At 58.5% G+C, this 54903-nt stretch carries 56 protein-coding genes and 2 pseudogenes (1 of these 58 only partly in view); 18 read left to right on the plus strand and 40 right to left on the minus strand.

Annotation, left to right across the window (positions count from 1 at the left end; genetic code table 11):
* Nucleotides 1-728: 728 nt before the first annotated feature.
* The 13 genes from IEQ42_RS25705 to IEQ42_RS25765 all read right to left on the minus strand — a co-directional run bounded on the left by IEQ42_RS25705 (nt 729) and on the right by IEQ42_RS25765 (nt 11259).
* Nucleotides 729-1034, minus strand: coding sequence for a DUF6482 family protein (locus tag IEQ42_RS25705; RefSeq protein WP_042559369.1), 306 nt, complete (start codon nt 1032-1034; stop codon nt 729-731).
* A 14-nt stretch (nt 1035-1048) separates the two neighbouring features.
* The gene (locus tag IEQ42_RS25710; protein WP_210705974.1) at nt 1049-1759 is read right to left on the minus strand and encodes an SDR family oxidoreductase; all 711 of its coding nucleotides are present in this window, start codon (nt 1757-1759) and stop codon (nt 1049-1051) included.
* Nucleotides 1756-2298, minus strand: a complete 543-nt coding sequence (locus IEQ42_RS25715) for a DUF3833 domain-containing protein (RefSeq protein ID WP_210705975.1) — start codon at nt 2296-2298, stop codon at nt 1756-1758. The genes IEQ42_RS25710 and IEQ42_RS25715 overlap by 4 nt, the downstream gene beginning before the upstream one ends.
* 82 nt (nt 2299-2380) lie before the next feature.
* Entirely contained in the window at nt 2381-2938 is a 558-nt protein-coding gene (folE, locus tag IEQ42_RS25720) for a GTP cyclohydrolase I FolE (protein ID WP_047301436.1), read from the minus strand.
* Nucleotides 2939-3390: 452 nt separating this feature from the next.
* Nucleotides 3391-3675, minus strand: a complete 285-nt coding sequence (locus IEQ42_RS25725; protein WP_210705976.1) for a hypothetical protein — start codon at nt 3673-3675, stop codon at nt 3391-3393.
* A gap of 272 nt (nt 3676-3947) precedes the next feature.
* Nucleotides 3948-4178 carry a hypothetical protein gene (locus IEQ42_RS25730; protein WP_150615477.1) on the minus strand — a complete coding sequence of 77 codons (231 nt, stop codon included), beginning with the start codon at nt 4176-4178 and terminating at the stop codon, nt 3948-3950.
* A gap of 121 nt (nt 4179-4299) precedes the next feature.
* Nucleotides 4300-4530 carry a hypothetical protein gene (locus IEQ42_RS25735; RefSeq protein WP_210705977.1) on the minus strand — a complete coding sequence of 77 codons (231 nt, stop codon included), beginning with the start codon at nt 4528-4530 and terminating at the stop codon, nt 4300-4302.
* A 71-nt stretch (nt 4531-4601) separates the two neighbouring features.
* The gene (locus tag IEQ42_RS25740; RefSeq protein WP_210705978.1) at nt 4602-6239 is read right to left on the minus strand and encodes an ATP-binding cassette domain-containing protein; all 1638 of its coding nucleotides are present in this window, start codon (nt 6237-6239) and stop codon (nt 4602-4604) included.
* Nucleotides 6240-6384: 145 nt separating this feature from the next.
* Entirely contained in the window at nt 6385-7422 is a 1038-nt protein-coding gene (locus IEQ42_RS25745; RefSeq protein WP_210705979.1) for a DNA topoisomerase IB, read from the minus strand.
* A 72-nt stretch (nt 7423-7494) separates the two neighbouring features.
* Entirely contained in the window at nt 7495-8574 is a 1080-nt protein-coding gene (gene modC / locus IEQ42_RS25750) for a molybdenum ABC transporter ATP-binding protein (protein ID WP_210705980.1), read from the minus strand.
* 3 nt (nt 8575-8577) lie between these two features.
* Nucleotides 8578-9258: a molybdate ABC transporter permease subunit gene (modB, locus tag IEQ42_RS25755; protein ID WP_210705981.1), complete on the minus strand. Its 681-nt coding sequence runs from the start codon at nt 9256-9258 to the stop codon at nt 8578-8580.
* The gene (modA, locus tag IEQ42_RS25760) at nt 9259-10026 is read right to left on the minus strand and encodes a molybdate ABC transporter substrate-binding protein (RefSeq protein WP_228732043.1); all 768 of its coding nucleotides are present in this window, start codon (nt 10024-10026) and stop codon (nt 9259-9261) included.
* 168 nt (nt 10027-10194) lie between these two features.
* The gene (locus IEQ42_RS25765; RefSeq protein WP_210705982.1) at nt 10195-11259 is read right to left on the minus strand and encodes an NAD(P)H-dependent flavin oxidoreductase; all 1065 of its coding nucleotides are present in this window, start codon (nt 11257-11259) and stop codon (nt 10195-10197) included.
* A gap of 260 nt (nt 11260-11519) precedes the next feature.
* On the opposite strand from IEQ42_RS25765, the gene acuI reads away from it, so the two are divergent.
* Nucleotides 11520-12503 carry an acrylyl-CoA reductase (NADPH) gene (gene acuI / locus IEQ42_RS25770; protein ID WP_210705983.1) on the plus strand — a complete coding sequence of 328 codons (984 nt, stop codon included), beginning with the start codon at nt 11520-11522 and terminating at the stop codon, nt 12501-12503.
* Nucleotides 12504-12517: 14 nt separating this feature from the next.
* Here acuI and ada read toward each other — a convergent pair whose 3' ends face one another.
* From ada to IEQ42_RS25790, 4 genes are all read right to left on the minus strand, one after another.
* Nucleotides 12518-13585, minus strand: a complete 1068-nt coding sequence (ada, locus tag IEQ42_RS25775) for a bifunctional DNA-binding transcriptional regulator/O6-methylguanine-DNA methyltransferase Ada (protein ID WP_210705984.1) — start codon at nt 13583-13585, stop codon at nt 12518-12520.
* A gap of 87 nt (nt 13586-13672) precedes the next feature.
* Nucleotides 13673-14338, minus strand: a complete 666-nt coding sequence (gene alkB, locus IEQ42_RS25780; RefSeq protein ID WP_210705985.1) for a DNA oxidative demethylase AlkB — start codon at nt 14336-14338, stop codon at nt 13673-13675.
* 41 nt (nt 14339-14379) lie between these two features.
* A complete protein-coding gene (locus IEQ42_RS25785; RefSeq protein WP_210705986.1) occupies nt 14380-14556 on the minus strand; it encodes a hypothetical protein in 177 nt (58 codons plus the stop codon).
* Nucleotides 14557-14584: 28 nt separating this feature from the next.
* A complete protein-coding gene (locus tag IEQ42_RS25790; protein ID WP_042559354.1) occupies nt 14585-14887 on the minus strand; it encodes a DUF1883 domain-containing protein in 303 nt (100 codons plus the stop codon).
* 210 nt (nt 14888-15097) lie between these two features.
* Between IEQ42_RS25790 and IEQ42_RS25795 the strand changes: the two genes are divergently transcribed.
* Together IEQ42_RS25795 and IEQ42_RS25800 are read left to right on the plus strand one after the other, a co-directional pair.
* Nucleotides 15098-15454 (plus strand): hypothetical protein, encoded by a 357-nt coding sequence (locus IEQ42_RS25795; protein ID WP_210705987.1) that lies wholly within the window; start codon nt 15098-15100, stop codon nt 15452-15454.
* 71 nt (nt 15455-15525) lie between these two features.
* A complete protein-coding gene (locus IEQ42_RS25800) occupies nt 15526-15756 on the plus strand; it encodes a hypothetical protein (RefSeq protein ID WP_042559352.1) in 231 nt (76 codons plus the stop codon).
* A 3-nt stretch (nt 15757-15759) separates the two neighbouring features.
* On the opposite strand, the gene IEQ42_RS25805 is transcribed toward IEQ42_RS25800, so the two are convergent.
* The gene (locus IEQ42_RS25805) at nt 15760-16047 is read right to left on the minus strand and encodes a hypothetical protein (protein WP_210705988.1); all 288 of its coding nucleotides are present in this window, start codon (nt 16045-16047) and stop codon (nt 15760-15762) included.
* 148 nt (nt 16048-16195) lie between these two features.
* Nucleotides 16196-16381 carry a hypothetical protein gene (locus tag IEQ42_RS25810; protein ID WP_042559351.1) on the minus strand — a complete coding sequence of 62 codons (186 nt, stop codon included), beginning with the start codon at nt 16379-16381 and terminating at the stop codon, nt 16196-16198.
* Nucleotides 16382-16639: 258 nt separating this feature from the next.
* On the opposite strand from IEQ42_RS25810, the gene galU reads away from it, so the two are divergent.
* From galU to gorA, 3 genes are all read left to right on the plus strand, one after another.
* Entirely contained in the window at nt 16640-17479 is an 840-nt protein-coding gene (gene galU / locus IEQ42_RS25815; RefSeq protein WP_042559350.1) for a UTP--glucose-1-phosphate uridylyltransferase GalU, read from the plus strand.
* A gap of 472 nt (nt 17480-17951) precedes the next feature.
* On the plus strand, nt 17952-19481 hold the full coding sequence (locus tag IEQ42_RS25820) for an MFS transporter (RefSeq protein ID WP_228732044.1): 1530 nt from the start codon (nt 17952-17954) through the stop codon (nt 19479-19481).
* Between the two features lie 105 nt (nt 19482-19586).
* A complete protein-coding gene (gorA, locus tag IEQ42_RS25825; protein WP_150602360.1) occupies nt 19587-20945 on the plus strand; it encodes a glutathione-disulfide reductase in 1359 nt (452 codons plus the stop codon).
* Here the strand turns inward: gorA and IEQ42_RS25830 are convergent.
* The gene (locus IEQ42_RS25830; RefSeq protein WP_210705989.1) at nt 20942-21958 is read right to left on the minus strand and encodes a DNA-binding protein; all 1017 of its coding nucleotides are present in this window, start codon (nt 21956-21958) and stop codon (nt 20942-20944) included. The genes gorA and IEQ42_RS25830 overlap by 4 nt on opposite strands.
* Nucleotides 21959-22136: 178 nt before the next feature.
* Between IEQ42_RS25830 and IEQ42_RS25835 the strand changes: the two genes are divergently transcribed.
* The 3 genes from IEQ42_RS25835 to ahpF all read left to right on the plus strand — a co-directional run bounded on the left by IEQ42_RS25835 (nt 22137) and on the right by ahpF (nt 25470).
* Complete coding sequence (locus tag IEQ42_RS25835; RefSeq protein ID WP_210705990.1) at nt 22137-23075, plus strand: site-specific integrase; 939 nt, start codon at nt 22137-22139, stop codon at nt 23073-23075.
* A 138-nt stretch (nt 23076-23213) separates the two neighbouring features.
* Nucleotides 23214-23777: an alkyl hydroperoxide reductase subunit C gene (ahpC, locus tag IEQ42_RS25840; protein ID WP_007958941.1), complete on the plus strand. Its 564-nt coding sequence runs from the start codon at nt 23214-23216 to the stop codon at nt 23775-23777.
* A 130-nt stretch (nt 23778-23907) separates the two neighbouring features.
* A complete protein-coding gene (ahpF, locus tag IEQ42_RS25845) occupies nt 23908-25470 on the plus strand; it encodes an alkyl hydroperoxide reductase subunit F (protein WP_210705991.1) in 1563 nt (520 codons plus the stop codon).
* Between the two features lie 226 nt (nt 25471-25696).
* Here ahpF and gloA read toward each other — a convergent pair whose 3' ends face one another.
* Entirely contained in the window at nt 25697-26218 is a 522-nt protein-coding gene (gloA, locus tag IEQ42_RS25850) for a lactoylglutathione lyase (protein ID WP_150603794.1), read from the minus strand.
* Between the two features lie 138 nt (nt 26219-26356).
* On the opposite strand from gloA, the gene IEQ42_RS25855 reads away from it, so the two are divergent.
* A complete protein-coding gene (locus IEQ42_RS25855) occupies nt 26357-26875 on the plus strand; it encodes a DUF4946 domain-containing protein (RefSeq protein ID WP_210706017.1) in 519 nt (172 codons plus the stop codon).
* A 216-nt stretch (nt 26876-27091) separates the two neighbouring features.
* On the opposite strand, the gene IEQ42_RS25860 is transcribed toward IEQ42_RS25855, so the two are convergent.
* Nucleotides 27092-27457 carry a histone-like nucleoid-structuring protein, MvaT/MvaU family gene (locus IEQ42_RS25860; protein WP_042559342.1) on the minus strand — a complete coding sequence of 122 codons (366 nt, stop codon included), beginning with the start codon at nt 27455-27457 and terminating at the stop codon, nt 27092-27094.
* Between the two features lie 234 nt (nt 27458-27691).
* Nucleotides 27692-29227, minus strand: coding sequence for an EAL domain-containing protein (locus IEQ42_RS25865; protein WP_210705992.1), 1536 nt, complete (start codon nt 29225-29227; stop codon nt 27692-27694).
* Between the two features lie 424 nt (nt 29228-29651).
* On the opposite strand from IEQ42_RS25865, the gene hppD reads away from it, so the two are divergent.
* Complete coding sequence (gene hppD / locus IEQ42_RS25870) at nt 29652-30728, plus strand: 4-hydroxyphenylpyruvate dioxygenase (protein ID WP_042559338.1); 1077 nt, start codon at nt 29652-29654, stop codon at nt 30726-30728.
* Nucleotides 30729-30850: 122 nt separating this feature from the next.
* Here hppD and rarD read toward each other — a convergent pair whose 3' ends face one another.
* Complete coding sequence (rarD, locus tag IEQ42_RS25875; protein WP_210705993.1) at nt 30851-31732, minus strand: EamA family transporter RarD; 882 nt, start codon at nt 31730-31732, stop codon at nt 30851-30853.
* A 235-nt stretch (nt 31733-31967) separates the two neighbouring features.
* On the minus strand, nt 31968-33278 hold the full coding sequence (locus IEQ42_RS25880) for an MFS transporter (protein WP_210705994.1): 1311 nt from the start codon (nt 33276-33278) through the stop codon (nt 31968-31970).
* 171 nt (nt 33279-33449) lie between these two features.
* Here IEQ42_RS25880 and IEQ42_RS25885 point away from each other — a divergent pair, with 171 nt between their 5' ends.
* From IEQ42_RS25885 to IEQ42_RS25900, 4 genes and pseudogenes are all read left to right on the plus strand, one after another.
* Nucleotides 33450-34568, plus strand: coding sequence for a sugar diacid recognition domain-containing protein (locus tag IEQ42_RS25885; RefSeq protein WP_042559334.1), 1119 nt, complete (start codon nt 33450-33452; stop codon nt 34566-34568).
* Between the two features lie 247 nt (nt 34569-34815).
* The gene (locus IEQ42_RS25890; RefSeq protein ID WP_210705995.1) at nt 34816-35955 is read left to right on the plus strand and encodes a glycerate kinase; all 1140 of its coding nucleotides are present in this window, start codon (nt 34816-34818) and stop codon (nt 35953-35955) included.
* 51 nt (nt 35956-36006) lie between these two features.
* Nucleotides 36007-36168: pseudogene (locus IEQ42_RS25895) on the plus strand (methyl-accepting chemotaxis protein); the annotation flags it as partial.
* Nucleotides 36169-36209: 41 nt separating this feature from the next.
* Nucleotides 36210-37397, plus strand: a complete 1188-nt coding sequence (locus IEQ42_RS25900) for a pyridoxal phosphate-dependent aminotransferase (protein WP_210705996.1) — start codon at nt 36210-36212, stop codon at nt 37395-37397.
* A 142-nt stretch (nt 37398-37539) separates the two neighbouring features.
* On the opposite strand, the gene IEQ42_RS25905 is transcribed toward IEQ42_RS25900, so the two are convergent.
* The 8 genes from IEQ42_RS25905 to IEQ42_RS25940 all read right to left on the minus strand — a co-directional run bounded on the left by IEQ42_RS25905 (nt 37540) and on the right by IEQ42_RS25940 (nt 48115).
* Nucleotides 37540-38517, minus strand: a complete 978-nt coding sequence (locus tag IEQ42_RS25905; protein ID WP_210624586.1) for a 2-hydroxyacid dehydrogenase — start codon at nt 38515-38517, stop codon at nt 37540-37542.
* Between the two features lie 13 nt (nt 38518-38530).
* Entirely contained in the window at nt 38531-39829 is a 1299-nt protein-coding gene (locus tag IEQ42_RS25910) for an MFS transporter (RefSeq protein WP_210705997.1), read from the minus strand.
* A gap of 59 nt (nt 39830-39888) precedes the next feature.
* Nucleotides 39889-40932, minus strand: a complete 1044-nt coding sequence (locus tag IEQ42_RS25915; RefSeq protein ID WP_210705998.1) for a sugar kinase — start codon at nt 40930-40932, stop codon at nt 39889-39891.
* Nucleotides 40925-41707 (minus strand): apurinic/apyrimidinic endonuclease family protein, encoded by a 783-nt coding sequence (locus IEQ42_RS25920; protein ID WP_210705999.1) that lies wholly within the window; start codon nt 41705-41707, stop codon nt 40925-40927. Before IEQ42_RS25920 ends, IEQ42_RS25915 begins: the two co-directional genes overlap by 8 nt.
* 161 nt (nt 41708-41868) lie before the next feature.
* Nucleotides 41869-42894 (minus strand): LacI family DNA-binding transcriptional regulator, encoded by a 1026-nt coding sequence (locus IEQ42_RS25925; RefSeq protein WP_269756011.1) that lies wholly within the window; start codon nt 42892-42894, stop codon nt 41869-41871.
* A gap of 163 nt (nt 42895-43057) precedes the next feature.
* A complete protein-coding gene (locus tag IEQ42_RS25930; RefSeq protein WP_210706000.1) occupies nt 43058-43699 on the minus strand; it encodes a DUF1345 domain-containing protein in 642 nt (213 codons plus the stop codon).
* 141 nt (nt 43700-43840) lie between these two features.
* Complete coding sequence (locus IEQ42_RS25935; RefSeq protein ID WP_210706001.1) at nt 43841-46942, minus strand: efflux RND transporter permease subunit; 3102 nt, start codon at nt 46940-46942, stop codon at nt 43841-43843.
* A 15-nt stretch (nt 46943-46957) separates the two neighbouring features.
* On the minus strand, nt 46958-48115 hold the full coding sequence (locus IEQ42_RS25940) for an efflux RND transporter periplasmic adaptor subunit (protein WP_210706002.1): 1158 nt from the start codon (nt 48113-48115) through the stop codon (nt 46958-46960).
* Nucleotides 48116-48378: 263 nt separating this feature from the next.
* Between IEQ42_RS25940 and IEQ42_RS25945 the strand changes: the two genes are divergently transcribed.
* Both IEQ42_RS25945 and IEQ42_RS25950 read left to right on the plus strand, forming a co-directional pair.
* A complete protein-coding gene (locus IEQ42_RS25945; RefSeq protein WP_042559319.1) occupies nt 48379-49080 on the plus strand; it encodes a response regulator in 702 nt (233 codons plus the stop codon).
* Between the two features lie 4 nt (nt 49081-49084).
* Nucleotides 49085-50386 (plus strand): ATP-binding protein, encoded by a 1302-nt coding sequence (locus tag IEQ42_RS25950; RefSeq protein ID WP_210706003.1) that lies wholly within the window; start codon nt 49085-49087, stop codon nt 50384-50386.
* A 127-nt stretch (nt 50387-50513) separates the two neighbouring features.
* On the opposite strand, the gene pncA is transcribed toward IEQ42_RS25950, so the two are convergent.
* The 5 genes from pncA to IEQ42_RS25975 form a co-directional block, all read right to left on the minus strand.
* The gene (gene pncA / locus IEQ42_RS25955) at nt 50514-51140 is read right to left on the minus strand and encodes a bifunctional nicotinamidase/pyrazinamidase (RefSeq protein WP_210706004.1); all 627 of its coding nucleotides are present in this window, start codon (nt 51138-51140) and stop codon (nt 50514-50516) included.
* A gap of 49 nt (nt 51141-51189) precedes the next feature.
* Nucleotides 51190-51948 (minus strand): anti-sigma factor family protein, encoded by a 759-nt coding sequence (locus IEQ42_RS25960; protein WP_210706005.1) that lies wholly within the window; start codon nt 51946-51948, stop codon nt 51190-51192.
* Nucleotides 51948-52466: an RNA polymerase sigma factor gene (locus tag IEQ42_RS25965; RefSeq protein ID WP_397463360.1), complete on the minus strand. Its 519-nt coding sequence runs from the start codon at nt 52464-52466 to the stop codon at nt 51948-51950. Before IEQ42_RS25965 ends, IEQ42_RS25960 begins: the two co-directional genes overlap by 1 nt.
* Nucleotides 52467-52475: 9 nt before the next feature.
* A complete protein-coding gene (locus tag IEQ42_RS25970) occupies nt 52476-52691 on the minus strand; it encodes a hypothetical protein (RefSeq protein WP_228732045.1) in 216 nt (71 codons plus the stop codon).
* A gap of 181 nt (nt 52692-52872) precedes the next feature.
* Nucleotides 52873-53208, minus strand: coding sequence for a DUF2834 domain-containing protein (locus IEQ42_RS25975; RefSeq protein ID WP_210706006.1), 336 nt, complete (start codon nt 53206-53208; stop codon nt 52873-52875).
* Nucleotides 53209-53507: 299 nt separating this feature from the next.
* Between IEQ42_RS25975 and ilvA the strand changes: the two are divergent.
* Nucleotides 53508-54491: pseudogene (ilvA, locus tag IEQ42_RS25980) on the plus strand (threonine ammonia-lyase, biosynthetic); the annotation flags it as partial.
* Between the two features lie 30 nt (nt 54492-54521).
* Here the strand turns inward: ilvA and IEQ42_RS25985 are convergent.
* Nucleotides 54522-54827, minus strand: a complete 306-nt coding sequence (locus IEQ42_RS25985; RefSeq protein ID WP_210706008.1) for an NIPSNAP family protein — start codon at nt 54825-54827, stop codon at nt 54522-54524.
* 21 nt (nt 54828-54848) lie between these two features.
* Nucleotides 54849-54903, minus strand: the 3' portion of a protein-coding gene (eco, locus tag IEQ42_RS25990; RefSeq protein ID WP_210706009.1) for a serine protease inhibitor ecotin. Its footprint extends 431 nt past the window's final position; the window shows 55 of its 486 coding nt (coding positions 432-486); its start codon lies beyond the right edge, outside the window; it ends in the stop codon at nt 54849-54851.

Genomic DNA, 54903 nt, shown 5'->3' on the forward strand with positions numbered 1-54903 from the left:
CCACCGTGAGAGCGTCATTGTCTCTGACCAAGCCCTGAATATTTTCCAGTGCACGCTCCAGCTTAAGGGTGAGCGCTTCGAATTCGTTCTCATACATCCGCAGCTGGTGCCGGCAGGTTTCGAGCGGTGTTGGGTTACCGAGCCAATCGTCGGTGTCTTCTATATAGAGGGGGTCCACGGTAGCGCCTTACTGAATACTGTTTGCATATACAGTAATCGAGGCGCGTAGGGTGGGCGAGGGTGAGGCGACGAGCTGTAGCATCGGATGATAAGGTGACAGGCTGCGAGCAGTGGAACCCGAGCCAGCGACGATTAATTAGTACACGGATCAGTACATCAGAGCGGAGCTGCTTGCACGGAAGGTAATGATGATTGGCGTTTTGTCGATTAATTAGGTTCCGGCTTCGGGCACCATCTATATCAAGGGCTTGCATGACATACCTCATGCAAGCCCTTACTTTTTTTCCGCAATCAAAAAATCTTTTCCGCAATTCCTGTCCTTCTGTCACTTCGTAGGGGTTACCTTCATGCCCTTACGCGTCCGGATCCTGTTCTGTCATCCCCACAGATGCACGCCCCAACTGGTCTCGAGCTGCGTGGATGCTCTCTGTTGGCTCCTCTTCGCCCGTTGCCGCTTTCGCTCGTATCCCGCATTTGAAATTCTGCTTGCGGAATCCAGGCGCAACCGGCAGGTAACGTTCATTCAGTGGAGCTCGGCGTTGTCCAATTCATAATGGCGTGGTGAGCGAAAACGGAAGGCGCAGTTCTTCGACAGGCCCTGTATCCCGGCCGCACATTTCGTCGTGCACGCATTGCTGCACCAGCACGCAAGGAAATGCAGGGACGGTCTGCAGCAAGTCACGCAGGTGGGTGATCGAACGCAGGTGCATCGGCTTGGTCGCATCATCAAGCAAGGTGAACTGGCCGTGGTCCAGGCGGATCCGTGCCAGATAAAAACCGCCTTCCAGTGACAGCAGTTCCAGCTCGCGTATTTCGCTGTTGGCCGCGTGTTCGGTGAGGGTCTTCAGGTTCATGCTTCACTCCTTGCCTACCAGGGCAGGCGTTCTCCATCGTAAGCAAAGAAATGGCCGCTGTCGGCCGGCGTCAACTGGTCTATCAAGGTCATTAATTGGGCTGCGGCAACGTCTGCCGGCCGGGCACTGGAGGCTCCGCGGAAAGGTTGCGACAACCCCGAGACAACCGTGCCTGGGTGCAGACTGAGCAAGCGGCTTTGCGGGCGAGTGCGCGCCAGTTCGATGGCGGCGGTCTTGATCAGCATGTTCAGTGCAGCCTTGGAGGCGCGATAGGCGTACCAGCCGCCCAAACGGTTGTCGCCAATGCTCCCGACCTTTGCCGAAAGCATCGCCATCGCTCCCATAGGATCGAGCAGCGGCAGAAAGTGGCGCAGCACCATTGCCGGCCCCAGCGCGTTCACTTGAAACACGGTCTGAAGCGCCTCTGACTCGATTGCACTGAGGCTTTTTTCCGGCTTGATCCCGTCGCGATGGAGCAGGCCGGCCGCGTGCACGATCAGTTGATACGGTGCTTCGGCTGCCAGCTCGGTGGCGGCGCTGGCAATCGTTTCGGGTCGTTCAAGGTCCAGCTCGGGAACGGTATGGCGCCCCAGCGCGCGAACCCCGGCACAGCACGGATCCTGTTCGAGCTGTTCGCAAAAAGCCGTGCCGAGGGTTCCGCTGGCGCCGATGACCAGCGCGCGATAACCATCGCCGAGCGAGGCCATGGTCAATACGCGATTCATTGGCTCGCTCCGGCGCCCTGGCGACGGAAGAACAGCGTCACCTGGCCGACCTCTACCCCGAACTTAGACATAGTGGTGCGGTTGATCAACGTGTCCTCGTCCATCAGGTACATCCAGTCGTCCATGCTCATTTCGTAGGTCGAGTCGTCGACCGGCAGGTTCAGGCGATAACGCCAGTGCAGCGTGTTTCCAGCGATTTGGCCCTTGGCGACACCCACCACATCATGCGCGCGACCGCTCCAGCGTCCCTGGCCCTCGGGCGTGAGGGTCCAGACGCGGCGCTGGCGTGTGCCGTCGCTGTATTGGAAGCGCTCGTCGAGAATCAGGTTGTTGCCCTCGCGGCGGCTGACGATGTCGACCTCGAAGCGCTTGACAACCTCACCGCTGCGCTTCTGAAACATCCCCCAGGCTTTGACGGGCTGGCTGAAAAAATGCTCCAGACTCAATGCCGGTTGCTGATCCGCATAACGGACGACATCCACATTGCTGCAACTCCCGACGCTGAGGGCCATTGCCAGTATCAGTAGAAATCGGGTCATTGCCTTACTCCCTGAAGTACAAAGTTGATGAGTGTGAAGTTTCGAACTATGGGCTTGTACAGTTGGCAGCCCCTGTATAGGTTTATCGCCGTCCGATCAGTTGCAGAAACTCCTGCCGCGTCGTCGAACTATCACGGAAGGCGCCCAGCATTACGGAGGAAGTCATGACCGAATTCTGCTTCTCTACGCCGCGCATCATCATGCACATGTGCCTGGCTTCAATGACCACCGCCACACCCGCGGCATCGGTGATCTGCTGGATGGCTTCAGCAATCTGCCGGGTGAGGTTTTCCTGGATCTGCAGGCGACGCGCGAACATATCAACCACTCGCGCGACCTTTGATAGTCCCAGCACCCTGCCGGTGGGGATGTAGGCCACATGCGCCTTACCGATAAAGGGCAGCATGTGGTGCTCACACAAGGAGTAAAGCTCGATGTCGCTGACGATCACCATTTCATCGCTCTGCGACTCGAACAAGGCCCCGTTGGTGACGTCTTCCAGGCTCAACGTGTAGCCATTGCACAGATACTGCATCGCTTTGGCGGCACGCTTGGGCGTGTCTAACAGCCCCTCGCGCTCGGGGTTTTCACCGACGCCGACGAGAATTTCACGGTAATGGCTGGCTAGTAGTGGGTTCATTGAAGTTTCTCGTGGCGTTGGTATGCGTGAGGGCCAATCCATAGCTATAGAGTTGTACGCGGCCAAGTGCTTTGTATAGGTTTTATTCAAGATAGGCTGAAAAAAATCATCTGACAATGAATCGGCAATCTTTTTGTGCAGATGCGAAAACCTCACATCGCAGATGTGTGAGGTTGCTCGGATAGCTCCTCGGAAGCCAATGCCACGACGTGCACTTCCAACCCGGGATGGGAAACACTTACATGGCAGCGCCGCCACCCATCGCGGTATCGGCGGCGAAACTGAGTTCAGTGTTAATGCTCAAATGGGTGAAGCAGGCGAAAGCAACGCGTTTGACGAACGCGTGAATGATGCAATTCCTTGATTCTTCGCCCCGTCGAATGAGAGGCGATGGATTTACGCAGAAGAGACACGAAAAAAGGGCCGAGAGAATCGGCCCTTTTTATGCTGTCCTAAACAAAGGCTTGTCCGCTAAAGCCGCGGGGCAAGCGCTGAAGTCCGGCCATCGTCGTCAGCCGTTCAATCCATTCGGCGCGCCAGTTGGTTGGGCCGTGTGAGGTTTTTGCTTTTCGCGCGGTGCGGCGGGCCGCATTGCGCTGGTCTTTTCTTGCTTGTTTGAAGGCATCGGTATTGCGGCAACTGCGGCACTTCACGCGATTGAGTTCTTTGCTCGCGCTTAGTTGTTCGCCTTTGTGACCACAAGCCAGATGCCCGTCGACGTTGAAATGGATGACCATGAAATGTCTCCTTCGTGACGTGTATAAATTTTGACCATTTGAATACAACGACGTTCGGGGAGGTTTTCGACAGGAAAAAAAACACCCGCATGCGGGCGGGTGAGAGGGGGTGTTTCTAAAGGAGTAACTCTACTGTAGGCCAGCAGATGTGATGGTTATGTGAAAAGACCCACGCCAATTCACAATCCAGATAAAAAGCGCCCAGGCAGGATTTCGGTGACATTTTTGCCACCGCTGGTGAGGCTCAGATGATTACCGCGCAAAACCCGTTGTCATCTGAATCGAGGCAGTGGCCGATCAATAGGCTTGAGCGCCGACAGTGAGTTGCGGATCAGCGGAGTATCTTTTTCGATGTCATTCAGGCGATCGCGGATGCGCAGGGCTGTCGGGTGCCCGCCCTGGTGATCGACCCAGTCGGCTATCTCTTTGCAAGCGGCCGCGAGGCGCGCCTGCCGGGCGTCGAGCAGGGTGAGGAGGGTGGTGATGGACTCTTTTTCGGACATGAAACACCTCCGTACGTTGAAACCGCTGAACAGCAGCAAAAAGCCCGCGAGTTGCGAGCTTTCTGCCGATGGGGCGCTGCTCCTTCAGCTGGTTTCAGTATAGACCCGCTGCTGATCGGCATCAGCTTGATAACTGTCGGGCCGGTGTGGATGAACTGACTGCGTTGAGACGCTTGCATTCTTCTCGGGCGTCCTCTTCCACGTCATAGCCATCGCCAATGAAACCGCCAGTGCGGCTATCGCAGATGCGAAACCAGCTTTTGGCTTCTGCAGGATCATGCTGGCTATCAGTGGCGCGTCGCCCGTGAATGATGATCTTGTTGCAACGCTTCACGATGAAAATGTCTTCCATGGCGTCACCGCAGTTGATTCGTGTCACATCAACTATAGAAGCCTTAAGCAATTGTGCAAAAAACAACCAGGTCAACTCGTCGGTTGCAGACACCATCCTTCGGCGTGCCATTGCAGTTCATGGGTTGGGTTTAACGCCCGTAGAAACGCCTGGTCGTGGGAAACCGCCACAATCGCTCCGGGAAATGTCTGCAAGGCTTGCTCGAAAGCTTCTACCGAAGTCAGATCAAGGTGATTGGTAGGTTCATCAAGCAGCAGTAATTGGGCGGGCGTCTGACCCCATAACGCCAGAGCAAGCGCGGCTTTCAGGCGTTCACCGCCACTGAGTGAAGCGCAGGGCAGCGTGACGCGCTGAGCGTTTAGTTGCAGGTGTGCCAGGTAACTGCGCAACGTGCCTTCGCTTAGCGGTGTTTGTTGCTCCTTCAATTGTTCAACAATAGACATACGATCATCCAGCGACGTCAGTTGTTGATCCAGGAAAGCCAACGGCACATGGGTGATGCAGGCGCCGGACAGTGGCTTCAGTTCACCGCTCAGCAGTTTCAACAAAGTCGATTTGCCACAGCCATTCGGACCACTGACCGCAATGCGCATCGGCCCGTGGATGTCGAGGTTCAGCCGCGACGATGGTGCATCAGCCGGTAGCCAGGGCAAACAAGCGTCAATCAACGTGCAGATCCGACGTGTACTCGGTACAAGGCTGCCCGGCAGATTGATCAAGACACCCTCGTCAGGCACGACCTTCGCGAAGGCGTCACGTACCCTGGTATCCAGATCGGTTTTGCGTGACTGCTGGCCGAGGCGCACGTGGCCCATGATTTCCCGTGCAGCCGCTTTCATCGCCGCCCGTTCGAATCCGGTCACATTGGCTGTCTGTGCGTTGCGCCGACTGCTGGCGGCGTGGCGCTGGATTGTGTCGTGCTCGCGTTGCAGTCGCGCACGCTGGCGCTGGCGTTCGACTCGGGCCTGATCAAGCTGTGCCTGCGCCGCAGCTTGATGGATCTGCCGCTGTTCAGTGAATTCTGAATAACGACCCCTGAAGACAGTCGCCCCCAATGGCGTGAGTTCGACAATTCGACGCATCTGTTCCAGTAACTCGCGGTCGTGACTGACGACAATCAGGCCACCGCGCCATGCTTGCAGTGCGTTCATCAGCCATTGCCGACCCGCGTTGTCGAGGTGGTTGGTCGGCTCGTCCAGCACCAGTAATTGGTCGGGGTTCAGCAGTGCGCCGATCAGGGCGATTCTGGCTTGTTGGCCACCGCTGAGCGTTTGAGTGAGGTCGCGGGCAACGATGTCGGGCAGTCCGGCTTCATCCATTCGCTGACGCAAGCGCTCCGGTAAATCCCAGCGTTCGCCAATGAGGTCGAAATCCTCGCTACTGGCGCAGCCCATTTCCAGCCGCTCGAGCGCCGCGAGCCCCGGCGCCGTGCCTGTTGCGTCGGCGACTGTCTGCCCGCAGGTTGCGACGAAGTTTTGCGCGACGTAGCTCACCGAAACCGGGCGCACCACACTGCCGGTGACAGGCTGTAGTTGTCCGGCTATCAGTCGCGCGAGCACGCTTTTGCCGACGCCATTGCGACCCACGATAGCGGTCGGCAGATGATCGAATTTGAGGTTGAGGTCGTTGAAAATCGTCTCGCCATTGGCGAATTGAAAGCCCATTTGATTCAGGGAGACGAGTGCAGGCGTACGCGAGACGTGAGTCATCGGCACCTCCATAAAATGTCGTGAAAACTGACAAGCGCTAATCAGCGGCAAGTCGCGATTACATTTTTAGAAGGCCGGGTTGTTCACGTTTGCGATCATCCTGAGGACGGAAAGGTGGCTAGCCTAAAGGAGGGTGCGCAGTCGATCAAGGGGCGACTGCCATCTCGCTCATGCGTTCGAGAAACATCGCCAGCGCCACTTCTTCGGTGCGCAGCCCCTTGCGTACGCGTGGGCGCGGCAATTCGGCAAGCGCGCCTAGCATGAAATTTTCCACCACGGCCGGGTGGATGTAGCACTTGCGGCACACTGCTGGCGTGTTGCCCAACTGTTTGGCGACGCCTTTGACCATGTCCACTACATGCCGTTTAGCTTCGGTTTCTGATTCATGTTTAAGCTCGCGCAGCACGGACAAGGCCAAGGCGCTGCCGGCCCAGGTGCGGTAGTCCTTGGCGGTGAAGTCTGCGCCGGTCAGGGTTTTCAGGTAGGTGTTGACGTCGGAAGAGCTGATGGTGTGCCGTTCGCCATGTTCATCCAGATACTGAAACAGGTTCTGCCCGGGGATTTCCAGGCAGCGTTTGATGACCCGCGCCAGGCGTCGATCCTTCACGGTGATCTGGTGTTCTATGCCGCTCTTGCCCCGAAACTGGAACAGGATCGCACTGCCGTTGACCTCGACATGCCGGCTGCGCAGGGTGGTCAGACCGTAGGAGCGATTATCCCGCGCGTATTGCGTATTGCCGACTCGAATCAGCGTTGCGTCGAGCAAGGTGATCACCGTGGCCATGACCTTGTCGCGACTGAAGCCCGGTGCAGCCAACAGTGCTTCCAGTTGTTTGCGTAACTTCGGCAATGCCTGGCCGAACTCGCGCAGCCGCGAATACTTGTCGGCATCACGCACCTCACGCCAGCGCGCGTGATATCGGTATTGCTTGCGGCCACGGGCATCGCGGCCGGTGGCTTGAAGATGACCGCTCGGGTCGGGGCAGATCCACACGTCGGTGTAGGCCGGTGGCACGGCGAGGGCGTTGATGCGTTTGATCTCATCCGCATCGGTAATGCGTTGGCCCGACGGTTCGAAATAACTGAACTTGCCGCGCAGTTTTTTGCGGGTGATGCCGGGCTGTGTGTCATCGACGTAATGCAGGTCGGATGGCAGTTCATCGATCAGCTCGGTGTCGGGCATGGCGGCTTCCTTCGGTGGCGCAGTGGTCGTTAAAACCATTGACCGCACGCCGAAGCCGTCGTGCCGAATGATTTACGCGAGCACCGCGACTGCCTTTATTTGCGCCCACAACTGCAGGCCAGGACGCACGCCCAATTGATCGCGGGAGAACCTGGTAATGCGCGCCAGCAACGGCGTGCCGCCCGCGTCGAGACGAATCAACACATGCGCAGCATTGTCCGCGGCCTGCTCACTGATGACGGTGACCGGCAGGCGATTGAGGATGCTGCTGGATTCGCTGTTTTGAAGGGTCAGGCTGATGTCGCGCGCATGTACCTTGCAACGCAAGGTCTGGCCCACCGCCATTGGCGCATGCGTTACGCGGATGCTCATTTCGGTGGCCGGCAACTGCAGGCTCAGCAGCTGATACTCGGCGTCGTAGGCGCAGACCTGACCTTCGATGATCACGCCTGCGTCATCGCCCATGGCCATCGGCAAGTCCAGACGGGCCAGGGTTTCACCAATCGGCCCGCTGGCCAGGGCCTTGCCGTCGCTGAGCAGCACCAGATGATCGGCCAGGCGCGCGACTTCGTCCTGCGCATGGCTGACGTACAACAGCGGTATATCCAGCTCATCATGCAAGCGTTGCAGGTAGGGCAGGATTTCGTTTTTGCGCTGACTGTCGAGTGCTGCCAGTGGCTCGTCCATCAGCAGCAGTTTCGGGCTGGTCAGCAGCGCACGGGCGATGCCGACACGCTGACGCTCGCCACCCGAGAGATGCTGCGGATGACGCTCAAGCAAATGACCGATGCCGAGCAATTCAGTGGCATGCGTCATGTCGACCCGGCGCTGGGACTTGGCAATACGTTTGAGGCCGAACTCAAGGTTGGCCAACACTGACAGATGCGGAAACAGGCTGGCCTCTTGAAACACATAACCCACCGCGCGTTTGTGCGGCGGGACGAAAACACCGTTGTCGCTGTCCTGCCAAACCTCGTCGTTGACCCGAATAAAGCCTTGCTCTGCGCGTTCAAGCCCGGCGATACAGCGCAGGCACGTGGTTTTGCCCGACCCGGAATGGCCGAACAGCGCGCTGACGCCGCGGCCCGGCAAGTGCAGATCGACATCCAGACTGAAGCCTGAATAGGCCATTTTCAAACGTGCATCAATCATCGATCAGCTCCAGCCCGCGCGCGTCTTGCGGCTGGAGTACAGCGCAAGTAACACCACAAACGAAAACACCAGCATCGCGCCAGCCAGCCAGTGGGCCTGTGCGTATTCCATCGCTTCAACGTGATCGTAGATTTGCACCGAGACCACGCGGGTCTTGTCGGGGATATTGCCGCCAATCATCAGCACGACGCCGAACTCGCCGACGGTATGGGCGAACCCGAGGATGGCCGCCGTGATGAAACCGGGGCGGGCCAGCGGCAGGACCACGCTGAAAAAGGTGTCCCACGGATTGGCGCGCAATGTTGCGGCCACTTCCAGCGGACGGGTACCGATTGCCGAAAACGCGTTTTGCAACGGTTGCACCACGAACGGCATGGAATAGATTACGGAGCCAATCACCAGCCCGGTGAAACTGAACGTCAGAGTGCCGAGCCCCAGCCATTGGGTGAACTGGCCGAGAAAACCGTGTGGCCCCATCATCAGCAACAGATAAAAACCGATGACGGTCGGCGGCAGCACGAGGGGCAGGGCGACGATCGCCCCAACCGGGCCGCGCAACCATGAGCGGGTGCGCGACAACCACAGCGCAATCGGCGTGCCGATAACCAACAGGATCGCGGTGGTCAGCGATGCCAGTTTCAGGGTCAGCCAGATCGCCGCGAAATCGGCACTCGTCAGCGACATTTAGAGTTGGTAGCCGTAAGACTTGATGACCGCAGCGGCTTTCGGGCCCTTGAGGTATTCAACCAGTGCCTTGGCGGCGGCGTTGTCCTTGCCTTTGTCGAGGATCACCGCGTCCTGTTTGATCGGATCATGCAGGCTGGCCGGTACGATCCACGCCGAACCGCTGGTGACTTTGCCTTCCTTATAGATCTGCGAAAGCGCGACGAAGCCGAGCTCGGCGTTGCCAGTCGAAACGAACTGGTAGGCCTGAGTGATGTTCTGGCCTTCTACAATCTTGGCTTTGGTCGCTTCGGTCAGTTTCAGCTTTTCCAGCACTTGCGTGGCTGCCAGGCCGTATGGTGCGGTTTTCGGATTGGCGATGGACAGGTGCTGGTATTCGTTTTTCTTCAGCACCTCACCTTTGGTATCGACATAACCATCCTTCGCCGACCACAGCGCCAGGGTGCCAACGGCGTAAGTGAAGCGCGAGCCCTTGACGGTATCGCCTTCTCTTTCCAGTTTTTCCGGCGTGGTGTCGTCCGCCGAGAGGAACACTTCGAACGGCGCGCCATTCTTGATCTGCGTGTAGAACTGGCCGGTGGCGCCATAGGCTGCGATCAGTTTGTGCCCGGTGTCTTTTTCGAAATCGGCTGCGATGGCCTGGATCGGTGCCGTGAAATTCGCAGCAACAGCAACCTGCACTTCATCAGCCTGAGCAGCACCGATGGCAAATACTGCAAGCAGTGAGGTGAGACAGACAGGGGCAAAACGTGAGGCGCGAATGGTCATGTAGCAGCTCCGTTGTGGGCGGTGCACAGGGCAGTTTTACTCGAGGTGGACTGCGCCGTTGCAAGGGGGGAAATCGCTATGTAGCGAAATATATAGCGATCCCCACTTTGTGGCGAGAGGATTTATCCTGACGGGCCACTTGACCTGAAACGCATCCCGCGCGCGGCATCAACGCGCATTCAGCTTCGCCAATGCACCCTCGGCCAATTGGCGAGTCAGTTCAGCACTGCTGAGGTCCTGACCCAGCGTGAATGCCTGGCCTGCCCACAGGTTGGCGAACTGCGCATCATCTTTTGCACGTAGAGGCATCAGGGCGCCACCGGCCAACGGGAATGCCGGCGCTTTGGCCGACATTGGCCCCAGTTCGCGCATCACACGATTAAGAATGCCCCGCGCCGGGCGTCCGGTGAAAATGTTGGTGATCGCGGTTTCACTCTCTTTGGCGGTGCGCAGGGCCTTGTGATGAGAGGCGCTTACTTTCGCTTCCGGGGTGAACAGGTACGCGGTGCCGACCTGAGCCGCTGATGCACCGAGCATGAAAGCTGCCGCGACGCCTCGCGCATCTGCGATTGCACCGGCGGCAATCACCGGCACTGTCACCGCATCGACTATCTGCGGCACCAGTGCGAACGTGCCGACTTGACTGCTCAAGTCCTCGCTTAGAAACATCCCGCGATGACCGCCGGCCTCGTAGCCCATGGCGATGATCGCGTCACAGCCATTGTGTTCCAGGCAGATCGCTTCATCGACGGTGGTTGCCGAGGAGAGGATTTTTGCGCCGGTAGCCTTTACTCGATCGAGCAGGGATTTCTCTGGCAAACCGAAGTGAAAACTCACCACCTCCGGACGGAATTCTTCCAGCACTTCGCACGCTGCCGTGTCGAACGGCGCCCGGTTGGATACCGGTGTTGGCGCCTCGAAGTCGACACCCAATTCGCGGTAGTACGGCTCCAGCAGGTTCTTCCACTCGCGTGCGCGTTGCTCATCAGCGGCGGGTGGCTGATGGCAGAAAAAATTCACATTGAAGGGCTTGTCGGTGTGTTCGCGAATCGTTTTCAACTCTGCGCGTAACTGCTCGATACTCAGCATCGCCGCCGGCATCGAACCCAGGCCGCCAGCGTTGCACACGGCGATCACCATGGATGAGTTTGTCGCACCGGCCATCGGGCCCTGAATGATCGGCGACTGAATGCCGAGCAGGTCGAGAATGCGTGTATCTGGCCATTGGCTCATGGAAGCGGACTCCGGACGATGAAACGGGGCAGGGACGGCAAAGCCGGTTTTACCAGCAAAACCAGACTCCGGGCCACTTTGAAATTATGAACATCACCTGACGCAGGTTCTCAGCGTCGATGAAATCCGCCATCTCCACCACCGCCGCCATGAAAATACCCGGGCGATTCGTGGATTGGCTGAAAGTCGAGTGTGGCAAGGTGTTGCGATGTGATATTTGAAAGCAATGACCATCTGAAATCCATCCATGAGAGGCCATCATGTTCAACGGTATTTTGATCAATAAAGACGACAGCGGTTATCGCGCCAACCTTAAACAGATCAACGAAGACCAGTTGCCCGAGGGCAACGTGACCGTGGCCGTCGCGTACAGCACATTGAATTTCAAGGATGGCCTGGCCATTACCGGCAGCAGTCCGGTAGTGCGCAAGTTTCCCTTGGTTCCGGGGATCGATCTGGCAGGCACCGTCGAGGTCAGCTCACATCCCGACTATAAAGTAGGCGATCAGGTGCTGCTCAATGGCTGGGGCGTGGGCGAAAGCCATTGGGGCGGCCTGGCGCAAAAGGCCCGACTGAATGGCGACTGGCTGATTCCGTTGCCAAACGCTTTTACCGCTGCTCAGGCGATGGCGATCGGCACGGCGGGTTACACCGCAATGCTGTGCATTTTGGCGCTTGAGCGTAATGGCGTGACGCCTGCGCAAGGCGAGGTGCTTGTGACGGGAGCCAATGGCGGCGTGGGCAGTTTTGCCATCGCGCTGCTGAGCAAGCTCGGCTATAAGGTCGTGGCGTCCACGGGCCGGGTGTCCGAGCATGAATATCTCAAGCAATTGGGCGCGAGTGAAATCATCGACCGCGCGACCTTGTCCGAACCGGGCAAGCCGCTGGCCAAGGAACGTTGGGCAGCGGTAATCGATTCGGTCGGCAGCCACACGCTGGCGAATGCCTGCGCCAGTACGCGTGCAGAGGGCACCGTCGCTGCGTGCGGTCTGGCCCAGGGTATGGATTTCCCTGCCTCAGTGGCGCCGTTTATTTTGCGCGGCGTCACTCTGGCCGGCATCAACAGCGTGACTCAGCCAAAAGCGCGCCGCGTGGAGGCATGGGGTCGACTGGCGAAGGATCTGGACTTCGCCTTACTGCCATTGATCAGCCATGAAATCGCCCTCGGCGACGTTATTGATGCCGCGCCGAAACTGCTCGCAGGACAGCTTCGCGGACGCGTTGTGGTGGACGTCAATCGCTGAAGCGGTACGCAGCTTCAGGGTTGCGTTTCACGCTCCAGCAGTTGCCGTTTACGTTCGACTCCCCAGCGATAACCGGAAAGATTGCCATCGCTGCGCACCACGCGATGGCAGGGAATCGCGACGGCCAGTCGATTGGCACCGCATGCCTGAGCCACGGCGCGCATGGATGTCGGCGCGCCGATGCGTTGGGCAACGTCGGCGTAGCTGGCGGTGCTGCCAACCGGGATTTCCCGCAGCGCCTGCCACACGCGCTCCTGAAATGCCGTGCCGCGCACGTCCAGCGGTAGATCGAGGCCGATGGCCGGGGCTTCGATAAAGCCGACGACTTTGGCGACCAACTGTTCAAACCCGGCATCGGCGCCAATAAGATTGGCTTTGCGAAACTGAACCTGCAGATCACACACCAGTTGGTGAGGGTCGTCGCCCAACAAAATCGCGCAAACTCCGCGCTCGCTTTGTGCCACCAGGATCGCCCCGAGCGAGCATTGTCCAACGGCAAAACGAATGTCGTTGTTTTGCCCGGCGGCGCGGTAGTCACCGGGTTTCATTCCCAGCAAGTGATCGGCGCTTTCATAGAAACGACTGTTGGAATTGAAACCTGCGTCATACAACGCATCGGTCACTGAACCGCCGTCTGCCAGGCGCTCACGCACGCGGCGCGAGCGGTGGGCGCTGGCGTAACCCTTGGGCGTCAGTCCGGTCGCGGCTTTAAACACACGGTGAAAATGAAACGGGCTCAGACCGGCCGTTTCGGCGAGTTCATTGAGCGCCGGCAAAGTGTCGGCGGACTCGATCTGCCTGCATGCCAGCGCCACGGTGGCAGCATGTTGCGCGAGCACATCGCTCTGATCCTTGCTGGCCCTTTTGCTGGGGCGGTACCCGGCGGCTTCAGCCTCAAGCGCCGTATCAAAAAACTCCACATTCTGTGGTTTCGGCAAGCGCGCAAGACTACTTGGGCGACAGTAGATGCCTGTGGTCTTTACCGCATAGACAAACGTCCCGTCCGCCCGCGCATCCCGCGCAACAACAGCGGCCCAGCGTGGATCGTCTTCAATGTTGGGCGTGGTCGAAAGCGTTTTCATGATGGCTAATCCGTTGACCTGTTTGATTCAGGTTAACCAGCGTTGGTGAACACAGCACTCCGGGCCTTGCGGTCAAATTTTCGAGGTTCATCCGGCAACACGAAAAGTCAGATTGATGCGCTGTTCGCCAAGTTGCGGGTGCCGCCCCTGTTTGATTGGCAAAACGCCATGGAAACGCAAACGATCGACGCCACCCCAAACCACCATGTCGCCATGCAACAGAGGGATCCGCTGGCTCTTGTCACCACGAGCGAAACCGCCAAACAGAAACATTGCCGGCAAGCCCAGCGACAGCGAAACGATCGGTGCAGCATAGGCATTTTCGTCTTTGTCCTGATGCAAGGACATCTTCGCGCCGGGGATATAGCGGTTGATCAAGCAGGAATCTGCCTTGAAGTCAGAAAAACCGGCCTCCTGCGCCGCGGCCTCTGCCAGATCGGCAAATACCGGCGGCAACTCGGGCCAGGGCAATTCGCTGAGTGGATCGACCCTTGAGTAACGATAGCCGCTGCGGTCAGTAATCCAGCCCAGTTGCCCGCAACTGCTGGTGCTCACCGACATGCTGAAGCCGCCCGGCGTGACCATGTGGCGCAGTGGGGCGGCGACCAGGACGGCGTCCAGCGCCGGTAGCAACAGATCGGTCAGCGGCAGGGCGAATCCGCGCAGCACCCACGATTGTTCACCGATCTGTTCGGCGCGGGGCTGCTGTACGGGTTGGTGATCAGCGAACAAGTCGAAAGTGTGTGGCTGCATAGCGATCACCAAAACCTTGCGGCAGTCATTCTGTTGGTCTGTTACAGCGCCTTGCTGACGGCGATATCGCTGATCACATCATCCGTCTGCCCGTGGATTGCGTCGAGAGCAGCCTTGGCTTCTTCCTCGGTGCCGTTTTCCAGTTGCGCGAACTCGAAACGGCGCTCGCCGTTGAGCTTGTACTTGATGACGTATTTAGTCGTTAGGGCCACGGTCATGAATACCTGTCTGTGTGGGCGGGGCGGCTCAGCTGAGTTTGGAGCTGGAGCGGCGGATGATCTTGATCGAATGCGTCAGCGTCGGTTTGCGTGTAACGCTGATTGCCCGGGTGGTGACGGTGTCGATGGTAATGTTCCAGAATCCGGTGCTCGGCGCGGTGATGCGGGCCGGGAACGTGTCGAAAGCGCCGCCGTGGTAAGAGTGACGACCGCCATTTTTGAAGCTGCGGAAGTTGGCGTCGCTCATCAAACGGATGTTGCAGGTTTGCGAGCACTGGATGACGACGATGTCGTCTTCGTTGAGGTGTTCGCGCTGGTGAATGAATTTCATGGGCGCCTCCAGAAGGGCTTTTTCTACAAAATCAAAACGATAGCTTGTAATTGGGCGCAGTTTATCAGCCTGCACAGGTTATTATCTGGCCGTCGGGCGTTGGTTTGACAATTTTGAACAGATATTCGCGATTGGATGCGGGTTAAATGCAGAAGGCCCCGGAGAAAAACGGCATTTGTGCTGTCGGAGGGTCTTTAACGGAGGTTTTGTATGAAGTGGGGTGTGGTGTGTCTGCCGTTGGTTTTGGCTATGGGTGGTTGTGCGAACGTTTCCGAAATCAATGAAACGCTACCGACCGTAAGCGTAATCTCTGGCAAGAAGCCCCAGGAGTACGCGCAATGCCTGACCGAAAAACTGGCGAACAGCCGCGGCGCGCTGCAGGTACAGCCGCAAAAGGAGGGGGTTCGCGTGATTGTTCCGGGCAAACTGTCTTCTGGTCCCGCCGCCGTGTTTGATATCGAAAACCGCTCCGGCGGTAGCAGCATCAAGCTGCATGAGCGCATGTCCAACGTGCCGGTGCGCCCGCGTGATGTGCGTAACGCTGCCAACGCCTGTATTTCCGGCTGATAGACTATTGGTCATCAGCATCAATGCCGTCACAGTCATGCTGTGACGGCATTTTCATTTCTGGAGTTGCAATGAAGCGAGAGCAAGTGCGGGAACGCCATGCAGAGGGTTTGATCTCCGCCACACATGTCATTCAGAACCCGGCAAATTCCGGGGAATGGATCGTGTTTTTCAAGAAGAGCGCCGGGCGCAGTTATTTCCTGGTGGACGAAAACGACGAAGTCGAGTCTTTCAATCGGCTCGACGACCTGATCGAAGTCGTACGCGGACTCGGGATCAAGTTCGCGGAAATTCACATGTAGAGTCTATTTGCAGACCACTACCACGCTGCGGTTTTTGTAATTACCGACATCGACGCCCAGTGTCATTTCGCTTTCCTTCGGCGCCGGTGTACCGTCAGTGCCGACGATACGGTAGCCCGTCCCTGCGCATGAGGCGTCAGCCTTTTCATAGCAGGTGGCCCAGGAATTGGCTTCGCCGGAGCAGTCGATGGTCAGCCCCTGTTCGCCGTTGTTCAGGGTGGTCGGTTGGGAAGTGGCACAGCCGCTCAATACCAGTACCGCAATAAGTGGCAAAAATCTGTTCATGTTCATAGTTGTCGTCTTCAGCGATGGGGGACTAGACGCTCTGACAGCGCCGGTGTGAAAAGGTTATAGCGATTGGCCACTTGTTTGCGAGCGTCGTGTGTCAGGCACAAAAAAGCCCTGCTCGACGGCAGGGCTTGCGGCGCTTGGCAGCAGATCAGTCCTGATCTTTGCCGCGGCGCTTTGCCGATGCAGGAGTGTCAGTGAATACCGACGCAACATCAGTCGCCATCTGTTCGCTGTCGAAAGGCCCGGCAACGTGTTCGCCATTGGTAGTGGTGAGAGTCCACTTTCCGTCTTTCTTGTCGATCACATACCCGTTGATGATTTTTACGGCGGCCATCTAATCTGTCTCGTTCGCTGGTTCAAAGTCGCCATGATACCGGCAAAATGTTCACAACGGTGGCGATGAGCGTATGGTAATCCTGCTCGTCGGTCACTTTGCGCTACGCTGGGTGATGGTCTGCAGATGTCGATGGAACTATCGGCGAGAATATTTCTCTATTTTGGCATCGGTCAGCCAGTGCGGGGCATTGTAAGGTGTACGCCGCCTGATTAGACTGCGCCGAAACTCGTACACACAGCCTTTTCAAGGACTTATATGATCAAGAAATGCTTGTTCCCAGCAGCCGGTTACGGTACTCGCTTCCTGCCAGCGACTAAAGCCATGCCTAAAGAAATGCTGCCGGTGGTAAACAAGCCACTGATCCAGTACGGCGTTGAAGAAGCTCTGGACGCTGGCTTGACTGAAATCTCGATCGTTACCGGTCGTGGCAAGCGCGCACTGGAAGACCACTTCGACATCAGCTACGAGTTGGAAAACCAGATCAAAGGCACCGACAAGGAAAAATACCTGGTCGGCATCCGCAAATTGCTGGACGAGTGCTCGTTCTCCTACACCCGTCAGACCGAAATGAAAGGCCTGGGCCACGCGATCCTGACCGGGCGCCCACTGATCGGTGACGAGCCGTTCGCCGTGGTGCTGGCGGATGACCTGTGCGTGAACCTCGAAGGCGACGGCGTACTGACCCAGATGGTCAAGCTGTACAAGCAGTTCCGCTGCTCGATCGTGGCCATTCAGGAAGTTGATCCGCAAGAAACTCACAAATACGGCGTGATTGCCGGTGAGATGATTCGCGACGACATCTACCGCGTTCACAGCATGGTCGAGAAGCCAAAGCCGGAAGATGCGCCGTCGAACCTGGCCATCATCGGTCGCTACATCCTGACTCCGGACATTTTCGACCTGCTTGAGCAGACAGAGCCAGGCAAGGGCGGCGAAATCCAGATCACCGACGCCTTGATGAAACAAGCCCAGAACGGCTGCGTAATGGCCTACAAGTTCAAAGGCACGCGTTTCGACTGCGGTGGCGCTGAAGGCTACATCGACGCGACCAACTTCTGCTTCGAGAACTTCTACAAGACTGGCAAGGCTTACTAAGAGCGCTTGACTCGTCTGTAGGATCGTCACGCGGCCCGCATCGTGTGGCGCTAAAAACAAACGCCCCGACTTGTTCGGGGCGTTTGCGTTTGTGCAGTTCGATCACATGTTTTTCTATCTGCATTGTCTGAAAGTCTGATCTGAATTAAGTTTTAATTTCCTTTGAGTGTCGGGCATCTCGAAGTCTATGGGACATTCAGTTGGAGAACGATCGCGCTATTAAGCGGCGTGAGGCGTTGGCGGAAAGACTGAGGCGTCTGATGGTAGATGTTTCCAGTCAAGTTTCGTAGTGATCTGCAAGGTGTATCAAGTGCATTGGGCCGTCGTTGAATCCGGGGGAGGCCTCGATTGTCAGCTCGTGTTTTCATTGCCGAACTGATCCATTTACGCGAGGGAAGTGCGTAAAAAAAACGCTTCACGGGTGCATGAACAATGCACCGTGGAATTATTTTTGTAAAAAGGAGCTTTACTCATGTTTACAACAAGAGGGGCGATTAATCGTAAAGCTAAATCAAAACGCTGGTTCGGCCTCAGCGTTCTGATGCTGCCAGTACTGCTGGTAACCGTTGACAACACTGTGCTCGGATTCGCACTACCCAAAATTGCCGAAGCTTTGCGTCCGACTGCCAGCCAGCAACTTTGGATGATCGACGCTTACTCGCTGGTGCTGGCGGGATTGCTGGTGTCGATGGGCAGTCTGGGTGACCGGGTCGGGCACCGTAAGTTGCTGCTCGTCGGGTCACTCGGGTTTGCGGTGGTCTCGGTGCTGACCGCGTATTCCGAGACGGCCATGCAACTGATTATCGGGCGGGCTTGTATGGGGATTTTCGGTGCGATGCTGATGCCTTCCACGCTGGCATTGATACGTTCGGTTTTTGAGGATCGAGAAGAGCGCAGGCTGGCGGTGGCGATCTGGGCAACGACGTTGACCGTCGGCTCGGCACTGGGGCCTTTGGTGGGCGGAGTGTTGCTACAGTTCTTTGATTGGGGCGCAATTTTTCTGTTGGCGGTGCCCGTCCTGATTCCATTATTGGTGTTGGGGCCGCTGTTGCTCCCTGAGTCAGAGCGTGATGCGTCGGGCTCGCTGGACCCGATCAGCATCCTCCAGTCGATGGTCGCACTGGGAAGCATCGTTTACAGCATCAAACATGGCGCCAGTGACGGGGTCGACTTGGAAGTGCTAATTACTTTTTTGGTCGGCGCATTGGCGGGCTGGATGTTCGTAAGGCGACAGCTGCGTCTTCCTGTGCCTCTGATGGATATGGCCCTATTTCGCAGTGGCACCTTCAGCGGGTCTGTTTTAATCAATCTGATGAGTCTTGCGTTTCTCGTCGGTTTCGTTTTCTTTACGACTCAGTATCTGCAAATTGTCCTGCAGATGTCGCCCTTGAGTGCGAGTCTGGCGTTGGTGCCGGGGCAAATTATGGCGATCATGGTTGGAATGGCGGTGGTCCCGGTCGCGCAGCGTATGCCTGTGCATGTACTGATACCGGTCCTGATGGCCTTCGCTGGCGCGGCGTTTTTGCTGTTGGCCAGCATGGGCAGCAGTCTTGCGGTATTGGTAACAGCGTTCGCATTGTTGAATATCGGAGTGGGCGCTATTGCGACGGTTTCCAATGACGTGATTTTGTCGGCTGCGCCCCCGGCAAAGGCAGGTGCAGCTTCCGCCATCAGTGAAACAGCCTATGAAGTGGGTGTGGTGTTGGGGACGACTCTGCTCGGCGGCCTGGTTACGGCCTACTATCGTACTGGCCTGCAGCTCCCAGCGTTTTTGAGTGATATTCAGGCAGCGCTGGCAAGTGAAACGCTGTCGGGTGCTCATCATGTGGCGACCGGTTTGGTGGAAGATCAGGCGCAACAGTTGATGCAGCAAGCAGGAAGTGCATTTGAAGGCGGAATCGAATTGGTTTCGTGGGTCGCGTTCAGCTTGGCACTCATGGCGATTCTGATCGCTTGGCGTACGTTGCGATTGCCAAAATCGCAACCAGCAGAATGTCATTAATCAAAAGCTGAAGGTAGAACTCCTAGGTATTGCCCATCCACACGCTGCTGAGACTTGCTCAATGAGCGTCTGCAGGTATGCTGATCGCCTGCCGAGGAGATAGAAATGGCCTACGATTTTGACCTTTATGTGATTGGTGCCGGTTCCGGCGGTGTGCGGGCTGCGCGGTTTGCTGCCGGTTTCGGCGCGAAAGTAGCGGTGGCTGAAAGCCGTTATCTGGGCGGGACGTGCGTCAACGTGGGTTGCGTGCCGAAGAAGTTGCTGGTTTACGGTGCGCACTTCGCCGAAGACTTCGAGCAGGCGTCCGGTTTCGGCTGGAGTCTGGGTGAGGCGAATTTCGATTGGGCGACGCTGATCGCCAATAAGGATCGCGAGATCAATCGCCTCAACGGCATTTATCGCAATCTGCTGGTGAACAGCGGCGTGACCCTGCACGAAGCGCACGCGAAGATCGTGGGGCCGCATGAAGTCGAAGTCAACGGTGAGCGTTTCACCGCGAAAAATATCCTGATCGCCACCGGTGGCTGGCCGCAGATTCCAGAGGTTCCGGGGCATGAACATGCGATCGGTTCCAATGAGGCGTTTTTCCTCAAAGAACTGCCCAAGCGCGTATTGGTGGTGGGTGGTGGTTACATCGCGGTGGAGTTTGCCGGGATCTTCCACGGCCTCGGCGCCAACACCACATTGCTGTATCGCGGCGATCTGTTCCTGCGCGGCTTTGATGGTTCGGTACGCAAGCACTTGCAAGAAGAACTGACCAAGCGCGGCATGGATCTGCAATTCAACGCCGACATCGCGCGCATCGACAAGCAGGCTGACGGCAGTTTGAAAGCCACGCTCAAGGATGGCCGGGTGCTGGAAGCGGATTGCATTTTCTACGCGACCGGTCGCCGTCCGATGCTGGACAACCTGGGGCTGGAAAACACCGATGTTCAGCTCACCGACAAAGGTTTTATCAAGGTCGATGAGCAATACCAGACCACTGAGCCGTCGATTCTGGCGCTGGGCGATGTAATTGGTCGTGTGCAACTGACGCCTGTGGCATTGGCCGAGGGCATGGCGGTGGCGCGGCGTCTGTTCAAGCCGGAGCAATACCGTCCGGTGGATTACAAGATGATCGCGACGGCTGTGTTCAGCCTGCCGAACATCGGCACTGTCGGTTTGACCGAAGAAGAAGCGCGTGAAGCGGGTCACGATGTGGTGATCTTCGAAAGCCGTTTCCGGCCGATGAAGCTGACCCTGACTGAATGTCAGGAGAAAACGCTGATGAAGCTGGTGGTCGACGGCAAGACAGACAAGGTTCTTGGCTGCCACATGGTCGGTCCGGACGCGGGCGAAATCGTCCAGGGCCTGGCGATTGCGCTGAAGGCTGGCGCGACCAAGCGCGACTTCGACGACACGATCGGGGTGCACCCGACGGCCGCCGAAGAGTTTGTCACCATGCGTACGCCGGTCGGCGCTTAAGCGTCTTTCGGTTTGGCTGAGTCTGGCGCTGCCGCAACGGTAGCTGCCAGACGCAGGCTGTCTTCCAGGCTTGCCTGAGCCTTGGTCAATTCCTTTTCCAATGACTGATTCAACAGCGTCTGTTCTTCGACGTTCTGCTTGAGTGCCTGGCTTTCCAGCGCTGCTACGCGCAGGCGTTCTTGGAGGAGGGTGCGCTCGCTGTCAACGCGGGTGGCTTGCTCCAGCAATTGATCCTGGCGCTGGTTGCTTTGCTTGAGCTGGTCTTGCATCAGGCTGAGTTCGCGTTGAGTGCCGCGGTTCTCGGTGAGCAAGCGCTCGTTGTCGCGATGCAGTTGGGTAACTTCATCCTGGCGCACCATCGCGCTTTGTTGCGCCTGACGCAGCTCTGCCTGAATTTGCTGCACCTGGCCTTCGTGGCGGCTCTGTTCCTGCTCGCGCTGTTCCTTGGTGGCGTTGCGGTAGTGCTCCAGCGCATCGCGGGCGTGCAGGTGCTTTTCTTCCAGTGAGCGGATCTGCTCGTCCTTGTCCTGCAAGCGCAATTCAAAGTCGGCCAAAGCCTGATTCAGACCGGCATTGCGGGTTTGCTCGGTTTGCAGCATCGAGCGGGTGTTGCTTAGCGCCTCGGATTCACGCTCCAGCGCGGCGCCTTGAATGTCGTGCTGGTGCTCCAGTTGTTCCAGTGCCTGACGCACCTGCTTGAGCTCTGATTCGAGCGCGTCGCGCTGTTCCTCAAACTGCTCGCGAGCCTGTTCGATGGGCTCTTGGGCCTGCTCCTTCAAGCGCTGGGCGAGACGCGAGACCAGCGCTGTTAGCTCGTCGTCGATGGGTTCGGCTGAAGCTTCGATCGGCTGAGCGCCGTCATCCAGCTCTTTCAGATAGCGATGGATCGTGGTTTTCGAACCGGTATTGCCCATTTCAATGCGTACTGCATCAATGCTTGGGTGTTCGCCGCGGGCCAGGATTGCTGTGCGCGCAATCTGAACCAGCGCTTTGGTAATGCCGCCACGGGCCATATGAACTCCTACGATTACGTACTGTGGTACATGCCACTAAGCTACGCAGTGTACCACGGAGATGACAAGGTTAAATATTTGATATTAAAGAGGCGGGATATACTGGTATTACCCAGTGTCAGGCGGCAAAATGCGTTTCGGACACCCTTGAATCAGTACGCCAGCGAGAAAACAGCCCATGAGCGATCTGGATCGCTATCTGCAAGCCGCCACCCGTGACAACACCCGCCGCAGCTATCGCGCTGCCATCGAGCATTTCGAAATAACGTGGGGTGGGTTTCTGCCGGCCACCGCCGACAGCGTGGCGCGGTATCTGGTCGAGCATGCGGGTGTGCTGGCGATCAATACCCTGAAGCTGCGTCTGTCGGCACTGGCGCAATGGCACAACAGCCAGGGTTTTGCCGACCCGACGAAATCGCCGGTGGTGCGCAAAGTGTTCAAGGGCATTCGGGCGCTGCACCCGGCGCAGGAAAAACAAGCCGAGCCTTTGCAGCTGCAGGATTTGGAGAGAGTCATCGATTGGCTGGAACAGGAAGCTCAAACTGCGAAGGCGCAGCAGGATCGTCCGTCATTGCTCAAGGCTTATCGCGATCGCGCGCTGATTCTGCTGGGCTTCTGGCGCGGCTTTCGCAGCGATGAGTTGTGCCGCTTGCAGATCGAGCATGTGCAGGCGCATGCCGGCAATGGCATCACCTTGTATCTGCCGCGCAGCAAAGGCGATCGGGAAAACCTCGGCCAGACGTATCAGGCTCCGGCACTGCTCAAACTATGCCCGGTGCAGGCTTACATCGACTGGCTCAACGAAGCGGCACTCGTGCGCGGCCCGGTTTTCCGGAGCATCGACCGCTGGGGCAATCTGAGCGAAGAGGGCTTGCACGCCAACAGCATCATCCCGTTATTGCGCCAGGCGCTGGAGCGCGCGGGGATTGCCGCCGAACGCTACACCAGTCACTCATTACGCCGCGGCTTTGCAACCTGGGCCCATCAAAGTGGCTGGGACCTGAAATCGTTGATGAGTTACGTCGGCTGGAAGGATATGAAGTCAGCCATGCGCTATGTTGAAGCCAGCCCATTCCAGGGGATGGCTCGGATTACGGATAAACCGGTTACGCCCTAGATATCGTTTTCTTCTATTAATACAGTCAGCTAATAGCGAAAACAAATCAGCAGCATCAGGTTTGCCAATGAGCCATCCGTCGAGTGAGTGGGTAGGATTCACCCCATCAACTTCATAACCCCTGACGGAGAGTCATCAATGCCTATCATCAACAGCCAAGTAAAACCGTTCAAAGCTACCGCGTTCAAAAACGGCGACTTCGTTCAAGTCTCGGACGCTGACCTGAAAGGCAAGTGGTCGGTCGTATTCTTCTACCCGGCCGACTTCACCTTCGTTTGCCCAACCGAGCTGGAAGACCTGGCTGACAACTACGCGGCTTTCCAGAAGCTGGGCGTAGAGATCTACAGCGTTTCCACCGACACTCACTTTGCTCACGCTGCCTGGCACAACACTTCGCCAGCCATCGGCAAAATCCAGTACACCATGATCGGCGACCCGACTCAGGTTATCTCCCGCAACTTCGACGTGCTGATTGAAGAAGCTGGCCTGGCTGACCGTGGCACCTTCGTGATCAACCCTGAAGGCCAGATCAAAATCGTTGAACTGAACGATGGCGGCGTTGGCCGTGACGCTTCCGAGCTGCTGCGCAAGATCAAGGCTGCTCAGTACGTTGCTGCTCACCCAGGCGAAGTTTGCCCAGCCAAGTGGAAAGAAGGCGAGGCCACTCTGGCTCCGTCCCTGGACCTGGTCGGCAAGATCTAAGTCCGTGACACGCAACTCAGGGCGGAACTCCGCACCTACTTAAGTTAGCTGCACCGCCCAATAAAACGCCCGGGCGAGATTCGCTCGGGCGTTTTTTTATGTCTGAAACAAACCAAAGGAAATCGCCCGTATGTTGGACGCCAATCTTAAAGCCCAGTTGAAATCGTACCTGGAACGGGTCACCCAGCCGATCGAGATCGTTGCTTCCCTCGACGACGGTGCGAAATCCCGTGAAATGCTGGACCTGCTGAAAGACGTTGCCAGTCTTTCGAGCCAAATTACTCTGATCGACAGCGGTGACGATGCTCGCAAGCCATCGTTCTCGATCAACCGCCCGGGCGCCGATATCAGTCTGCGTTTCGCCGGCATCCCGATGGGCCACGAATTCACCTCGCTGGTGCTGGCCCTGCTGCAAGTCGGCGGCCACCCATCGAAAGCCAGTGTCGAAGTCATTGAGCAGATTCGCTCGCTCAAAGGCGAGTTCAGTTTTGAGACGTATTTCTCGCTGTCCTGCCAGAACTGCCCGGACGTCGTTCAAGCGCTGAACCTGATGGCGGTGCTGAACCCGAACATCCGCCACGTCGCCATCGACGGCGCGTTGTTCCAGGACGAAGTCAACGATCGCAAGATCATGGCCGTGCCGAGCATTTACTTGAATGGCGAAAACTTCGGCCAGGGCCGCATGGGTCTGGAAGAGATCCTTGCCAAACTCGACACCGGCGCCATCGAGCGTCAGGCTGAGAAAATCAGCGCCAAGGAAGCCTTTGACGTGCTGGTGGTCGGCGGTGGCCCGGCCGGTGCTTCGGCGGCCATTTATGCTGCACGTAAAGGCATCCGCACCGGTGTTGCGGCTGTGCGTTTCGGCGGTCAGGTGCTGGACACCATGGCCATCGAGAACTTCATTTCCGTGCAGGAAACCGAAGGGCCGAAACTGGCGACGGCGCTGGAGGAACACGTCAAGCAGTACGACGTCGACATCATGAACCTGCAACGTGCCGACAAGCTGATCCCGGGTAAAAATGGCGAGCTGCATGAAATCCGTTTCGCCAGCGGTGCGACCCTCAAAGCCAAGAGCGTGATTCTGGCGACCGGTGCGCGGTGGCGTGAAATGAATGTGCCGGGTGAGCAGGACTATCGCAACAAAGGCGTGGCGTACTGCCCGCACTGCGATGGCCCGCTGTTCAAAGGCAAGCGTGTCGCGGTGATCGGCGGCGGTAACTCTGGCGTCGAAGCAGCCATCGACCTGGCGGGTATCGTGGCGCACGTGACGCTGCTGGAGTTCGATGTGCAGTTGCGGGCCGACGCCGTGTTGCAGCGCAAGCTGCACAGCCTGCCGAACGTTACCGTGATCACCAGTGCGCAAACCACTGAAGTCACCGGCGACGGCCAGAAGGTCAACGGCCTGCGCTACAAGGATCGCAATACCGACGAACTGCGCACTATCGAGCTGGAAGGGATTTTTGTGCAGATCGGTCTGCTACCGAACACTGACTGGCTCAAAGGCACCATCGAGCTGTCGCCGCGTGGCGAAATCATCGTCGATAACCGTGGCGAGACGTCGATCCCGGGTATCTTCGCTGCCGGTGACGTGACCACTGTGCCGTACAAGCAGATCGTGATTGCCGTGGGCGAGGGCGCGAAGGCTTCGCTGAGCGCTTTCGATCACTTGATCCGAACTTCGGCTCCGGCGTAAACGCCAGATCTGAAAAGACAAAACCCCATGAGTGATCATGGGGTTTTTTATTGTGCGTGAAAATGCAGCCCCTCACCCCAGCCCTCTCCCGAGGGAGAGGGAGCCGATTTGTATGCTCTTCAAAATCCGAGTTCGACTTGATATCTCAGGTCGGCGTAGCTCTGAAAACAACTCGGTCAGTTCCTCTCCCTCTGGGAGAGGGTTAGGGTGAGGGGCTTTTCGCTTTTCACATCGGCGCAGGCTGAATGATCTCGACCCAGTAACCGTCCGGATCCTTGATAAACGCCAGGCTTTTCATGCGGCCATCGGTCAGGCGCTTCTGGAAGTCACAGCCCAGCGCTTCAAAACGCTCACACGCTGCCACGATGTCCGGCACCGAGATGCAGATGTGGCCGAAACCACGCGGGTCAGTGTTGCCATTGTGATAGGCAAAATCAGCATCGTTTTCGGTGCCGTGGTTGTGGGTCAGTTCCAGAATGCCCGGGATCGACTTCATCCATTCGGTGCGAGCAGCGGCGTCGGCCGGGATCTGCGCCTTGTCGACCAGTGCCAGGAAATACAGGCTGAATTCCGCTTCCGGAAAGTCGCGCTTCTCAACCAGCGAGAAACCCAGTACACGGGTGTAGAAATCCAGGGACTTGGTGATGTCCTTGACGCGCAGCATGGTGTGGTTGAAAACGAAGTTGCGGGTTGCGCTGTCTGGCGTGGCGGTTACGCCGGGAAAAGTGTTCAGTTCGTGCAGGCTCATGGGCCCTCCAATAACTATGGGCGAGTGAATGGCGCAATGATACGCATGCCTGCCGGCATCGCCAAATGAAAGGGCAGGCTTGCCGTGCGCGCGGCCGGGGCTCAGACTTTGCGGCTCAATCTTCGAGTGCGTCCGGCAATGATCCGACTGTTTAAAACCCCGTTAGTTTTCTTTGGCTTGTTTCTGTGCACCGCTAATGTGTTTGCCGAAGAACCGAGCATCACCTGGCCCGCAGGCTGGCAGGTGGAGGCGCTTGCCGACACCGCGCCGCAGGTTTCTCGCCAGCGGGCGGTCAAGAACGATGCCGATGGCAATCAGGTAATGGTGATGGAGTTGACCATGACTCAGGTTGAAACGGATCATCAAGTCAATTTGCAGGGTGTTTTGCTGGAAATGCGCAAGTCGATACAGAAGGACTTTTTCCAGGGTGGCTATCAAAGTGTCTGCAACAAGGTGCATCAGGCGACGCTTGGTTCTTTGTCTGCCCTGGAGACGACTTGCACGGTGACCGAAAACGGTCGGCATGTGTTATCGCAAACGCTGGTGGCGGCAGTCGCGGCGGATAAGGCTTATGTTCTTTCCTATGCCGGTCAGGCCGAGGCTTATAAGGCGAGCGCAGAAGAGATAGTCGCGGTGAGAAACAGCCTGAAACTTTAACCCTCTGTACTCTTCTCGCCGGGTTAGATACCTGAAGGGATTAAGCATAAAGTTTTAACGTTGGTGCCGCTCGCAACATGATGCAGCAGAGTGTTTAGGTTTTTGGCTCAGTAACGTTACACAAAAATCGGAACTTGCTCGATGAAATTCATTTCATTTGTTAGATATTGTCAATAAAAAAGCCCTGCATCATGCAGGGCTTTGATGGGGGCCGGATTAACCGCGCAACCAGGAATCAACGGTGCCTGCACCATACTCTTCCTTCCAGGCTTTCAAGCCGCGGTGGTTGCCGCCCTTGGTCTCGATCAGTTCGCCGGTGTGCGGATTCTGATAGACCTTGACCACGCGAGCGCGGCGGGTTTTAGGCGCTGCAGAGCTTTGCAGTGCGGATTTTGTCGGATTCGGATCGAGAATGGCGATGATGTCTTTAAGGCCCTTGCCGTAGCTTTTCATCAGCCCCTGGAGCTTTTCTTCGAATTCGATTTCTTTCTTGAGCCCGGCATCGTTCTTCAGCGATTCCAACTGCTTGAGCTGTTCCTGAAGGGCCTTTTCAGCTGCACGAAATTCAGCGAGTCTGGACAATATCTTTACTCCAATAGTGTATTTGGCTGATACCAACCGCAAACAAAGCTTAAAACTGGAGCCTTGTAGCGACTCGGTGATAAGTGGCTCGCCTGCCAATCTTTGCACAGGCAAGAAAAATTGTAGTTGTTAATGCGTCAGGAGTAAATCCTGATGTTGTCCTCATGTAACAGCAGTGGTTTTTTGTATCATTTTTGTGCGCCTTGTCGGCCTATCTCGCTTAAGCCCATTTAGTTAATGGTGACTTAATGCACTAATGAAGTCTGCCGCCGGCATGGGTTTGCCGTAGAGATAGCCTTGCAGGAAGTTAACGTTATGCGCGGTCAGATAATCTGCTTGTGCCTGTGTTTCGACACCTTCGGCAACAATGCCCAGATCAAGCTTGGCCGAGAGTTCGATGATGGTGTCCAGAATGTGCCGCGAAAGCGCGTCAACGCCGATCATGGCCACAAAACTCTGGTCGATCTTGAGGAAATCCACATTGAATCTGCGCAAGTAACCGAGGCTTGAGTGCCCGGTGCCAAAGTCGTCGATGGCGATCTTCACGCCCAGTGCATGCAATTGCTCAAACAGCTGCTGCGTGATTTCGGTGGGCTCGATCAGCTCGCGCTCGGTCAACTCCAGCACCAGACTGACGCTGTCGGGCGCGAAGGATGCGAGGAACTCACGGCAATCGTTGACCAGTGCCAGATCCCGGCAATGACTCGCGGTAATGTTGATACCGATGTGAAACGGCGCGGCAAAGGTCGATGACCGGGGCCCAAGTAACGCCGCTGTTTGTCGCATCAAGGCGCGGGTCATCGGCACGATCAGCCCTGAGTGCTCGGCGAACGGGATAAACAGGTCCGGGCGCACGAGGCCTTCCTTGGGGTGATTCCAGCGCATCAACACTTCAGCGCCCGACCATTTCTTGCTGTCGCCGTGCACCACGGGCTGGAAGTAAGGAATGAACTCGTTTGCCTCCAGGGCGCGGAGCATTTCATGGCTGGGTGACGTTGAACGCTTCTGCAGCACATGGCCTATGGCTGCCGAGACCACTCCGAAAAAGACCAGCAGGCTGAACAGTGGCGGGTAATTGCTGGCCATATAGCGCCAGGTTTCACCTTCTGGAAAACCGGCCGAGACACTGAACGCATAACGCGCCGAATCCAGCAGGCTTTGTGCTACCGGGATTTGGGGAAGGGCGCCTTCATGAACCCGGCCATCCATGGACAACCAACTGGCGCCCACCTGCAGCCGCAACATCGTTTGCCGGCCGATCAAGCGCAACATATTGCTCAGGTGATAACCGTCCAGTGTGGTCAGCGCACCACCGCGACCTTCGCTGAGTCGATAAACCAACAGCGCAGTGTTCGGTGTTACCGGATTGCCGTTCATCAGCCACAACCTGCCCTGAACATAGTCGCCCGCATTGACGGGCTCCTTGAAGTTACCGAACAACGAGCTGCAATAAAGATTGTTGTCCCAAACCAGATTGGTCGAGCGTACGAAAGGACGGCGGATCACTTGCTCGCGCAGGGCCAGCTTGACGTTTTCACACGTTTGCCCGGCAAGCGGCAGCAGCTCCCGGGCCGCCTGAGCGGTGTTGTCGAGCATCAACTCGAATTGCTGCAATGCCTCTTGAGCTGTCTGCTGCGAACCTTGTTGAAGCGTGCGTCCGGCCTGCAGATAAAGAATAAAGCTGCCCAACACTATCGGGAGCAGGCCGCTGATTAATGTGACGGCGATGCGGGCGCTGCGTTTGCGGCGGGGTTTGACGGTCAACGGCATGGGCGCATCCTGTCGCGAAAAAGGGGCAATCGAATGCGCACCGGCACCGGCGTACGCTGAAAAACAGTGCAGTCACAAGGATGATAGATGGCAGATGATACTTGCGCCGCTTACGGGTGGGGGGATCGCGAGCCCAACAAACCCCTTGCACCGGCGCCAGAAAAGCGGATTTTATAGAGAGGGCAGACAACCCTATTTACGCTGTGTAGAATCGGGTTACGCATACAATAATAATTCGTCTTCTGGCAGCAGAAGCCTCGCCCGCAAGAGCCTTGGGTCGACAATGAAGATATTCGGGTTTCAACTGATCTACGGTGACTTTCTCGCCCGCAGTGTGCGTGGCATCTCCTGTGCGCCACCCAGCTACCTCAGCATGACTGACAAATAACCCTGGTTAATTGATAAGAAATGATGAGGCGTCACCATGGCAGATTTATACGAAAACCCAATGGGCCTGATGGGCTTTGAGTTCATCGAGCTTGCATCGCCGGTCCCTGGCACTCTGGAGCCGATCTTCGAGATCATGGGCTTCACCAAAGTCGCCACCCACCGTTCCAAGAATGTGCACCTGTATCGTCAGGGCGCGATCAACCTGATCCTCAACAACGAACCTAACAGCGTGGCATCCTACTTCGCGGCCGAGCACGGCCCGTCGGTGTGCGGCATGGCGTTCCGCGTCAAGGATTCGCAGCAGGCCTACAAGCGCGCGCTGGAAATCGGCGCCCAGCCAATCCACATCGAAACCGGGCCGATGGAGCTGAACCTGCCGGCGATCAAAGGCATTGGCGGCGCGCCGCTGTACCTGATCGACCGTTTCGGCGAAGGCAGCTCGATCTATGACATCGACTTCGTGTTTATCGAAGGTGTTGATCGCAATCCGGTCGGTGCCGGCCTGAAGATCATCGACCACCTGACTCACAACGTGTATCGCGGTCGCATGGCTTATTGGGCGAACTTCTACGAGAAGCTGTTCAACTTCCGCGAAATCCGCTACTTCGATATCAAGGGCGAATACACCGGCCTGACCTCCAAAGCGATGACCGCGCCGGACGGCATGATCCGCATCCCGCTGAACGAAGAGTCGTCCAAGGGCGCCGGGCAGATCGAAGAGTTCCTGATGCAGTTCAATGGCGAGGGCATCCAGCACGTCGCGTTCCTCTCCGACGACCTGATCAAGACTTGGGATCACCTGAAGAAGATCGGCATGCGCTTCATGACCGCGCCACCGGAAACCTATTACGAAATGCTCGAAGGGCGTCTGCCGAACCACGGCGAGCCGGTTGATCAACTGCAGTCGCGTGGCATTCTGCTCGACGGCTCATCGGAGCAGGGCGACAAGCGCCTGCTGCTGCAGATCTTTTCGGAAACCCTGATGGGCCCGGTGTTCTTCGAATTCATCCAGCGTAAAGGCGATGATGGTTTCGGTGAGGGCAATTTCAAGGCACTGTTCGAATCGATCGAGCGTGACCAGGTTCGCCGCGGTGTACTGGCGACTGAGTAAACGATAAAAAAGCCTGGCTTCGGCCAGGCTTTTTCAGATCAAAAGATCGCAGCCTTCGGCAGCTCCTACAGGGGACTTACCTTCCAGATGTCGGACCTGCCGAAGGCTGCGATCTTTTGCTTTTAAGGTCTGCGCTGTCGCATCAGATGTTTAAACCCCTCAAACACCAGCACCACAACCGCCAGCCAGATCGGAATGTAGGTCAGCCATTCGCCTGACTTGATGCTTTCGCCCAGGATCAGCGCGACACCCAGCAATAACACCGGCTCAACATAACTCAACAACCCAAAGAGACTGAACGGCAACAACCTGCTGGCAATGATGTAAACCACCAGCGCTGAAGCACTGATCAAGCCGAGCAGTGGAATCAGCCACATCAACCCCGGATATTGATTGAACACGTCTAGGCCTTGCTCACCACTCTGCACAAACCAGTACGCGACCGGCAGCATCAGGGTCATGTCGACCCACAGCCCGCCGAGGTGGTCGGTTTTCAGGTATTTGCGCAGCACGAAGTACAGCGGATAGCCGACCACGACCACCAGCGTCGCCCAGGAAAATCCGCCGACCTGATACAACTCGTTCAACACGCCCAGACTTGCAAAGAACACCGCGACCTTTTGCAAGTACGACAGGCTCTCGCCATAGGCAATCCGCCCGGTCAGTACCATGGCCAGCGGCAGCAGGAAGTAGCCCAGCGACACGTCGAGGCTGTAACCGTTGAGCGGTGCCCACATGAACAGCCACAACTGCACGCCGAGCAGCGCTGACGAGACGATCAGCCCCCCGATGAGTTTGGGCTTGCCCGCCATCAGGCGAATCAACTCCAGCACCCGCCGCCATTCGCTGGAGACCAGCATGAACACCGTCATGCAGGGCACCGTCAGGAGCATCCGCCAGCCGAAAATCTCCACGCCGCTCAACGGGGTGAGCAACGAAGTGAAGTAATACATGACGGCAAACAGCACCGAGGCTGTAACCGATAAAGCGATACCTTTAGACAAACTGTCCTCGCGGGTGGGTGATCAAACGGGGCGCGAAGGATACGTGGTTTTTGTGCTGAATATTGCTCGACTGCTCGATATTCCACACATCCGTCATGACGGTGGGTCGAATACATTGTAGGAGCTGTCGCAGGCTGCGATCTTTTTGATCCTGTTGAGGGGACAGCGCCTGCACGGTGTACATCCATCCCGTGTTGGCGCTGTCGCAGGCTGCGATCTTTTGATACGGCTTGAATCAGGCGCGCAACGTCCGTGTCATGCGCAACGCCAACACACTCCCCGCAACAATCACACCTGCCAGCAGATACAACGCCGCATCCGTCGAGCCGGTGCTGTCCTTGACCCAACCCACCAGGTACGGGCTGAGGAATCCGGCCATCTGTCCCATCGAGTTGATCAACGCCAACCCTCCGGCAGCAGCGCCCGCGCTCAACATGGCAGTCGGCACCGGCCAGAACATCGGCAGGCCCGTCAATGCACCCATGGTCGCGATGGTCAGACCCAGGATAGCGATAGCCGGATTGCCGGCGAAATTCACCGCAATCACCAGACCGATCGCGCCCATCAGCATAGGCACCACCAGATGCCAGCGGCGTTCTTTGCGCAGGTCTGCAGAACGCCCGACCACCAGCATGAACACGGCCGCCAGCAGATACGGAATCGCACTCAACCAGCCGATCATCAGGTTATCGCTGAAACCGAGGTTCTTGATGATCGACGGCAGCCAGAAGTTGATCGCGTACACGCCGCTCTGGATGCAGAAGTAGATGAGGCCGAACGCCCAGATCGCGGGATTCCTGAACACCGCCAACAGCGAATCGGTGGTGGTTTTCGGTTTGTTCGCCAGGTCCTCGGCTTGATCCGCTTCCAGTACCGCACGCTCATGCGCGGTCAACCATTTGGCCTTGGCAAAACTGTCGCTCAGCAGGAAGTAAGCCAGCAAGCCCAGCACCACCGTCGGAATGCCTTGCAGCAAAAACATCCACTGCCAGCCGGCCAAACCGCCTTGGCCCGCTGCGAAGTGATTGAGAATCCAGCCCGAAAACGGGCTGCCGAGCAGACCGGACACCGGGATCGCCGACATGAACAGCGCCATGATCCGGCCACGACGGAAGGTCGGGAACCACTGCGAGAGATACAGCACAACGCCCGGGAAGAACCCGGCTTCGGCCGCACCGGTCAACAGGCGCAGGGTATAGAACTCGGTTGGTGTGGTGACGAACAACAGGCAGGTCGACAGCGTGCCCCACGTGATCATCATCACCGCAATCCAGCGCCGCGGACCGAATTTGGTCAAGGCCAGATTGCTCGGTACGCCGCACAGCACGTAGCCGATAAAGAAGATGCCGGCACCGAGGCCGTACACGGTTTCGCTGAATTTCAACGCGTCGAGCATCTGCAGTTTGGCAAATCCAACGTTAACCCGGTCGAGGTAGTTGAACAGGTAGCAGATGAAAATGAAGGGGATCAGGCGCAGGGTAATGCGTTTGTAAACGGCGTTTTTATCATCGTCGATGGTCTGGGTAGCTGCGGCGCTCTGCGACATAGCGGCTCTCTCTTTATTATGATTTTTTGCGATGCAAAGGGTAACGTTGATCGCCCTGAGAGTCTCGGCCACCTTTGGCTGGATTGTCTTTGTGCCTGAGCACAGGGTTTGCCACCAGACCCTGTGCGGGTGACCAACCGTCCGCGCCTGTTTAGAAGGATTGCAGCCGTTATGTTCGAACTCGATCACGACCTCGCTCAGGACATCGTCGACCGGGCCATGGCTATTTTGCCGTACAACGTCAACGTCATGGACAGCCAGGGTTTGATCCTCGGCAGCGGCGAGCCGGAGCGCATCAACACCCGCCACGAAGGTGCGCAACTGGTGTTGGCCAACGGTCGCGTGGTGGAGATAGACGCGCCGACAGCCCTGCATCTGAAGGGTGTGCAGCCGGGGATCAATCTGCCGCTGTGGCTCGATCAGCGCTTGATAGGCGTGCTGGGCATTACCGGCGAACCAGAGCATCTGCGCACTTACGCCGAACTGGTGCGCATGACCGCCGAAATGCTGGTGGGCCAACGCAATCAGCAGGCAGAACAGCAATGGCGGCGCCAACGCTGCGATGATCTGCTGGCATTGCTGCTGAGCGAAGCGGGGGATTCACCGCGCCTGGTCGACGAGGCGCAGCAACTCGGGCTCAAGCCGCAATTGACGCGCGTGCCGTATCTGTTCGAGTTGGGTCTTGAGCACGGGCCGGGGCAAACGGTCGAAGCGCTGAGTGCCTGGCTGACCTCGCGATACCCGGACAGTTGGTGCGTGAGCTCGGCCAAGTCGTCGCTGCTGTGGTGTCGGCCGGCCAGTCAAAACATCGAGCACGATCGTTTGCTGGAAAAACTCGACGGCCTCGGCTGGAAAATCCTGCGCATTGCCGTGGGCGGGCAGGCCGATGGGCTGGTCGGGTTGCGCCGTTGTTATCGCCGGGTCGGCGATCTGCTCGCCTACGGCCGCGAGGTGTTGCCCCATTCGCGCTTGTTGACCCTCAATCGCTATCGTCTACCGGTCATGCTCTGGCGCCATCGCAACGACGATGCGCTGGATGAACTGCTCAAACCACTGCGCAAGGTGATCGCCAAGGACGGCAACGGCCAGTTGCTGGCGACGCTGCGCAGTTGGTGTGATCACGATGGTCAGAGTCAGGCCTGTGCCGATGCGTTGGGTATTCATCGCAACAGCTTGCGCTATCGGATGGAGCGGATTGCCGAGATCAGCGGGGTCGATCCGCTAAGGCTGGAGGGGATGCTGGCGTTGTATCTGGGTGTGCAGTTGTTGCCGCAGATTGAACCGGGTTAATTGCTGCTCTCACTGATGCCATCGCTGGCAAGCCAGCTCCCACAGTTTTGGGGGGGTCACAATATCTGTGGTGACCTAAGCCCCCTGTGGGAGCTGGCTTGCCAGCGATGGCGCCGGAACATTCAGCATCAATACCAGAGCCTTTTGTAGAAATGAACAATAAACGCCTGCGCCACTTGTGCAGCAGACAGGCGTCAATGCGCATGCCGACTGGCAGCATGAGGGGCATTGGAACTGGAGAATTCAAATGAAGATCGTCATCGCCCCCGATTCGTTCAAGGACAGCCTGAGTGCCCAAGGCGTTGCCGAGGCCATTGCGCTGGGCCTGGCGCAAGTCTGGCCGCACGCCACGCTGGTCAAATGCCCGATGGCTGACGGCGGCGAAGGCACGGTCGAGTCGATTCTGGCGGCGTGCGAAGGCGAGTTGCGCCGCACTACTGTGCGTGGCCCGTTGGGCACGGCGGTTGATGCCGCGTGGGGCTGGTTGCCGCACAACCACACGGCAATCATTGAAATGGCCGAGGCCAGCGGTTTGCAATTGGTGCCGCCGGGCAAGCGTGATGCATGCATCAGCAGCACGTTCGGCACCGGCGAACTGATTCGCGCCGCACTCGATGCCGGTGCGCAACGGGTAATCCTGGCGATTGGCGGCAGCGCCACCAACGATGGCGGGGCAGGGGCGATGCAGGCGTTGGGTGTGAAGTTGCTCGACGCCCAAGGCCAAATGCTGGTGCCGGGCGGATTGGCGTTGGCGCAATTGGCGCGTGTGGATTTGACTGAGCTTGATCCTCGTCTGGCGCAGGTGCGGTTTGATATCGCAGCGGACGTCAACAATCCACTGTGCGGCCCGCACGGTGCCTCGGCGATTTTCGGACCGCAGAAAGGGGCATCGCCAGCGCAGGTGCAACAACTGGATCAGGCCCTCGGTCATTTCGCGCAATTGTGCGCCGAGGTGCTGGGCAAGGACGTGCGCGATGAACCGGGCAGTGGCGCGGCGGGGGGCTTGGGTTTTGCCGCCAAAGCGTTCCTTGGCGCGCAGTTTCAGGCCGGTGTGGAGGTGGTGGCCGAACTTGTCGGGCTGGCCGAAGCCGTCAAGGGCGCGGATCTGGTGATTACCGGTGAAGGGCGCTTCGATGCACAGACGCTTCGCGGCAAAACCCCGTTCGGCGTGGCGCGGATTGCCAAGGACTATGCCGTGCCGGTGATCGTAATCGCCGGAACCTTGGGTGACGGTTATCAAGAACTCTATGGCCACGGCATCGATGCCGCTTTCGCCGTGACCAGTGGCCCGATGACGCTCGAACAGGCCTGCGCCGAAGCACCACGACTGCTGCGCGAGCGGGCTACCGATATCGCCCGTGTGTGGCAACTGGCCGCAAAACCCTGAGACATCCGCGCTGTAAGAGCTGCCGAAGGCCGCGATGCCAGCGCTTCGTAAGAACAGGCGCAGGTGTCGCGCGAAGTCGACCGCAACCTGGTCAACATCCGCGACCTAGCCACGCAATCGGCCGCCGGCGCCAACCAGACCAGCGCCGCGACCCACGAACTGTCGCGCCTGGCGGTGGATTTGAATGCGATGGTGGCGCGTTTTGTGATTTGAGATAGGGTGAAGGCTGGACACTGCGCAATCAGGAGACGTACATGCGCTATTCAGCCTTGACCCAACGAATCGCCGGCGAGGGCGCAGCGGCATGGCAAATTCACGACCGGGCGTTGGAGTTGCGCGCTCAGGGTGTCGATATTTTATTGCTGAGTGTGGGGGATCCGGATTTCGATACGCCGCTGCCGATCATCCACGGCGCGATCGACAGTCTGCTGGCGGGCGACACGCACTATTCCGATGTGCGTGGCCGCTTGGCGCTGCGCAAGCTGATTGCCGAACGTCATCGGCGAAGCAGCGGCCAAGTGGTCGATGCCGACCATGTGATCGTCATGCCCGGGGCGCAATGCGCCGTGTATTCGGTGGCGCAATGCCTGCTTGATCCGGGTGACGAGGTGATCATTGCCGAGCCGATGTACGTCACCTATGAAGCCGTTTTCGGTGCGTGCGGCGCGACGGTGGTGCCGGTGCCGGTTCGCCCGGAAAACGGCTTTCGCGTCGATCCCGCCGATGTCGCGGCGCGCATCACGGCGAAAACCCGCGCCATGCTGCTCAACAGTCCGAACAACCCATCCGGTGCGAGCCTGTCGTTGCTGATCTGGCAGGAATTGGCCGCCCTGTGCGTGCGTCATGACTTGTGGCTGATTAGCGACGAGGTCTATAGCGAACTTCTCTACGAAGGCCTGCACATCAGTCCGGCGAGCCTGCCGGGCATGGCCGAACGCACGGCGACAATCAACAGTCTGTCGAAATCCCATGCCATGACCGGCTGGCGCATCGGCTGGTCGATCGGGCCGAAATCGTTGGCCGGGCACTTGGTCAATCTGTCGTTGAGCATGCTTTTTGGCCTGCCGGATTTCGTGCAGAAAGCCGCGCAAGTCGCGCTGGAGACAGACTTGCCGGAAGTGACGCAGATGCGTGAGGAATATCGCCTGCGCCGCGACCTGGTCTGCGAGCGCTTGCACGGTTGCCCGGGGCTGCATCCGGTCCGCCCCGATGGCGGCATGTTCGTGATGGTCGATGTGCGCCAGACCGGACTCGGCGCGCAGGCATTTGCCGAGCGGTTGCTGGAAGGGTATGGCGTGTCGGTGCTGGCCGGTGAGGCATTCGGGCCAAGCGCGGCGGGGCATATTCGCATCGGGCTGGTGGTGGGTCGGGTGCGGCTGGCGGATGCCTGTGCGCGGATTTCGCTGTGTGCGGCGCAGCTGTTACAGGCGCGCAGTGCCTGACAGTTTTGTATCAGGCTTACTGGCCTCATCGCTGGCAAGCCAGCTCCCACAGTGGTTAGTGTCGTTCAAAAATTTGATGAACACTGCATAACCTGTGGGAGCTGGCTTGCCAGCGATGGGGCCCATTCAGGCACTGAAAATCTCAGCCCTGCCAAGCCACTGGATTCACCGGATTCAAAGGCTTTTTACCACCCAACGCCGCCAACAAATTCTCCACCGCACACCGAGCCATCGCCTCGCGTGTCTCGTGCGTTGCCGAGCCCATATGCGGGGTTGCCACCACGTTATCCAGTTGCATCAACGGCGAATCCTGATTCAACGGTTCCCGCTCGAACACATCCAGACCTGCCGCACGAATCCGTTGATGGCGCAGTGCATCAACCATCGCTGCTTCGTCAACAACCTTGCCCCGCGAGATGTTGATGAAGATGCTTTCCGGACGCATCAACGCAAATTGCCCGGCGCCGATCAACCCCTCGGTCTGCGCCGTCAGCGGCAAGGTCAGGCAGATGAAATCGGCCTGCTTGAGCAAGTCTTCCAGGCTGCGGTACTGCGCATCGAAACGCGCCTCGACAGCCGGTTTACGCGACTGGCTGTGATAAATCACCGGCATGCCAAAACCGAAATGACCACGCTGGGCCAGCGCCTCGCCAATACGACCCATGCCGATGATGCCCAGGGTCTTGCCATGCACATCGGTGCCAAAATGCGCCGGGCCGAGGTTGCGCTGCCACTGCCCGCTGCGCACCATGTTCGCCAGTTCGACCACGCGCCGGGCGGCGGCAAGGATCAGTGCGAAGCCGGTGTCGGCGGTGGTTTCGGTCAGCACGTCCGGGGTGTTGGTCAGCAGAATCTTGCGGCGGGTCAGGTAATCGATGTCGTAGTTGTCGACGCCCACCGACACACTGGCAATGGCCTCCAGCTGTGGCGCCAGATCGAGCAATGTGGCGTCGAGTTTCAGGCTGGCGCCGAGCAAGCCATGGGCGCGGGGCAGGGCATCACGCAGTTGCATGAGGCCGTCGGCATCTAGGCTTTCGATCAGCGTCACATCAAACTGATCTTGCAGGCGCGCCATGAGCGCGGGTGATAGTTTCTTGTACAGAACGACCTGTTTTTTCATGGCAAGGATCTCTTCAGGAGTGAGCCGGCACGGCAGGCGTGGCGACGGCTTTGGCCACGACGCGATCACTGGCGCCGGGCTTGAGGAAAATCGTCAGCACCACCGAGAGCAGCAATGCACCGCTCATCAGCAGGTACGACGAACCGGGCGAACCGGTGGAACTGTTCAGGTAACCCACCAGATACGAGCCGCCAAACGAACCGAGCGCCCCCATGCTGTTGATCAGCGCCATCGCGCCACCGGCGACGTTGGCCGGAAGAATCTCGGGCACGATCGCGAAGAACGGCCCGTAAGGCGCGTACATGCAGGCGCCAGCGATCACCAGCAGCGTGTACGACCACCAGAAATGTTCCGCACCGAGCGCGTAGGATCCGTAGAACGCAATGGACGCAATCAACAGCGGCGGCCAGACGAAGCGTTTGCGTTTTTGCAGTTTGTCCGAGCCCCACGACACCACCAGCATGCCGATCACGGCCGCCAGATACGGCAGCGACGACAGCCAGCCGGCCTCGATCATGTCCATTTGCGCGCCAGCCTTGAGGATCGACGGCAGCCACAATACAAAGCCGTACACCCCGATGCTCCAGCAGAAAAACTGCAAGGCCAGAATGATCACCTTCGGTGAACGGAACGCCTCGGCGTAGTTCTTCACTGCTTTGATGCCGACCTGTTCGGCGGCCAAGGCGCTTTCCAGATCGTGTTTTTCCTGGTGGCTGAGCCACTTTGCCTGGGCCGGACGATCATCGGCCAGTTTCCACCAGATAAACGCCCAGAGCACCGCTGGCAAACCTTCAATGATAAACATCCAGCGCCAGCTGAAATGCTGCACCAGATAACCCGACACCACCGACATCCACAGCATGGTCACCGGGTTGCCGAGGATCAAAAAGGTGTTGGCCCGCGAGCGTTCGGCGCGGGTGAACCAGTGGCACAGGTAAACCAGCATCGCCGGCATCACCGCCGCTTCGACCACACCGAGCATGAAGCGGATGACGATCAGCCAATAGGCGTTGCTGACCACGCCGGTCAACGTCGCGAGCCCGCCCCAAAGGATCAGACTGACGAAAATCAGTTTCTTCACGCTGTGTTTTTGCGCGTAGATCGCGCCGGGTACCTGGAAGAAAAAGTAGCCCAGGAAGAACAGTGCACCGAGCAATGAGGACAGGCCCGGCGTGATCATCAAGTCTTCGGCCATGCCGGACGCCGCAGCGAAACCGTAGTTGGCGCGATCGAGATACGCCAGGCTGTAAGTGATGAACACGATGGGCATGATGTACCACCAGCGGCGGGCGGCGAGGGTTGCAGTTTTCATGGGTGTTACTCCTGAGCTTGTTGTTTTTGTCGCAGAAGGTTTGGTTAATCGGTTGACTGTCAGGTCCTCATCGCTGGCAAGCCAGCTCCCACAATGGTTGGTGGTGTTTCAAAAACAGTGGCAACACCACAGGACCCTGTGGGAGCTGGCTTGCCAGCGATGGGGTCCATGAATTCAACTGTGAGTTCAGCCCGGGTCGGCAACCCCTCCATGTCCCCGCGACTCTGCACCGCCCGACTGCCAATCCAGTTCGCGCGCCGCACGGCCTCGGCAAAACTCTGGTGCTCCAGCAGGGCGCTGATCATGCCCACCGCAAACCCGTCACCCGCGCCAACCGTATCGACGACATGGGTCACCGGCACCCCGGCAACAAAGCCCTGATCCAGCTGCGTGCGGTAATAGGCCCCCTGCGGCCCGAGCTTGATCGCCACTGCTTCGGCGCCCTGATCGAGATAAAACGCAGCGATATCTGCCGGGTCTTCAAACCCGGTGAGCAAACGCCCTTCGCTCAAGCCCGGCAGGACCCAATGGGCAAGGGCGGCGAGGCGGTTGATCTCTCCGATCATCTCGCGCTCTCTTGCCCACAGGCTTGGGCGCAGGTTGGGGTCGAACGACACACTGCGCCCGGCATTGCGCATGCGCGTCATTAACTCGAATGACATTTCCCGCGCCGTACCTGACAGCGCGGGAGGAATACCGGTGGCGTGCAGATGCCGAGCGTTCAGCAGTTCGGGCGTGATCGATTGCGGCGACAGATGACTGGCCGCCGAGCCACGACGGAAGTACTCGACCTGCGGGTCGCTGCCATCGTCGCAACGGGACTTGAACTGGAAGCCGGTTGGATGCGTTTTGCAGACTTCAACCTGGCTGCAATCCAGACCCTCGCGCTTCAAGGTGTCGACGACAAAACGGCCGAGCGAATCATTACCCACCCGACTCAGCCACGCGACGTTGAAACCCAGTCGCGAGAGGCCGATCGCCACATTGCTGTCGGCGCCTGCAATGCGCTTGTGGAAGTGCTCGACCTTTGCCAGGTCCCCGCTTTGCTCGGCCACCAGCATCGCCATGGTTTCGCCGAACGACAGAATATCGATCTCAGACATGAGCTGGCTCCAGACGGGATTGGCCGAGGCGTGCGAGGGTGGCGACGTGTTCGGTGGTCAACACCACCAGGTCATCGCCCTGCAACGGATATTCGGCGGCGCGCATAACGCCTTGGTCCATGTGCCGCAGCAGTTGCTCCCACAGATGCAGGTCGCTGACGGCGGGTGGCACTGCTACCAACTTGCCGTCGGCGCGCCGGGCCACGGCTTTGCAATGCACATAGCCGACGTGCCGACCGAGCAGGCGTGCGGCGTTGGCAGCGGATTGGTCCTGCCACTGCCAGTTGCCGATATCGAATGTCATCTTGATCGGCAAGTTGTGCTGCTCAACAGCATTAAAGAAGCGTTGAAACGCCTCGATCCGCCCGCCGTGCAGCGTCTGGTCGTTTTCCACCAGCAGGTGCACCCGGTTGTTGCCGAGCAATTGCTGCAAAACCGTCAGATCGCAATTGTCGGTGAAGTAGCCGAGGGAGACTTTCAGCCATTTCGAACCGAACGCCTCAGCGTGTTGCAGGGCCGTGATCAGTTCAGGATTGGGGCGCGCCTGGCCCGCCAGCCACAACTCGGTCGGCGAGGAATAGATGCTTTGCAGGCCCAGCGCCTGAGCGGCTGCGCTCAACTGTGCGGGGTTCTCGCGAGTCAGCAACTCTTCGCGCCACTCGATACGATCGGCCCCGGCAGCGGCCAGCACGTCGATAAAAAAGTCCTGCCCGCGTTGGCGCACTAGCTCGGCGCCGTAGCTGGACAGGCTGATGGAAACGGCAGGTTTATTCATTGTTGTTGACCTCTGAAACCGGTTTCATTTTTGTTCAAAAAAATATCAGTCAGTGCTGTGTTGTTCTGGCGGGCGTTATCGCTGGCAAGCCAGCGCCCACCGATTTAGTGAGCGACACGGAAGTTGTGGGAGCTGGCTTGCCAGCGATGAGGCCCGATCAATCACTGCAAAACTCCTAGGGTAGAACCTCGCACGATCAACACCGGCGCAAAATCCACCACCCGCGCCGCCTCATCGTCCCCACGCAAACGCTTGAGCAAACACTCGAATGCCCGCGCGCCAATCGCTTGCGTTGGCTGCGCAAGCGCAGTAATCCCGCTCCCCACCAGCGGATACCAATCCAGATCATCCAGGGCAATCAAGCCGATATCCTCGAACAGCCGTGAACCGATCTTGCGCAACGCATGAGTGGCGGCCAGCGCGGCCACGCCATTGGCACAAAACAGCGCTTTCGGGCCGAGATCAGGTTTGTGTAAAAAGGTTTGAAGATGCGCCGCGAGATCGTCGCCGGTTTCCACCACCGCCCCATTCAATCCAGAGCGCTGCTGTATCTGCGCCTGAAAACTGCTGACTCGTTCGATCCGCGAACTGGTGCCGTCATAGGGTTCAGTCACCAACAACACGTCGCGATAACCACGTTGTTCCAGGTGGGCCAGGGCCATTTCCACTGCCTGCGGGTTGTTCAGCCCGATCATGTCGCTGTCGAGCCCGTCGACCTTGCGATCCACCAGCACCAGCGGCATCTCGCGGCGCAGCTCGTGCAACTCGTCGCGGTGATGGCCGAGGGTGTTCACGATCAGCCCTTCGATGTTGTACGAGCGCAATAGTGCCAGATGCTGGCGCTCCTGCTCGTCATCGCGGTCGGTGTTGCACACCACCAGGCTGTAGCCGTGCGCACGGCAGGCGGTTTCCACCCCGTGCATCACGGCAATTGAATAAGGGTTGCGGATATCGGCCACCAGCATGCCGATCAGGCGTGTGCGCCCGCGCTTGAGGCCGCGCGCCATCTGGTTTGGGCGATAGCCGAGTTCATCGATAGCCTGTTCGATGCGCAAGGCGATTGCATCGGAAAGCAACGCGCGGTCGTCGCCGATGAAACGCGACACGCTGGCCTTGGATACGCCCGCGCGCTCGGCGACATCAAGCATGGTGACGCGGCTGCGCTGGGCGGCGGAGAAGTCGTTCACGGTCTGAAACCTTATTATTGGATTTATCAGGTTCAGTCGCTGCAGTAGCGCTGAAACCGGTTTCAGGAAACAACAGAATCCAATCGTCCGTCAAGTGAAGGATCGTCTGATAGTCGTCAGGTCCTGACGGGCGGCGCTGTACAGCAGGCCGCCCTTGAACCCGTCACCCGAATAAGCCTGCGGCAATATTGATGGAGAATCCGAGAATTGCCGTGTTGAACACGAAACCGATCAACGACTGTGCGAGGACGATTTTGCGAATGTCCCGCGTCGCCACGCCGACGTCGGCAGTTTGCACCGCCACGCCGATGGTGAAAGAGAAGTACAGGAAGTCCCAGTAGTTGGGCGTGGTCAGCCCTTCGGCGAAACGCAGTGCGGGTTCCTTGCCGTCCCAGGTGTAAAACAGGCGTGCATAGTGCACAGAGAAAATCACCCCGATCAGCAGCCACGAACCAATCACCGTCAGGGCGGTGAAGCCGTAGTGCATCAGTTTGTGAGTGGTGTCCAGATCCTTGCTGCCGGCCAGTTCGAAGGTGATGGTGGCGAGGCTTGCCAGCGCGGCGATGCACACCACGAACAACACCAGGCCGGCATTTTCATCTTCGACTTCAGCAATGCGCCTCACGTCCGGGGCCTTGGAGCGCGCGGTCAGCCAGAGCATCAGGATTAGGTAAGTCCATACGCCGGCGTTCCAGCCGTAGAGGATTTTGCTGACGATGGAGTCAACGGGGGAAATCAGGCCCACGGCGAGGCCGAGCAGGGCTGCTGCGCAAAGGCGAGGGTGGGTGCGGGCGGGCAAGCGCATGGGGACTCACTTTGGTGGTCGATCCCTGCACCATAGCGCACGCCATGTGGCTTTTGTAGGAGCTGCCGAAGGCTGCGATCTTTTGATCTTGTGTTTTAGGAAAAAATCAAAAGATCGCAGCCTTCGGCCGCTCCTACATGTTTACACGTGGGGTTTGCTGAATCTTTTTACCAGTTTCATGACCACGACGAAGAACACCGGAACGAAGATCACTGCCAACGTTGCGGTGATCATCCCGCCGATCACCCCTGTACCGATCGCTTGCTGGCTCGCCGAACTGGCGCCGGTGGCAATCGCCAGCGGGACCACGCCGAGGATGAAGGCCAGCGACGTCATCACGATCGGACGCAGGCGCAGGCGGGCGGCTTGCAACGTTGCGTCGATCAGGTCGTGACCTTCGTCGTACAGGCTCTTGGCAAACTCGATGATCAGGATCGCGTTCTTCGCCGACAGACCGATGATGGTGATCAACCCGACCTTGAAGAACACGTCGTTCGGCATTCCGCGCAGCGTCACTGCCAGCACCGCACCGAGTACCCCCAACGGCACCACCAGCAACACCGAGGTCGGAATCGACCAGCTCTCATACAGCGCCGCCAGACACAGGAACACGATCAGCAGCGACAGGCCGAGCAGAATCGGCGCCTGACTGCCGGACAAGCGCTCTTGCAACGACAGGCCTGTCCATTCTTGTCCCAGACCCTTCGGCCCCTGTGCGACAAGACGTTCAATCTCGGCCATGGCCTCGCCGGTGCTGTGGCCGGGTGACGGTTCGCCGGAAATCGCAATCGCCGGATAACCGTTATAGCGGGTCAGTTGGGCCGGCCCTTGGACCCATTTGGCCTGGACGAATGCCGACAGCGGAACCATTTTTCCGGCATTGTTGCGCACGTGCATTTTCAGCAGATCATTGACCTGACTGCGTTGATCGCCCTCAGCCTGCACCACTACGCGCTGCATACGCCCCTGATTGGGGAAATCATTGATATAGGCCGAGCCCACGGCAGTAGACAGCACGTTGCCGATGTCGGCGAACGACACCCCCAAGGCATTGGCTTGTTTGCGATCCACTTCGAGTTGCACTTGCGGTGCCTCGGCCAGTGCGCTTTCACGCACATTCATCAGGACCGGACTTTCCTCTGCGGCTGCCAGCAGTTCCGTGCGCGCTTGCATTAACGTTGCATGACCGAGGCCACCGCGATCCTGCAAACGGAACTCGAAACCGCTGGACGTGCCGAGACCGTCCACGGGCGGCGGCAGAACCGAGAACGCCATGGCGTCCTTGATCTGGCTCAGGGCGATGTTGGCGCGGTCGGCAATCGAGCTGGCCGAATCTTCGCTGTCGCGTTGCGACCAATCCTTGAGTGTCGAGAACGCCAATGCCGCGTTCTGTCCGCTACCGGAGAAGCTGAAACCGAGAATCACCACGCTGTCGCTGATACCGGGCTCACCGGCGTTATGTGCTTCAAGCTGTTCGGCCACTTGCACCGTGCGGTTCTTGGTTGCGCCGGGCGGCAGTTGGATATCGGTGATGGTGTAACCCTGATCCTCGACCGGCAGGAACGAGGAGGGCAGACGCATGAAGCAAATCCCCAGGCCCACCAGCAACACGCCATAGATCAGCAGATATCGCCCGGTGCGTTTCAGCGCATAACCGACCCAGCCCTGATAACGCACGGTCAGTTGCTCGAAACGGCGGTTGAACCAACCGAAGAATCCGGACTTCTCGTGATGCTCGCCCTTGGCGATTGGCTTGAGCAGTGTCGCGCACAGCGCTGGCGTCAGCGTCAGGGCGAGAAATGCGGAGAACAGAATGGACGTCGCCATCGACAGCGAAAACTGCTGATAGATCACCCCGACCGACCCCTGCATGAACGCCATCGGGATGAATACCGCCACCAGCACCAGAGTGATGCCGATGATGGCGCCGGTGATCTGCGTCATCGCTTTGCGCGTGGCCTCCTTGGGCGACAGGCCCTCGGTGGCCATGATCCGTTCGACGTTTTCCACCACGACAATGGCGTCGTCCACCAGAATGCCAATGGCCAATACCATACCGAACATGGTCAGCACGTTGATCGAGAAACCCAGCGCGAGCATGGTTGCAAACGTGCCCATCAGCGCCACCGGTACCACCAGTGTCGGAATCAGCGTGTAGCGCACGTTCTGCAGAAACAGGAACATTACCGCAAACACCAGCAGCATCGCCTCGCCGAGGGTGTAGATCACTTTGGTGATCGAGACTTTGACGAAGGGCGAAGTGTCGTACGGGATCTTGTATTCCACGCCGGCCGGGAAGTAGCGCGCCAGCTCATCCATCTTCGCCCGCACCAGCGTTGCCGTGCTCAGGGCGTTGGCTCCCGGCGACAATTGCACGCCGACAGCGGTGGACGGCTTGCCGTTGAGGCGTGTGCCGAACTGATAGTCCTGACTGCCGATCTCGACCCGCGCCACATCACCGATACGCACAGTGGACCCGTCCGGGTTGGCCTTGAGCACGATGTCGGCGAACTCTTGCGGCGTCGACAACTGGCCTTTGACCAGAATTGTTGCAGTGATTTCCTGCGTTGACGGGCCGGGCAAGTCACCGATGCTGCCTGCCGACACCTGAGCGTTCTGCGCCACAATGGCGGCGTTGACGTCAGCCGGGGTCAGGTTGAAACCGATGAGTTTCTGCGGGTCGATCCAGATACGCATGGCCCGCTCGGCACCGTACAACTGAGCCTTGCCAACGCCGTCCAGACGCTTGATTTCGTTCATCACGTTACGTGCCAGATAATCACTGAGCGCAACGTCATCGAGCTTGCCGTCATTGGACGTCAGGCTGATCAGCAAGAGGAAACCCGAGGATACTTTCTCCACCTGCAAACCCTGCTGGTTCACGGCTTGCGGCAAGCGCGACTCGACCACTTTCAGACGGTTTTGCACGTCGACCTGCGCCAGTTCCGGGTTGGTGCCCGGCTGGAACGTCGCTTTGATCGTGGCGCTGCCCAGACTGCTCTGCGATTCGAAGTAAAGCAGGTGATCCGCGCCGTTAAGCTCTTCCTCGATCAGGCTGACCACGCTTTCATCGACGGTTTGCGCCGAGGCGCCGGGGTACACGGCATAGATTTCGATCTGTGGCGGCGCGACGTCGGGGTATTGCGCCACCGGCAATTGCGGGATGGCCAGCGCACCGGCCAACAGGATGAACAAGGCGACCACCCAGGCAAATACGGGGCGATCGATAAAGAATTGCGGCATATATAAGCGTCCTGCTTACTGACCAGAGGTCTGGGCAAGTGGAAGAGGGGTGTCGTCAATCTGCACCTTGTCACCGGGGCGGGCGTGCTGCAGGCCTTGAATAACGATGCGGTCGCCGGGCTTGAGGCCACCGGTGACGATCCAGCGATTGTTTTGCACGGCGCCCAGTTGCACCGTTTGCTCGGCTACACGCATTTGCTCATCGACGGTCAACACTTGCGCAATACCGGCGCTGTCACGTTGCACGGCGCGTTGCGGTACGGTGATGCCGTTCTGGATAGTCGCCTGCTGCAGGCGCACGCGAATGAAGCTTCCGGGCAGCAGGTCGAGATCGGGATTGGGGAACTCGCTGCGCAAAATGATCTGGCCGGTGCCCGGGTCGACGGTGATGTCGCTGAACAGTAGTTTGCCCGGCAACGGGTACAGGCTGCCGTCATCCTGAATCAGGGTCGCTTTGACCTGATCCTGACCGACTTCCTGCAATTGTCCGGAGCGGAACGCCCGGCGCAGTTCGTTGAGTTCGCGGGTCGACTGGGTGAGGTCGGCGTAGATCGGATTGAGTTGCTGAATCAGCGCCAGTGGCGTGGTTTCGTTCTGCCCGACCAGCGCGCCTTCGGTGACCAGCGCGCGGCCGATACGACCGGAAATCGGCGCGGTGACAGTGGCGTAACCCAGGTTCAATCTGGCCCGCTCCACCGCAGCCTTGTTGCCGGCGACGTCAGCGGCCGTTTGCAGGGTATTGGCGCGGGCGTTGTCATAATCCTGAGCGCTGATGGCTTTGTCGTCGATCAACTGGGCGTAGCGTTGCTCTTGCAGCTTCGCCTGAAACGCATTGGCCTCGGCCTTGCGCAACGCCGCTTCGGCGCTGTCCAGGTCAGCCTTGAACGGCGCCGGGTCGATGCGGAACAGCACATCGCCTTTCTTCACGTCGCTGCCTTCGCGAAAGTTACGTTGCAGTACGACGCCGGGCACACGGGCACGGACTTCGGCAATTCGCGGTGCAGCGATCCGGCCGCTGAGTTCGCTGCTGATCGACAGTGGGCGCGCTTCGATGGTTTCGATGCGCACGGTTGCTGGCGGTGCCTGCTCTTCGGCCTTCGAAGAAGAGTCACAGGCGCTCAGCGTCAGCGCCACGGCGATCAGGCCGAGCCCGGCCAGCAGTTTGTTCGACATTTACCACCCCCAATATTGATGCCCGCATCCTACGGGCAGTTGGCGAGAGTAGCGGTGAAGCTTTGTAGTCGCTGTGTGAAATTGTGTAAGGGTTTTACTCAGGGACGGGTGAGGGCGTATATCCTTAAGCCATTGAAATTTATTGCGACATATAAAGCATTCGCGAGCAGGCTCGCTTCCACACCTGAAATGCATTCACTTGTGGGAGCAAGCCTGCTCGCGAATGCGGTTGCTCGGTCGCCACAGCACTTTCTGGATCACCCATGCCCAATATCCTCCTGGTCGAAGACGACACCGCCCTCGCCGAACTGATTTCCAGCTACCTGGAACGCAACGGTTATTCCGTCAGCGTCATTGGTCGGGGTGACCATGTGCGTGAACGGGCGCGGGTCAATCCGCCGGATCTGGTTATCCTTGACCTGATGCTGCCGGGGCTCGACGGGCTGCAAGTCTGCCGTCTGCTGCGCGCCGATTCGGCGACGCTGCCGATCCTGATGCTCACCGCCCGTGATGACAGCCACGATCAAGTGCTGGGCCTGGAAATGGGCGCCGACGACTACGTCACCAAACCCTGCGAGCCGCGTGTATTGCTGGCGCGCGTGCGGACCCTGTTACGGCGCAGCAGTCTCGGGGAGCCCTTGACGGCCAACGACCGCATCATCATGGGCAATCTGTGTATCGACTTGTCCGAACGCACCGTGACCTGGCGCGATCAGCCGGTGGAACTGTCCAGCGGTGAATACAACTTGCTGGTGGTGCTGGCCCGACACGCCGGCGAAGTGCTCAGCCGCGACCAGATTCTGCAACGCCTGCGCGGCATAGAGTTCAACGGCACCGACCGCTCGGTGGATGTGGCGATTTCCAAGTTGCGGCGCAAGTTCGATGACCACGCCGGTGAGGCGCGCAAGATCAAGACCGTGTGGGGCAAGGGTTATCTGTTCAGCCGTTCCGAATGGGAATGCTGAGCTGATGTTCCGCATCCTGTTCCGTCTGTATCTGGTGACGATTGTGTCGTACAGCGCCGCCATCTATCTGGTGCCAGACCTGGTGGTCATGGCCTTTCGGGATCGCTTCGTCACCTACAACCTGGATTATTCCCGTGGTCTGCAATCGCTGATCGCCAAGCAGTTCCGAGCGGTGCCGCAAGATCAATGGCCAGCGCTGGCGGCGTCGATGGACAAGGACTTCCAGCCGTTGCACATCGTGCTGGCGCCTATCGATGACGCTGAATTTACCGACATTGAGCGTGAACGGCTGCGGCGCGGCGAGAACGTGGTGCGCATTGGTGACTGGGGCTGGCGCACCCTCGCGGTAGCACCGCTGGACGACAGCATGGCGGTGCAAATGATCGTGCCGCCGGATCCGATGGACGTCGATCTGTTGTACTGGAGCATTAACGTATTGATCGGCGCGACGCTGCTTGCGTGTCTGTTGATGTGGCTGCGCCCGCACTGGCGCGATCTCGAACGCCTCAAAGGCACCGCCGAACGCTTCGGCAAGGGCCATTTGAGCGAGCGCACGAAAATCGCTCCAAGCTCTAACATCGGCAGCCTGGCGGTGGTGTTCGACACCATGGCCGGCGATATCGAGAACCTGCTTAATCAGCAGCGCGACCTCCTCAATGCGGTTTCCCACGAATTGCGTACGCCGTTGACGCGCCTGGATTTCGGCCTGGCACTGGCACTGTCCGATGAGCTGCCGGCGGCAAGCCGCGAACGCTTGCAGGGATTGGTTGCGCACATTCGTGAGCTGGATGAGTTGGTGCTGGAATTGTTGTCCTACAGCCGCTTGCAAAATCCGGCGCATTCACCGGAACAGGTCGAAGTGTCGCTCGATGAGTTCATCGACAGCATTCTGGGCAGCGTTGACGAAGAGCTGGAGTCGCCGGAAATCGTCATCGATGTGCTGTTGCACGGCCAGCTCGAACGTTTTTCGCTCGACCCGCGGTTGACCGCCCGAGCGATTCAGAACCTGGTGCGCAATGCCATGCGCTACTGCGAGAAACGCATTCAGATCGGCGTACAGGTTAACGCTGAGGGTTGCGAGATCTGGGTGGATGACGACGGCATCGGTATTCCTGACGATGAGCGAGAGCGGATTTTCGAGCCGTTTTATCGACTGGATCGCAGCCGGGATCGGGCCACGGGCGGGTTTGGGTTGGGATTGGCAATCAGTCGCAGGGCCCTGGAAGCTCAAGGCGGGACGCTGACGGTCGAGTCTTCGCCTTTGGGTGGGGCGCGATTTCGTTTGTGGTTGCCGACAGCTGCCTGAAATTCACAAGTCGAGAGATATCCCTGTGGGAGCGAGCCTGCTCGCGAATGCGTCGTGTCAGTCAAATCGTAGGTTGCTGACACACCGCCATCGCGAGCAGGCTCACTCCTAATGGGTTCTGCGTTGTTCAGGTCAGCTCGGTCGATTGAATCAGTCCAACGCCAGCGCCCTGCATCCGGTCGATCGCGGCCGCCAGCGATCCATTCATGTCGATCGCCCGGCAAGCATCCAGCACTACAAACGCATTGAACCCCGCTGCCCGAGCGTCCAGCGCCGAGTACATTACGCAGAAATCCAGCGCCAGACCGACCATGTAAACCGTGTCTATGCCGCGCTCCTTCAGATAACCGGACAGGCCTGTGGTTGTGCGACGGTCTGCCTCCAGAAACGCCGAATAACTGTCGATGTCAGGATTGCAGCCCTTGCGAATGATCAATTGGGCGTGCGGCAGGTCGAGTTCAGGGTGGAACTCGGCGCCGGGTGTGGCTTGCACACAATGCTCGGGCCACAGGGTCTGCTCGCCGTAAGGCAACTGGATGACATCGTAAGGTTGGTGGCCGGGGTGACTGGAAGCGAACGACGCATGACCGATGGGATGCCAGTCCTGAGCAATAACGACCTGTTTGAACTGGCGGGCGAGGCGGTTGATCAGCGGCACAATTCTATCGCCTTCAGGCACCGGCAATTGGCCGCCGGGAATGAAGTCGTTTTGAACGTCGATCACCAGTAAAGCAGTACGAGACGAAATGGGCATCGGTGAATCCTCCTTGGAAAATCACTCGCTCAGCATAGAGCAGTCTGGGTCATGCACTTAAGCGGCTTTTCAACAATTTTGCCTTGTCTTCCAGTGCCGCCGGGGCTTCGTTGCCGATCAGCATCCAGGCATGCTCGCGCTCGGTCCAAAACACCACATTCATCTCACGCCGACGTTCATGCTCCAGCGGCCGGCTGCCGCTGTTAGAGCGGGTGACGCACAGCGCCAATGGCCCGTGCCTGGCATCCAGATAAACGATCTGCGCAATCGGCACACCGTCATATTCAAGCATCTGTGCGCGTTTGAATTCGGCGCCCGGCAATTTCAACACGGCAGGCGAAAGACTCAGGCCCATTCGCGCATCGACCGTGCGCAACTGCGCGCGTTGTGTGGCTTCGTCGGCAGGCAAGTGGTCGAGCGTCTGCGGCCCATACAGCGCCATATAGTCGCCGATCAAGCCTCGCCACTCATGCGCTTGTTGCGCCTGCCAGCCGAGAAACAAACGGTCGGCGAGTACGCCACCGGCGATCAATGTAGCGGCGGCAGCACCGATAAGCCAGCGCCGACTCAGTCCCGGGTTTTCTGGCGAAGGGATTGCATCCAGTCGTGCTTGCAGGCGATCGAGCGGTGCCTGCTGCGCCAGTTCATCGTAAGCGGTCCTGTACGGCAGGCTGCTGCGATTCAGCCACTGCACGCGCAGGTTCAGCAGCGGATCATCGGCGATGGCCTCGTCGAGTTGGTGGCGATAATCCTCGGCGATTTCGCCGTCCAGATACGCCACCAGTTGCTCATCCGAAGGTGTGTTCATCAGCGATCCCCTTCGGTGGTTTTCGGGACCGCTTGCAGCGGCGGGTACTCGGCGAGTTTCAGGCGGGCGGTGGCCAGACGACTCATCACCGTAGCGATCGGTACTTGCAGGATCTCGGCGACGTCGCGATACGACAGGCCCTCGACATAGGCCAGATACACCGTTTCGCGCTGGGTTTCGGGCAGCGCATCGACGCGGCGGATCACCTGCGCCGCCATGACGTGTGTTTGCGCCGCGTATTCGCCGTCGAGCATCATCTGCCCATCGGCCTGTCCACCACCCTGACGCACGCGGCGAGCGCGTACTTCATTGAGCCAGGTCGAATGCAGAATGCTCAGCAACCAGAGATCCATGCGCGTCCCCGCGACGTATTGCGCAGCACGCTCCAGCGCACGCACACACGTTGTCTGCACGAGATCCTCGGCCACATGCCGATTGCGCGACAGCAGCAGACCGTAGCGCCACAGTCGTGCGAGGTGCTGTGCCAGTTCTGCTCTGAATGCCTGATCGCTGATGATGGGCTCCGTTTACGGGTGTTCAGGTGCTTGATGAATCGATGTCAGTGCGTGGGCACCGCTGGTAAGTAGCACGCATTTCTGGGTCTTGCTGTCCCAGACCTGGCCTTTTGGACACTCGGGTTTCTGCACGGGATTCTTTTCATCGCCACTGGCCATGACCATTGGGCTGGACAGGGCGGCGGCCAGTAGCCACGGGGCGGCGAACATAACGGATCGGATAGTCATGGGCAAGGCTCCACGAAGGGACATGTCTGTGTTTGAAAAGCACAGAGCAAAATTTTATTCGTTACATAGACAGTGACTGTGCTGAGCGAAGGTAAATTCAAAGGATATGGCGTCTGGCAAAATCCACGGTGGGAGCGAGCCTGCTCGCGAAGGCTGATCGAGCACCAACAAGTTATCCGGATCAGCTCTGTTGGCGCGTAATGATCATTTTCTTCCGATCCCTCACACCACGAACCACCAGATACAACAATGGCCCGATCGACACAAAAACCGCCGTCAGCAACAAATAAGGCACCACCGACCAAACCGTCTGCCCACGCGAGCGGGCATCCTTGACCATCCAGACCCCGGCCAGCGTCGCCAGCAGATACAGGTCAATCACCACTTGCGCGGTATCTGGCCGCGACATCAGGCTGATGCCGAAATCGATCAACGACTGCTCGGCCTGGAGCATCACCGAAACGGTGTAGCCGGTAAATGCGAGCAAAGCCGTGAGGGGCAGGGCGACAGACATCATGCGTTCATTCCTTGAAGTGATGAGCAGAACCGCCAGCCTATCGTTTGCGCCTGAAATTGGCCATTGACTTGCCAGCAGCGCTCGGGCTAATTTTCAGGCCATGACTTCCACTGTATTGCGTTGCCAGCCAAGCATTATTACCGCCATTCCTCATTTGGCGGGCTAGCTCACGACTGCAGCACCCAACCCGCCCTAGAGGCGGGTTTTCATTTTCTGTCTCCCGGGTTTTAACCACGAACACCGACCCCTGTAGCAGCAGCGTGCCGCAGCTCCTACAGGACGGGGTGAGTCAGGAGACGATGATGAACGACCAGCAAGCCCTGCTTGAGCACTACGTAAAAAAGATCCTTGCCGCGCCGGTGTATGACATTGCTGTGCGCACGCCATTGCAGGCCGCGCCGGCATTGTCCGAAGCGCTCGGCAATCGCATCCTGCTCAAGCGCGAAGATCTGCAACCCACGTTCTCCTTCAAGATCCGCGGCGCCTACAACAAGTTGGTGCAACTGAGCGACGAGCAGAAGGCACGTGGCGTGATCACCGCGTCGGCCGGCAATCACGCGCAAGGCGTGGCACTGGCAGCGCGTGAACTGGGCATCGCGGCGACCATCGTCATGCCGTCGACCACGCCTGAACTCAAAGTACTGGGCGTGCGAAGTCGCGGTGCCGAAGCGCTGCTGCACGGCGAGAGCTTCCCGTTCGCCCTGGCCCACGCACTGCAAATGTCCGAGCAGTCAGGCCGCACCTTCGTTTCACCCTTCGATGACCCGGACGTCATCGCCGGACAAGGTACGGTTGCGATGGAAATCCTTCGTCAGCATCAAGGCGCACTGGACGCAATCTTCATCCCGGTGGGCGGTGGCGGTTTGATCGCCGGCATCGCTGCATACGTCAAATACCTGCGCCCGGAAGTGCGCATCATCGGCGTCGAATCAGAGCATTCGGCGTGCCTGAAAGCTGCGCTGCACGCGGGGCAACGGGTGGTTTTACCCAGCGTCGGCACCTTCGCCGACGGCGTGGCCGTCGCGCAGATCGGAGAGTACGGGTTTGAAGTGTGTCGCTTTTGCGTAGATGAAGTCATCACCGTCAGCAACGACGAACTCTGCGCGGCGATCAAGAATATCTACGACGATACCCGCTCGATCACCGAGCCTTCCGGCGCGTTGGCGGTGGCGGGGATCAAGCAATACGTGGCGAGAAGCGGAGTACGGGGTCAGACCTTCGTGGCGATCGACTCAGGCGCCAACATCAATTTCGACAGCCTGCGCCACGTCGCCGAGCGCGCCGCTGCATGCGGCTTGCCGGCGTAATGGTGGTCAGGACAGCAGGGGGCGCAGGAAGCTGCGCTCGTAACTGATAATGAATTTCTTCTCGACCAGTGATTCCACCAGCACGGTGCTCTCTGGGTCGGTCATCGCGATATGCCGGTAGCTTTCGTAATCCGCCAGCGACGGAAAACTGAACAGGCAGTAGGCGATATTGCTTGCACCCTCGGACGGCAAAAAATAACCGTGATGGGTGCCGCCCAGTCGCTCGACAATGCCGAGCCAAGCCTTGGCATACGCCTCAAACTCAGTCAATTGATAAGGATCGATCACGTATCTGACGTGGCAGGTAATCACCGATGACGCTCCTTGCTCAGGTCATTCCTGAAGGGCTGTGCCGACTTTGTCCGAGGCGGACCAGATGCGATAACGC

The sequence above is a fragment of the Pseudomonas iridis genome, from assembly GCF_017980685.1.
Classification (GTDB): Bacteria; Pseudomonadota; Gammaproteobacteria; order Pseudomonadales; family Pseudomonadaceae; genus Aquipseudomonas; species Aquipseudomonas iridis.

What these genes read in the sequence shown, in the direction of transcription:
- IEQ42_RS25935 (WP_210706001.1), bottom strand. Translation starts at nt 46,942, where the DNA reads ATGCCGCAATTCTTTATCGATCGCCCCGTATTTGCCTGGGTGGTCGCC.
- IEQ42_RS25705 (WP_042559369.1), bottom strand. Translation starts at nt 1,034, where the DNA reads ATGAACCTGAAGACCCTCACCGAACACGCGGCCAACAGCGAAATACGC.
- gloA (WP_150603794.1), bottom strand. Translation starts at nt 26,218, where the DNA reads ATGAGCCTGCACGAACTGAACACTTTTCCCGGCGTAACCGCCACGCCA.
- IEQ42_RS25910 (WP_210705997.1), bottom strand. Translation starts at nt 39,829, where the DNA reads ATGAAAACTGCAACCCTCGCCGCCCGCCGCTGGTGGTACATCATGCCC.
- IEQ42_RS25715 (WP_210705975.1), bottom strand. Translation starts at nt 2,298, where the DNA reads ATGACCCGATTTCTACTGATACTGGCAATGGCCCTCAGCGTCGGGAGT.
- IEQ42_RS25820 (WP_228732044.1), top strand. Translation starts at nt 17,952, where the DNA reads ATGTTTACAACAAGAGGGGCGATTAATCGTAAAGCTAAATCAAAACGC.
- IEQ42_RS25810 (WP_042559351.1), bottom strand. Translation starts at nt 16,381, where the DNA reads ATGGCCGCCGTAAAAATCATCAACGGGTATGTGATCGACAAGAAAGAC.
- IEQ42_RS25830 (WP_210705989.1), bottom strand. Translation starts at nt 21,958, where the DNA reads ATGGCCCGTGGCGGCATTACCAAAGCGCTGGTTCAGATTGCGCGCACA.
- modA (WP_228732043.1), bottom strand. Translation starts at nt 10,026, where the DNA reads ATGACCATTCGCGCCTCACGTTTTGCCCCTGTCTGTCTCACCTCACTG.
- galU (WP_042559350.1), top strand. Translation starts at nt 16,640, where the DNA reads ATGATCAAGAAATGCTTGTTCCCAGCAGCCGGTTACGGTACTCGCTTC.
- IEQ42_RS25890 (WP_210705995.1), top strand. Translation starts at nt 34,816, where the DNA reads ATGAAGATCGTCATCGCCCCCGATTCGTTCAAGGACAGCCTGAGTGCC.
- IEQ42_RS25855 (WP_210706017.1), top strand. Translation starts at nt 26,357, where the DNA reads ATGATCCGACTGTTTAAAACCCCGTTAGTTTTCTTTGGCTTGTTTCTG.
- IEQ42_RS25900 (WP_210705996.1), top strand. Translation starts at nt 36,210, where the DNA reads ATGCGCTATTCAGCCTTGACCCAACGAATCGCCGGCGAGGGCGCAGCG.
- IEQ42_RS25765 (WP_210705982.1), bottom strand. Translation starts at nt 11,259, where the DNA reads ATGAGCCAATGGCCAGATACACGCATTCTCGACCTGCTCGGCATTCAG.
- acuI (WP_210705983.1), top strand. Translation starts at nt 11,520, where the DNA reads ATGTTCAACGGTATTTTGATCAATAAAGACGACAGCGGTTATCGCGCC.
- IEQ42_RS25800 (WP_042559352.1), top strand. Translation starts at nt 15,526, where the DNA reads ATGAAGCGAGAGCAAGTGCGGGAACGCCATGCAGAGGGTTTGATCTCC.
- IEQ42_RS25740 (WP_210705978.1), bottom strand. Translation starts at nt 6,239, where the DNA reads ATGACTCACGTCTCGCGTACGCCTGCACTCGTCTCCCTGAATCAAATG.
- IEQ42_RS25920 (WP_210705999.1), bottom strand. Translation starts at nt 41,707, where the DNA reads ATGAATAAACCTGCCGTTTCCATCAGCCTGTCCAGCTACGGCGCCGAG.
- IEQ42_RS25785 (WP_210705986.1), bottom strand. Translation starts at nt 14,556, where the DNA reads ATGACCGTGGCCCTAACGACTAAATACGTCATCAAGTACAAGCTCAAC.
- ahpF (WP_210705991.1), top strand. Translation starts at nt 23,908, where the DNA reads ATGTTGGACGCCAATCTTAAAGCCCAGTTGAAATCGTACCTGGAACGG.
- IEQ42_RS25930 (WP_210706000.1), bottom strand. Translation starts at nt 43,699, where the DNA reads ATGCGCTTGCCCGCCCGCACCCACCCTCGCCTTTGCGCAGCAGCCCTG.
- IEQ42_RS25950 (WP_210706003.1), top strand. Translation starts at nt 49,085, where the DNA reads ATGTTCCGCATCCTGTTCCGTCTGTATCTGGTGACGATTGTGTCGTAC.
- modB (WP_210705981.1), bottom strand. Translation starts at nt 9,258, where the DNA reads ATGTCGCTGACGAGTGCCGATTTCGCGGCGATCTGGCTGACCCTGAAA.
- IEQ42_RS25710 (WP_210705974.1), bottom strand. Translation starts at nt 1,759, where the DNA reads ATGAATCGCGTATTGACCATGGCCTCGCTCGGCGATGGTTATCGCGCG.
- IEQ42_RS25960 (WP_210706005.1), bottom strand. Translation starts at nt 51,948, where the DNA reads ATGAACACACCTTCGGATGAGCAACTGGTGGCGTATCTGGACGGCGAA.
- IEQ42_RS25940 (WP_210706002.1), bottom strand. Translation starts at nt 48,115, where the DNA reads ATGTCGAACAAACTGCTGGCCGGGCTCGGCCTGATCGCCGTGGCGCTG.
- IEQ42_RS25945 (WP_042559319.1), top strand. Translation starts at nt 48,379, where the DNA reads ATGCCCAATATCCTCCTGGTCGAAGACGACACCGCCCTCGCCGAACTG.
- gorA (WP_150602360.1), top strand. Translation starts at nt 19,587, where the DNA reads ATGGCCTACGATTTTGACCTTTATGTGATTGGTGCCGGTTCCGGCGGT.
- folE (WP_047301436.1), bottom strand. Translation starts at nt 2,938, where the DNA reads ATGAACCCACTACTAGCCAGCCATTACCGTGAAATTCTCGTCGGCGTC.
- alkB (WP_210705985.1), bottom strand. Translation starts at nt 14,338, where the DNA reads ATGCAGCCACACACTTTCGACTTGTTCGCTGATCACCAACCCGTACAG.
- IEQ42_RS25885 (WP_042559334.1), top strand. Translation starts at nt 33,450, where the DNA reads ATGTTCGAACTCGATCACGACCTCGCTCAGGACATCGTCGACCGGGCC.
- IEQ42_RS25795 (WP_210705987.1), top strand. Translation starts at nt 15,098, where the DNA reads ATGAAGTGGGGTGTGGTGTGTCTGCCGTTGGTTTTGGCTATGGGTGGT.
- IEQ42_RS25725 (WP_210705976.1), bottom strand. Translation starts at nt 3,675, where the DNA reads ATGGTCATCCATTTCAACGTCGACGGGCATCTGGCTTGTGGTCACAAA.
- modC (WP_210705980.1), bottom strand. Translation starts at nt 8,574, where the DNA reads ATGATTGATGCACGTTTGAAAATGGCCTATTCAGGCTTCAGTCTGGAT.
- pncA (WP_210706004.1), bottom strand. Translation starts at nt 51,140, where the DNA reads ATGCCCATTTCGTCTCGTACTGCTTTACTGGTGATCGACGTTCAAAAC.
- hppD (WP_042559338.1), top strand. Translation starts at nt 29,652, where the DNA reads ATGGCAGATTTATACGAAAACCCAATGGGCCTGATGGGCTTTGAGTTC.
- IEQ42_RS25970 (WP_228732045.1), bottom strand. Translation starts at nt 52,691, where the DNA reads ATGACTATCCGATCCGTTATGTTCGCCGCCCCGTGGCTACTGGCCGCC.
- IEQ42_RS25790 (WP_042559354.1), bottom strand. Translation starts at nt 14,887, where the DNA reads ATGAAATTCATTCACCAGCGCGAACACCTCAACGAAGACGACATCGTC.
- ahpC (WP_007958941.1), top strand. Translation starts at nt 23,214, where the DNA reads ATGCCTATCATCAACAGCCAAGTAAAACCGTTCAAAGCTACCGCGTTC.
- IEQ42_RS25745 (WP_210705979.1), bottom strand. Translation starts at nt 7,422, where the DNA reads ATGCCCGACACCGAGCTGATCGATGAACTGCCATCCGACCTGCATTAC.
- IEQ42_RS25835 (WP_210705990.1), top strand. Translation starts at nt 22,137, where the DNA reads ATGAGCGATCTGGATCGCTATCTGCAAGCCGCCACCCGTGACAACACC.
- IEQ42_RS25865 (WP_210705992.1), bottom strand. Translation starts at nt 29,227, where the DNA reads ATGCCGTTGACCGTCAAACCCCGCCGCAAACGCAGCGCCCGCATCGCC.
- IEQ42_RS25735 (WP_210705977.1), bottom strand. Translation starts at nt 4,530, where the DNA reads ATGGAAGACATTTTCATCGTGAAGCGTTGCAACAAGATCATCATTCAC.
- IEQ42_RS25805 (WP_210705988.1), bottom strand. Translation starts at nt 16,047, where the DNA reads ATGAACATGAACAGATTTTTGCCACTTATTGCGGTACTGGTATTGAGC.
- IEQ42_RS25905 (WP_210624586.1), bottom strand. Translation starts at nt 38,517, where the DNA reads ATGAAAAAACAGGTCGTTCTGTACAAGAAACTATCACCCGCGCTCATG.
- IEQ42_RS25730 (WP_150615477.1), bottom strand. Translation starts at nt 4,178, where the DNA reads ATGTCCGAAAAAGAGTCCATCACCACCCTCCTCACCCTGCTCGACGCC.
- IEQ42_RS25880 (WP_210705994.1), bottom strand. Translation starts at nt 33,278, where the DNA reads ATGTCGCAGAGCGCCGCAGCTACCCAGACCATCGACGATGATAAAAAC.
- IEQ42_RS25975 (WP_210706006.1), bottom strand. Translation starts at nt 53,208, where the DNA reads ATGATGTCTGTCGCCCTGCCCCTCACGGCTTTGCTCGCATTTACCGGC.
- ada (WP_210705984.1), bottom strand. Translation starts at nt 13,585, where the DNA reads ATGAAAACGCTTTCGACCACGCCCAACATTGAAGACGATCCACGCTGG.
- IEQ42_RS25915 (WP_210705998.1), bottom strand. Translation starts at nt 40,932, where the DNA reads ATGTCTGAGATCGATATTCTGTCGTTCGGCGAAACCATGGCGATGCTG.